Source organism: Amycolatopsis sp. lyj-23 (assembly GCF_046549135.1).
In the GTDB taxonomy this organism is placed as follows: domain Bacteria; phylum Actinomycetota; class Actinomycetes; order Mycobacteriales; family Pseudonocardiaceae; genus Amycolatopsis.
In genome coordinates this window covers 170,600-227,573 of the sequence record NZ_JAJPWN010000017.1, presented here as the reverse complement: position 1 = coordinate 227,573, position 56,974 = coordinate 170,600, and the positions used below count along the sequence as shown (strand labels likewise).

General features: G+C 66.1%; 54 protein-coding genes and 3 pseudogenes (2 of these 57 cut by a window edge). 14 read left to right on the top strand and 43 right to left on the bottom strand.

All coding sequences use genetic code 11. From position 1 onward, the window contains the following. On the bottom strand, positions 1–764 hold the 5' portion of the coding sequence (locus ACLJPY_RS36880) for a carboxylesterase/lipase family protein (protein ID WP_410595623.1). The gene continues 667 nt to the left of window position 1, outside the view; the window shows 764 of its 1,431 coding nt (coding positions 1–764); the start codon lies at positions 762–764; its stop codon lies beyond the left edge, outside the window. Between the two features lie 1,294 nt (positions 765–2,058). Here ACLJPY_RS36880 and ACLJPY_RS36875 point away from each other — a divergent pair. Beyond that, positions 2,059–2,952, top strand: a complete 894-nt coding sequence (locus ACLJPY_RS36875) for an MBL fold metallo-hydrolase (protein ID WP_410595622.1) — start codon at positions 2,059–2,061, stop codon at positions 2,950–2,952. A 149-nt stretch (positions 2,953–3,101) separates the two neighbouring features. After that, complete coding sequence (locus ACLJPY_RS36870; protein WP_410595621.1) at positions 3,102–4,037, top strand: helix-turn-helix transcriptional regulator; 936 nt, start codon at positions 3,102–3,104, stop codon at positions 4,035–4,037. Between the two features lie 148 nt (positions 4,038–4,185). Here the strand turns inward: ACLJPY_RS36870 and ACLJPY_RS36865 are convergent, their stop codons facing one another. From ACLJPY_RS36865 to ACLJPY_RS36850, 4 genes are read right to left on the bottom strand one after another with little or no spacing between them, the layout of a single operon-like run. Beyond that, entirely contained in the window at positions 4,186–5,292 is a 1,107-nt protein-coding gene (locus tag ACLJPY_RS36865) for an alanine racemase (protein WP_410595620.1), read from the bottom strand. Further along, positions 5,289–6,074, bottom strand: coding sequence for a dienelactone hydrolase family protein (locus tag ACLJPY_RS36860; RefSeq protein WP_410595619.1), 786 nt, complete (start codon positions 6,072–6,074; stop codon positions 5,289–5,291). The genes ACLJPY_RS36865 and ACLJPY_RS36860 overlap by 4 nt, the downstream gene beginning before the upstream one ends. A 32-nt stretch (positions 6,075–6,106) precedes the next feature. Continuing rightward, complete coding sequence (locus tag ACLJPY_RS36855; protein ID WP_410595618.1) at positions 6,107–7,714, bottom strand: N-acyl-D-amino-acid deacylase family protein; 1,608 nt, start codon at positions 7,712–7,714, stop codon at positions 6,107–6,109. Positions 7,715–7,716: 2 nt separating this feature from the next. Further along, the gene (locus tag ACLJPY_RS36850) at positions 7,717–8,454 is read right to left on the bottom strand and encodes a hypothetical protein (RefSeq protein WP_410595617.1); all 738 of its coding nucleotides are present in this window, start codon (positions 8,452–8,454) and stop codon (positions 7,717–7,719) included. 85 nt (positions 8,455–8,539) lie between these two features. Between ACLJPY_RS36850 and ACLJPY_RS36845 the strand changes: the two genes are divergently transcribed. Beyond that, complete coding sequence (locus ACLJPY_RS36845; protein WP_410595659.1) at positions 8,540–9,532, top strand: Lrp/AsnC family transcriptional regulator; 993 nt, start codon at positions 8,540–8,542, stop codon at positions 9,530–9,532. 47 nt (positions 9,533–9,579) lie between these two features. Here ACLJPY_RS36845 and ACLJPY_RS36840 read toward each other — a convergent pair. The 3 genes and pseudogenes from ACLJPY_RS36840 to ACLJPY_RS36830 form a co-directional block, all read right to left on the bottom strand. Then, positions 9,580–9,780, bottom strand: a pseudogene (locus ACLJPY_RS36840) (diiron oxygenase); the annotation flags it as partial. Positions 9,781–9,809: 29 nt separating this feature from the next. Beyond that, entirely contained in the window at positions 9,810–10,037 is a 228-nt protein-coding gene (locus ACLJPY_RS36835; RefSeq protein ID WP_410595655.1) for an NUDIX domain-containing protein, read from the bottom strand. Next, positions 10,034–10,933 carry a LysR family transcriptional regulator gene (locus ACLJPY_RS36830; RefSeq protein ID WP_410595616.1) on the bottom strand — a complete coding sequence of 300 codons (900 nt, stop codon included), beginning with the start codon at positions 10,931–10,933 and terminating at the stop codon, positions 10,034–10,036. The genes ACLJPY_RS36835 and ACLJPY_RS36830 overlap by 4 nt, the downstream gene beginning before the upstream one ends. Before the next feature lie 80 nt (positions 10,934–11,013). On the opposite strand from ACLJPY_RS36830, the gene ACLJPY_RS36825 reads away from it, so the two are divergent. Beyond that, positions 11,014–11,616 carry a LysE family translocator gene (locus tag ACLJPY_RS36825; protein WP_410595615.1) on the top strand — a complete coding sequence of 201 codons (603 nt, stop codon included), beginning with the start codon at positions 11,014–11,016 and terminating at the stop codon, positions 11,614–11,616. A gap of 1,205 nt (positions 11,617–12,821) precedes the next feature. Here the strand turns inward: ACLJPY_RS36825 and ACLJPY_RS36820 are convergent. Further along, positions 12,822–13,418 carry an SDR family NAD(P)-dependent oxidoreductase gene (locus tag ACLJPY_RS36820; RefSeq protein WP_410595614.1) on the bottom strand — a complete coding sequence of 199 codons (597 nt, stop codon included), beginning with the start codon at positions 13,416–13,418 and terminating at the stop codon, positions 12,822–12,824. A gap of 204 nt (positions 13,419–13,622) precedes the next feature. Next, positions 13,623–14,273: a carboxymuconolactone decarboxylase family protein gene (locus ACLJPY_RS36815; RefSeq protein WP_410595613.1), complete on the bottom strand. Its 651-nt coding sequence runs from the start codon at positions 14,271–14,273 to the stop codon at positions 13,623–13,625. Positions 14,274–14,324: 51 nt separating this feature from the next. On the opposite strand from ACLJPY_RS36815, the gene ACLJPY_RS36810 reads away from it, so the two are divergent. Together ACLJPY_RS36810 and ACLJPY_RS36805 are read left to right on the top strand one after the other, a co-directional pair. After that, positions 14,325–15,206 carry an alpha/beta fold hydrolase gene (locus tag ACLJPY_RS36810; protein WP_410595612.1) on the top strand — a complete coding sequence of 294 codons (882 nt, stop codon included), beginning with the start codon at positions 14,325–14,327 and terminating at the stop codon, positions 15,204–15,206. 230 nt (positions 15,207–15,436) lie between these two features. Beyond that, a complete protein-coding gene (locus ACLJPY_RS36805) occupies positions 15,437–15,658 on the top strand; it encodes a helix-turn-helix domain-containing protein (protein WP_410595611.1) in 222 nt (73 codons plus the stop codon). On the opposite strand, the gene ACLJPY_RS36800 is transcribed toward ACLJPY_RS36805, so the two are convergent. The 4 genes and pseudogenes from ACLJPY_RS36800 to ACLJPY_RS36785 form a co-directional block, all read right to left on the bottom strand. Next, a complete protein-coding gene (locus tag ACLJPY_RS36800) occupies positions 15,651–16,367 on the bottom strand; it encodes a DJ-1/PfpI family protein (protein WP_410595610.1) in 717 nt (238 codons plus the stop codon). The two genes, ACLJPY_RS36805 and ACLJPY_RS36800, sit on opposite strands and share 8 nt — an antisense overlap. A 26-nt stretch (positions 16,368–16,393) precedes the next feature. Continuing rightward, positions 16,394–16,921, bottom strand: a complete 528-nt coding sequence (locus tag ACLJPY_RS36795) for a YbhB/YbcL family Raf kinase inhibitor-like protein (protein ID WP_410595609.1) — start codon at positions 16,919–16,921, stop codon at positions 16,394–16,396. After that, positions 16,918–18,501: pseudogene (locus ACLJPY_RS36790) on the bottom strand (cation acetate symporter). Before ACLJPY_RS36790 ends, ACLJPY_RS36795 begins: the two are co-directional and overlap by 4 nt. Then, positions 18,498–18,840, bottom strand: a pseudogene (locus ACLJPY_RS36785) (DUF485 domain-containing protein). Before ACLJPY_RS36785 ends, ACLJPY_RS36790 begins: the two co-directional pseudogenes overlap by 4 nt. A 388-nt stretch (positions 18,841–19,228) precedes the next feature. On the opposite strand from ACLJPY_RS36785, the gene ACLJPY_RS36780 reads away from it, so the two are divergent. Next, the gene (locus ACLJPY_RS36780; protein ID WP_410595608.1) at positions 19,229–19,546 is read left to right on the top strand and encodes a peptidase inhibitor family I36 protein; all 318 of its coding nucleotides are present in this window, start codon (positions 19,229–19,231) and stop codon (positions 19,544–19,546) included. A 61-nt stretch (positions 19,547–19,607) separates the two neighbouring features. Here the strand turns inward: ACLJPY_RS36780 and ACLJPY_RS36775 are convergent, their stop codons facing one another. From ACLJPY_RS36775 to ACLJPY_RS36765, 3 genes are all read right to left on the bottom strand, one after another. Next, entirely contained in the window at positions 19,608–20,783 is a 1,176-nt protein-coding gene (locus tag ACLJPY_RS36775) for an epoxide hydrolase family protein (protein WP_410595607.1), read from the bottom strand. A gap of 75 nt (positions 20,784–20,858) precedes the next feature. Next, positions 20,859–21,554 (bottom strand): alpha/beta fold hydrolase, encoded by a 696-nt coding sequence (locus tag ACLJPY_RS36770; RefSeq protein ID WP_410595606.1) that lies wholly within the window; start codon positions 21,552–21,554, stop codon positions 20,859–20,861. An 80-nt stretch (positions 21,555–21,634) separates the two neighbouring features. Continuing rightward, positions 21,635–22,585 carry a GlxA family transcriptional regulator gene (locus ACLJPY_RS36765; protein ID WP_410595605.1) on the bottom strand — a complete coding sequence of 317 codons (951 nt, stop codon included), beginning with the start codon at positions 22,583–22,585 and terminating at the stop codon, positions 21,635–21,637. Positions 22,586–22,890: 305 nt separating this feature from the next. Between ACLJPY_RS36765 and ACLJPY_RS36760 the strand changes: the two genes are divergently transcribed. Next, positions 22,891–23,496: a helix-turn-helix domain-containing protein gene (locus tag ACLJPY_RS36760; protein ID WP_410595604.1), complete on the top strand. Its 606-nt coding sequence runs from the start codon at positions 22,891–22,893 to the stop codon at positions 23,494–23,496. 720 nt (positions 23,497–24,216) lie between these two features. On the opposite strand, the gene ACLJPY_RS36755 is transcribed toward ACLJPY_RS36760, so the two are convergent. After that, positions 24,217–25,299, bottom strand: coding sequence for an MFS transporter (locus ACLJPY_RS36755; protein ID WP_410595603.1), 1,083 nt, complete (start codon positions 25,297–25,299; stop codon positions 24,217–24,219). A 401-nt stretch (positions 25,300–25,700) separates the two neighbouring features. On the opposite strand from ACLJPY_RS36755, the gene ACLJPY_RS36750 reads away from it, so the two are divergent. Beyond that, positions 25,701–26,861: an alpha/beta hydrolase gene (locus ACLJPY_RS36750; protein WP_410595602.1), complete on the top strand. Its 1,161-nt coding sequence runs from the start codon at positions 25,701–25,703 to the stop codon at positions 26,859–26,861. 4 nt (positions 26,862–26,865) lie between these two features. Here ACLJPY_RS36750 and ACLJPY_RS36745 read toward each other — a convergent pair whose 3' ends face one another. Continuing rightward, on the bottom strand, positions 26,866–27,537 hold the full coding sequence (locus ACLJPY_RS36745; RefSeq protein ID WP_410595654.1) for an AraC family transcriptional regulator: 672 nt from the start codon (positions 27,535–27,537) through the stop codon (positions 26,866–26,868). Here ACLJPY_RS36745 and ACLJPY_RS36740 point away from each other — a divergent pair. Beyond that, a complete protein-coding gene (locus tag ACLJPY_RS36740; protein ID WP_410595658.1) occupies positions 27,511–27,648 on the top strand; it encodes a hypothetical protein in 138 nt (45 codons plus the stop codon). The genes ACLJPY_RS36745 and ACLJPY_RS36740 overlap by 27 nt on opposite strands. 630 nt (positions 27,649–28,278) lie before the next feature. On the opposite strand, the gene ACLJPY_RS36735 is transcribed toward ACLJPY_RS36740, so the two are convergent. Then, the gene (locus ACLJPY_RS36735) at positions 28,279–29,304 is read right to left on the bottom strand and encodes a zinc-binding alcohol dehydrogenase family protein (protein ID WP_410595601.1); all 1,026 of its coding nucleotides are present in this window, start codon (positions 29,302–29,304) and stop codon (positions 28,279–28,281) included. 109 nt (positions 29,305–29,413) lie between these two features. Between ACLJPY_RS36735 and ACLJPY_RS36730 the strand changes: the two genes are divergently transcribed. Together ACLJPY_RS36730 and ACLJPY_RS36725 are read left to right on the top strand one after the other, a co-directional pair. After that, positions 29,414–30,568, top strand: coding sequence for a glycine C-acetyltransferase (locus ACLJPY_RS36730; protein ID WP_410595600.1), 1,155 nt, complete (start codon positions 29,414–29,416; stop codon positions 30,566–30,568). 725 nt (positions 30,569–31,293) lie between these two features. After that, on the top strand, positions 31,294–31,755 hold the full coding sequence (locus ACLJPY_RS36725; RefSeq protein WP_410595599.1) for a hypothetical protein: 462 nt from the start codon (positions 31,294–31,296) through the stop codon (positions 31,753–31,755). A 720-nt stretch (positions 31,756–32,475) separates the two neighbouring features. Here the strand turns inward: ACLJPY_RS36725 and ACLJPY_RS36720 are convergent. The 14 genes from ACLJPY_RS36720 to ACLJPY_RS36655 form a co-directional block, all read right to left on the bottom strand. Further along, a complete protein-coding gene (locus tag ACLJPY_RS36720) occupies positions 32,476–33,435 on the bottom strand; it encodes a diiron oxygenase (RefSeq protein WP_410595598.1) in 960 nt (319 codons plus the stop codon). Then, positions 33,435–34,388 (bottom strand): NAD(P)/FAD-dependent oxidoreductase, encoded by a 954-nt coding sequence (locus tag ACLJPY_RS36715; RefSeq protein ID WP_410595597.1) that lies wholly within the window; start codon positions 34,386–34,388, stop codon positions 33,435–33,437. Before ACLJPY_RS36715 ends, ACLJPY_RS36720 begins: the two co-directional genes overlap by 1 nt. Positions 34,389–34,461: 73 nt before the next feature. Continuing rightward, positions 34,462–35,712: an ATP-grasp domain-containing protein gene (locus ACLJPY_RS36710; RefSeq protein ID WP_410595596.1), complete on the bottom strand. Its 1,251-nt coding sequence runs from the start codon at positions 35,710–35,712 to the stop codon at positions 34,462–34,464. Beyond that, complete coding sequence (locus tag ACLJPY_RS36705) at positions 35,709–37,142, bottom strand: AMP-binding protein (protein WP_410595653.1); 1,434 nt, start codon at positions 37,140–37,142, stop codon at positions 35,709–35,711. Before ACLJPY_RS36705 ends, ACLJPY_RS36710 begins: the two co-directional genes overlap by 4 nt. Before the next feature lie 65 nt (positions 37,143–37,207). Further along, a complete protein-coding gene (locus tag ACLJPY_RS36700) occupies positions 37,208–37,546 on the bottom strand; it encodes a phosphopantetheine-binding protein (RefSeq protein WP_410595595.1) in 339 nt (112 codons plus the stop codon). Next, on the bottom strand, positions 37,473–39,830 hold the full coding sequence (locus ACLJPY_RS36695; protein WP_410595594.1) for a lantibiotic dehydratase: 2,358 nt from the start codon (positions 39,828–39,830) through the stop codon (positions 37,473–37,475). The genes ACLJPY_RS36700 and ACLJPY_RS36695 overlap by 74 nt, the downstream gene beginning before the upstream one ends. Continuing rightward, positions 39,827–41,083: a condensation domain-containing protein gene (locus ACLJPY_RS36690; protein WP_410595593.1), complete on the bottom strand. Its 1,257-nt coding sequence runs from the start codon at positions 41,081–41,083 to the stop codon at positions 39,827–39,829. Before ACLJPY_RS36690 ends, ACLJPY_RS36695 begins: the two co-directional genes overlap by 4 nt. Before the next feature lie 50 nt (positions 41,084–41,133). Further along, entirely contained in the window at positions 41,134–41,748 is a 615-nt protein-coding gene (folE, locus tag ACLJPY_RS36685; protein WP_410595592.1) for a GTP cyclohydrolase I, read from the bottom strand. A 264-nt stretch (positions 41,749–42,012) separates the two neighbouring features. Next, positions 42,013–43,272 (bottom strand): methylaspartate mutase, encoded by a 1,260-nt coding sequence (locus ACLJPY_RS36680; protein ID WP_410595591.1) that lies wholly within the window; start codon positions 43,270–43,272, stop codon positions 42,013–42,015. Continuing rightward, positions 43,269–43,718: a cobalamin B12-binding domain-containing protein gene (locus ACLJPY_RS36675; protein ID WP_410595590.1), complete on the bottom strand. Its 450-nt coding sequence runs from the start codon at positions 43,716–43,718 to the stop codon at positions 43,269–43,271. Before ACLJPY_RS36675 ends, ACLJPY_RS36680 begins: the two co-directional genes overlap by 4 nt. After that, complete coding sequence (locus tag ACLJPY_RS36670; protein WP_410595589.1) at positions 43,715–44,503, bottom strand: ABC transporter permease; 789 nt, start codon at positions 44,501–44,503, stop codon at positions 43,715–43,717. The genes ACLJPY_RS36675 and ACLJPY_RS36670 overlap by 4 nt, the downstream gene beginning before the upstream one ends. Further along, positions 44,500–45,267 (bottom strand): ABC transporter permease, encoded by a 768-nt coding sequence (locus ACLJPY_RS36665; protein WP_410595588.1) that lies wholly within the window; start codon positions 45,265–45,267, stop codon positions 44,500–44,502. Before ACLJPY_RS36665 ends, ACLJPY_RS36670 begins: the two co-directional genes overlap by 4 nt. A gap of 1 nt (position 45,268) precedes the next feature. Continuing rightward, positions 45,269–46,270: an ATP-binding cassette domain-containing protein gene (locus tag ACLJPY_RS36660; protein ID WP_410595587.1), complete on the bottom strand. Its 1,002-nt coding sequence runs from the start codon at positions 46,268–46,270 to the stop codon at positions 45,269–45,271. Between the two features lie 195 nt (positions 46,271–46,465). Next, a complete protein-coding gene (locus ACLJPY_RS36655; RefSeq protein WP_410595586.1) occupies positions 46,466–47,887 on the bottom strand; it encodes a nuclear transport factor 2 family protein in 1,422 nt (473 codons plus the stop codon). A gap of 433 nt (positions 47,888–48,320) precedes the next feature. On the opposite strand from ACLJPY_RS36655, the gene ACLJPY_RS36650 reads away from it, so the two are divergent. Next, on the top strand, positions 48,321–48,503 hold the full coding sequence (locus tag ACLJPY_RS36650) for a hypothetical protein (RefSeq protein ID WP_410595585.1): 183 nt from the start codon (positions 48,321–48,323) through the stop codon (positions 48,501–48,503). Between the two features lie 70 nt (positions 48,504–48,573). On the opposite strand, the gene ACLJPY_RS36645 is transcribed toward ACLJPY_RS36650, so the two are convergent. The 9 genes from ACLJPY_RS36645 to ACLJPY_RS36605 all read right to left on the bottom strand — a co-directional run bounded on the left by ACLJPY_RS36645 (position 48,574) and on the right by ACLJPY_RS36605 (position 56,769). Next, positions 48,574–49,743 carry a DDE-type integrase/transposase/recombinase gene (locus ACLJPY_RS36645; protein WP_410595584.1) on the bottom strand — a complete coding sequence of 390 codons (1,170 nt, stop codon included), beginning with the start codon at positions 49,741–49,743 and terminating at the stop codon, positions 48,574–48,576. A gap of 166 nt (positions 49,744–49,909) precedes the next feature. Next, positions 49,910–51,640, bottom strand: coding sequence for an alpha/beta fold hydrolase (locus tag ACLJPY_RS36640; RefSeq protein WP_410595583.1), 1,731 nt, complete (start codon positions 51,638–51,640; stop codon positions 49,910–49,912). A 33-nt stretch (positions 51,641–51,673) separates the two neighbouring features. After that, a complete protein-coding gene (locus ACLJPY_RS36635; protein WP_410595582.1) occupies positions 51,674–52,114 on the bottom strand; it encodes an RDD family protein in 441 nt (146 codons plus the stop codon). A gap of 96 nt (positions 52,115–52,210) precedes the next feature. Then, positions 52,211–52,861 (bottom strand): response regulator, encoded by a 651-nt coding sequence (locus tag ACLJPY_RS36630; RefSeq protein ID WP_410595581.1) that lies wholly within the window; start codon positions 52,859–52,861, stop codon positions 52,211–52,213. Next, a complete protein-coding gene (locus tag ACLJPY_RS36625; protein WP_410595580.1) occupies positions 52,861–54,048 on the bottom strand; it encodes a sensor histidine kinase in 1,188 nt (395 codons plus the stop codon). Before ACLJPY_RS36625 ends, ACLJPY_RS36630 begins: the two co-directional genes overlap by 1 nt. A 25-nt stretch (positions 54,049–54,073) precedes the next feature. Beyond that, on the bottom strand, positions 54,074–54,520 hold the full coding sequence (locus tag ACLJPY_RS36620) for a hypothetical protein (protein WP_410595579.1): 447 nt from the start codon (positions 54,518–54,520) through the stop codon (positions 54,074–54,076). Between the two features lie 590 nt (positions 54,521–55,110). Beyond that, on the bottom strand, positions 55,111–55,332 hold the full coding sequence (locus ACLJPY_RS36615) for a hypothetical protein (RefSeq protein WP_410595578.1): 222 nt from the start codon (positions 55,330–55,332) through the stop codon (positions 55,111–55,113). Positions 55,333–55,569: 237 nt separating this feature from the next. Beyond that, positions 55,570–55,860 carry a hypothetical protein gene (locus tag ACLJPY_RS36610; RefSeq protein WP_410595577.1) on the bottom strand — a complete coding sequence of 97 codons (291 nt, stop codon included), beginning with the start codon at positions 55,858–55,860 and terminating at the stop codon, positions 55,570–55,572. A gap of 354 nt (positions 55,861–56,214) precedes the next feature. Next, complete coding sequence (locus tag ACLJPY_RS36605; protein WP_410595576.1) at positions 56,215–56,769, bottom strand: CGNR zinc finger domain-containing protein; 555 nt, start codon at positions 56,767–56,769, stop codon at positions 56,215–56,217. A 177-nt stretch (positions 56,770–56,946) separates the two neighbouring features. Here ACLJPY_RS36605 and ACLJPY_RS36600 point away from each other — a divergent pair, with 177 nt between their 5' ends. After that, positions 56,947–56,974: the start of an MFS transporter gene (locus ACLJPY_RS36600; protein WP_410595575.1), read on the top strand. It continues 1,250 nt past the right edge of the window; only the first 28 of its 1,278 coding nucleotides appear in the window; the start codon lies at positions 56,947–56,949; the stop codon falls past the right edge of the window.

Genomic DNA, 56,974 nt, shown 5'->3' with positions numbered 1-56,974 from the left:
TCGGTCAGGTCGCTTAATGAAGCGGCGGTGGCGTCCCGACCCAGCAGCGACGAAATCCCTCGAGTCGCCAAGGCTGCTTGGCCGGGCTCGAACGCGCAGTCCCCGCTGCCGCTTTGACTGATCGCCCGCTGAAACAGCCCCTCGGCCGCGGGGCAGGCCAGGAGTGCGGCGACGATCATTGCGCCGGCGGACTGACCAGCGACGGTCACACGGTCCGGATCGCCGCCGAAGGAGGCAATGTTCTCGGCCACCCAATGCAAACCGGCGAGCACATCGAGCAGCCCCCGGTTGGCGGGAGCGTCTGGGACCTCAAGCCAACCGCTCGCGCCGAGCCGGTAGTTCAGCGTTACCAGTACGACGCCGTCGCGAACAAATGACGCTCCGTCGTACATCGCGGCAGATCCCGCCCCGGCGGTCAGGCCACCGCCGTGGACGAACACCAGCACTGGCAGGCCATCGGCACGTGGATCAGGAGTGCTGACCGTCGCGGTGAGGTAGTCGTCGCCGGTGTTGCGGCCCGTGCCGAGGATCGGAGTGAGGTCCAAGGCGCCGAAGTCCCGGCGCGGTGCTGGAGCGCTCAGCCCGGGAGAGGAGGCGTCACGAGTCCCCGTCCAAGGCGCAGGTGCCACGGGTGGCGCGAACCGCAGCAAGCCGGTGGGCGGTGCCGCGTAGGGAATCGAGTGGAAGACGACACCGGCCGGGGTGGCCGCTCCTCGCACCCGCCCGCCGGTAACTTGTGCGGTCAGGGAGACGTTGGCGTTCATGAAGACTCCATGGTGGATACGATGCGGGACATCGTCAGCCGGGCGGCCTGATTTCTGTCCCGCCGGCGTGCGGGAGTGAGTTGGCTGACGTGAATCTGGCGCAAGGTGAAGCCGTCGTTGGGTTTGTGCTGGCGCAGGTCTGCGAGCCCGCCGCCGACGGTCTAGGTGCACCGTGTGGTCCGGAGGCGACGACTCCGACGATCGGGCCCGGCAACGTGTCAGTCATGGTGACCTTTGCGCTGTGCCAGGAGCTGTCGGAACGAACGCGCTGCACCGCCCGGGGCTTCTGCGTGGACAGGCGACTGTTTAGCGCGACGATCGAACCGTCCGGCAGACCCGCAACGACGCCGCGAGCGGACCAGGTTGGTGTCGAGCTTGACAGCGGAGGCCAAGTCCCGATGGTGGACCGCTACCCTGACGAGGGTGCCGTCCCCCTTGGCAACGATGAGCAGCCGTAGTCGGCGTAGTGCGCGAAGACCTCGGGCGCCGTGACGACGATCGTCGTGAGCGACACCGCGTGGCCTTGAGGTTGCCGGCGAGCTGTTCAGCGGACCCGGCGTGAACAACGGATCCCAGCACCAACGGCATGGCGAGCACAGCGGTGACAAAGACACCTTTCACGCCGGAGAAACGCAGATTCATCGGTGGCCTCTCACTCGGTACGATGTGATTCATGTTGTGACGACCGCAGGCCAGACAACATGATGCGTCGCGATCCTTGGTTTCAAGCCAACGCGGTTCGCGCGGTGCACTGAGCCGATCATGCGTTACCTGACGACGGATAGCCTGACCTTGACAGGGTCACCCTTGGCCGGCTGCCTCCGGTTGCCCTACACTCACCACCGAACCGGACGCCGCAGCGTGTGCGGGCGCGCAATCGCGACCCAGGTCACCGTCGCGGAACCCGATCCAACAGCCGGTTGCGCCGGACAACACCGACGGATCCTTTACTTCCTCTACGCCACCGGCTCCGCAGACCTGACCGGCGTATGGCGGCTGCGTTGGGCGAGACGCTAGGGCGCATCACAGCGCTGTGCACTAACAACCTGCCCACCGTCTGACTCTAATCAGAGTCGGCTGTTCATCGCCGACGCGGTGCTCGGCGACTCGTGGTGTATGTGTCGGCCAGTGACGGGCTCGACCGCTCCCTGCTGAACCAGAGGCGAGTGTGAGGGGCGGTGTCCCGGCATTGATCGCTGAAGACTTCAAGGAGTGGCGGTCTCACCAATCCTCGGGCTTGCCCCACACTCGCAGGGTCAGGCAGACACCGCGGCGCCGGTCCATACTTTACTTCATGGCAACCTTGACGCTCGGATCTGTCGACGTTACCCAGGTCCTGGAGTACTCAGGCGCGACCCGGCCACCGGAGGCGATGTTCCCGGGACTCGACCGCACCACCTGGCGGGAGCACCAGGACTGGCTGACACCCGCCTTCTGGAACCCGGCCACCGACCTGCTCCAAACCTACGTACAGACCTGGGTCCTGCGCACCGTCGACGAGACGATCCTTGTCGACACCGGCGTCGGCAATCACAAGCCACGGCCGGGGGCACCCGCATTCGACCAACTCGACACCGACTTTCTCACCCGACTGCAGGCCGCCGGTGTCTTCGCGGAAGACGTGACCACCGTTGTCCTCACACACCTGCACGCCGATCACGTCGGCTGGAACACCCGCCTCTTCGACGGCGACTGGGTGCCGACGTTCCCGAATGCCACGTACCTTCTAGCCCGGGCGGACTTCGAGTATTGGCACCCGGACAGCAGCCACCGGCCGCGTCTCGCTGCGGCTAACGAGGGCGTCTTCTACGACAGCATCCAGCCGGTGGAGAGAGCCGGTCAGCTTCGCCTGTGGGAGGGCGAACTTAAGCTGGGCCACGGGCTTTGCCTCGAAGCCGCGCCCGGCCACACACCGGGCTCCGCGATCCTGTCTCTACAGTCAGGCCGGGATAATGCCCTGTTCGTCGGTGACCTGCTGCACAACCCGATTCAGATAGTGGCGCCGGACCTGAGCAGCTGCTTCTGCGAGAACCCGTCGGCGGCGAGCGCGACCCGGCGGCGCACCCTAGCCCGGGCCGCCGGGGACCACGCTCTGGTGTTCCCGGCGCACTTGGGTGGCGGACTCGCGGTGGAGGTCGCTCAGGTCGGGCCCAGCTTCGCTGTGCGACGCTGGGGCTTCGAGCAGTGACGGGCCGCGTGGTCCGAAGAAGTCAGCCCGAAGCCAGGTCGCCGGGAACGCGATCGCTACACTCCGCGAGCTTCGTCTTGGCGGTCCTCGAGGCTACCCACGCTCACAGAATTAGGCAGACACCGCGGCGCAGATCCATACTTGACTCCATGAACATCAAGTCGGAGTTCGGACGGTTCCTGCAGACACGCCGTGGGCAGCTGCAGCCAGCGGACGTCGGGCTGCCGATGTACGACCAGCGGCGGCGAGTTCCAGGCCTGCGTCGCGACGAACTCGCTGAGCTGGCAGGAGTGAGCGAGTCGTACTACACCCGACTTGAGCAGGGCCGGTCGTCCAATGCTTCACCCGAGGTGCTCGACGCGCTTGCCTGTACTCTGCGGCTCGACGAGACCGAACGGCGCCACCTGCACGACCTTGCCGGCACCGCACGACAGAGCCGCAAGGTACGGCCTCGCCGACTGGCACCGGAGCAGTTGAACGCGGCCACGCGGCAACTTCTCGACGTCCTCGGGGGCGTTCCGGCCGTCGTCCTCAACCGCAACAGCGACGTGCTCGCATGGAACCCCACCGGGCATACATTGTTCGCCGGCCACCTCGACCCGCGCAGTCCCGATCAGCCGGGCCGACGCCCAAACACCGCGCGCATGGTGTTCCTCGACGCCCGTGTCCGCGACCTCTACGACGACTGGCCCAAAAAAGCCCGCGACGTTGTGGGGAAGCTACGCTTCGCCGTCGGTCAATACCCAGACGACCCGGCACTTGTCGAGCTGATCGACGAACTGGTCACGCGCAGCACGGAATTCACCGCGCTCTGGTCAGAGCATCGGGTACGAGACTGGGACATCGCAACGCACCGGATGCACCATCCGCTGGTCGGCCCGGTGGACGTTATCCAGCAGGCGATGCCACTCCCGAAAAGTCGCGGGCAACGGATCGTCATTGTCACCACTGAACCCGACTCCCCGTCGCGCGCCGCACTGACCCTCTTGGCTCAGCTTTCTACTTCGAGCGTCGAGCACCAAGAATCAATCCAGAAGCCCGCATATCCGGGCTCGTCGAACGCGTGGATCACTTCCCGCACGTAGCCTCCGGCCGCGACGCTCGATCACCGTCACGCGGGACTGTGCGAAATCCCGCTTCGTCCCCTCGGGCAGGTGCGGGAAGAATGATGGTTGCCGGGTACGGAGCACGAAAAGATGTCTCACCGCCAGATAACGCAAGACAGCGGCTACATCAAGGCCGGACGTATGAATGGCCCGTCCCGATCACGTGACTGTTCCGGGTCAAGCTGAACTCGTCCCATCTGCTGAAAGCCGAGCATGGGTGAGAAACGCCCAGCTCGACCACATCAGTCACCTGTAATCCACGAGCACCGATGACAACCGCGTGATGGTCGTAAAGCGTCTCGATGCGGCCCTCAATGTCCGTGCTAAGCAGCTCATTGGCGGCCGAGCCGGCTGCGAGCAGTACCGGTAATCCCGCGTCATGTGGCAGTTCACGTTTGCCTGCCCCGAGCACCACCGTGCCCGGCTCGGGTGCCGAGATCACCTCGGCTCGGACCGTGATCGCCGGTCTCAAGCCAGCAAGTGGACTCACGCCGGCGTACGTCCCGTGGTCGTGCGTCACGTAGCATCCCGACCGCAGCGCCAGAGCGCCCTCCGGCACGAGTCTGGCTACCTCGGCCACGACGAGGTCAGGGAAGGCCGAGCCTCCCATCGACAGCACCGGAGATGAAGTCTCGTACTCCCCCGCCAGCTCGACGAAAGTTTCCGCCGTGCGACGGCAGTGCTCGCGCACCGCGTCGGTGACGGCTTCGTCACGTGAATTCGGGACAACTCCTTCGTAGCCCGCGACACCGGCGAGCCGCAGTCCCGAACTGGCCAGCACCCTGCCGGCAAGCGACCGTGCCGCCGGCTTGTCCCGCACTCCCGTTCGGCCGCCGCGGACGCCGACGTCGAGCAGGACCGGCAGCGGTGCCCAAGTAAAGACCCGCTGTGCCACCTCAATCCCCTCCAGCGAATCCACGAAGCATGTGACGTCGGCGCCCTGCTCCATCCAGTCCTTGATTTCTCGCAAAGCGAGAACATTGACGACTTCGTTCGCGATGAGGAGCGAACGGTATCCCCACGAAAGCACCGTCCGGGCCTGGGCGACGGTCGCGACGGTGAGCCGAGCGGCTCCTGCCTCCACTTGTAGGCGCACGATCTCCGGGGCCATGGTGGTCTTGACGTGGGGTTCGAGCGCAGCGCCGTGTGACGCCGCCCACGCGGCCATCAGCGCGGCGTTGTGCTCGACCGCGCCAACGTCCACCCTCAGCCAGGGATACCGCCCCACCGTCATACGCCGTGCTCGCGCAGCCAGCCGAGTGCGCGAGCCCAGGCGACGGGCGCGTCGGTGGCGCTGTATTCGTCGCGGTAGTCGGCGAAGAACCCGTGGGCGGCCCCCGGGAACACGACGAACTCGACCTCGGGAGCCGGCGTCGCCCGCGCCGCCAGTGCTAACCGCATCGCCTCCACGGTCGCTTCCGGGATGACAGCGTCTTTGCCGGCGTACAAGCCGAGCACCGGGGTGCGGAGCTCGCCGACCAAGTCGATCGGGTGCCTCGGAAACAGCGCCCGGTCTGGTTGGAGGTTGCTAACGGAGTCATCGAGCACGCCGTACCACGACACCGCGGCGGCGAACTGACGGCGAGCCGCGAACAGCCACGTCCACCGTGCGCCCCACGAGAACCCGTTGACGCCGACGCGGGTGGCATCGCCACCGTGGGCCGTGGCCCAATGGAGCACGGCGTCGAGGTCGGACATGACCTGCTCGTCCGGAATGCGCTGGAGCAGTTCGGTGACGAGTCGGTCCACGTCGGCGAAGTCGTCCGGGTCGCCTTGCGGGGCCATGAGGTCCGCAGCGATGGCCAGGTAGCCCTCGTGCGCGAATCGCCGGGTCACGTCTTCGAGGTACGGGTGCAGGCCGAACGACTCGGACAGCACCAGCACCACCGGCAGAGTGCCGGTCCCCTCCGGGCGCGCGACGTAAGCGGGCACATCGTGGCCGCTGCCCGGGATCGCCACACGGGACGTCGCCAGGCCGGCTGGACTGGTGTGGATCACGGTAGTCGCCGCGGTCATGCTGACAGGCTGCGGGTACCGCTCGAGGGGTTTCACTCGTTGCATGGGGTTTCTCCTAAGTTGGCGCGACGAAGGCGACGGCCGGCTCGTAGGCCAGTCACCTCGCCGCTTTCGAATGCAATCCGGCCGTTGACAACGACCAGCTCGATGCCGGCCGAGATCAGGGTGGGCGCGGTGAACGTGGCGCGGTCGGCGACCGTCGTCGGGTCGAACAGGACGACATCGGCCGCCGCGCCGGCGACGATGACTCCGCGGCCTGGTAACCCGAACGCCGAAGCCGTGCGAGACGTCATCTTCGCGATCGCTTCCTCCCACGACAGGAGACCGAACTCGCGGACGTAACGGGCGAGTACCCGAGTGAAGGTGCCGAAGCCGCGGGGGTGCGGCTTGCCACCGCCTCCCGGTGGCGCACCGTCGGAGCCGATGAGCGCCCGGGGATGCAGGAGCGCATCGGTGACGTCGGTGGCCGACATGGCAAAGACACTCATCCAGGCGGTCAGCTCACTGGCGACGAGCAGGTCGGTCAGCACGCGGAATGGGTGCTGACGCCGCTGCTCTGCGAGCTCGGCGAGCGTCCGGCCCTCGACGTCCGCGTTCCCCGCGCTGGCGACGAGCACCCGGTCCCAGCCGGAGCCGGCAACCCAGTTCTCCCAGCTGCCGTCGTCGGCCGCAATGTCGTGTTCCGCGCGTCGCAGGACCTCGGGATCCCGCAGCCGTTCCATGGTCGCCGCATGCCCATCGGCGTGGAACCACGGCGGCAGGCAGGCCGACAACAGCGTGCTGTTGGCTTCGTACGGGTAGACGTCATGGTGGACGCGGATTCCCTCGGCCCACGCCTCGTCCATGAGCCGCAGTGCTTGCTTCACCGACCCCCACGCCGACCGTCCGGCCGCCTTGAGGTGCGACACCTGCAGCCGGCACCCGGCCCGGCGCGCCACCTCGATCGCCTCGCTAACGCCGTCAAGCAGCCGGCCGCCCTCGTTGCGCAAATGGCTGGCGTACACGCTTCCCGGCGGCAGTACGCCGGCGAGAGTGGCAAGCTCATCCGCGTCGGCGTACATGCCCGGTGGGTAGATGAGACCGGACGACAACCCGGCCGCCCCCGCGTCGAGCGCAGCGGACAGCTCGGCCTTCATTTGGGTCAACTCATCCGCGGTAGGCCGCCGATCGGCCGTACCCAGCACCGCGGCCCGGATCACGTGGTGGCCGGCCAACGGCCGGACATTCGTCGGATAGCCGCGAGCGTCCGAAGTTCCGTACAGCTCGTCCACGGTGGACCAGTCATAGGGAAGGTCCGGAAAGAGCCGTCCGCACAGGCGCTCGATCTCGGCGCGCCGGCCGGGTGGGCAGGGTGCCGGGGAGAAGCCGCAGTTTCCGATCACCTCGGTGGTGACGCCCTGGCTGAGCTTGGCGGCGTCGATGCCGGTCAGGAACGGCGCGTTGTCGGCATGAGAATGAGCATCAAGGAAACCGGGGGCCAGCACGAGCCCGTCGGCGTCCACGACACGGTCGGCGTCGCGAAGCTGCCCGCGCTCAGCCGTCATGGCTATTTTGCCGTCTGCGAGCAGCACATCGGAGGCCGTGGCCGGCGAACCGGTACCATCAATCACTGTTGCGCCGCGGATCAGGGTCGTGGGCATCGTCAGAACTTGCCGTTGTCGTTTCGCCACTCGGCGCGCGGCGGGATCCGTTCGAGCACATCCCAGTGCTCGGCGACGAGCCCGTCTTCGACGCGGAAGAGATCGTAGAAGGCGGTGTGCTCGCCCGCAAGTCGACCCTCCGCCATGGTCAGGCAGAAGTCACCGTCTCCGAGCGTCCGGTGCAAGGCCGTGTATTCGACGTCGGCGGCCGAGGACCACCACGGCTTGGCGGGGTCGACGTCGGGGTGGTGCTCGACGTATCCCGCACCAACCGGCTCCGGGGTCTGCCCCCGCAGCAACGCGCCGACAAAGGCGGCTGCCACCAGCTTGGTCTCACCGGTGCGGGCCGGATCGCCGCGCTCAACGGTGCCGTCGGTCATGCCGTGCCCGACGAGCGGCTGCAGATTGTCCCAGTGTTCGACAATGCGCCCGTCTTCCCAGCGGTGCACCTCGAAGCCGACGACTTCACCCATCGGCGCGAGAAAGTACTCGAGATGGGCGAAGCTAATGTCGCCATCCTCGAACGTCCGGAGCGGACGCACTCGGCTGCTTCCCGCCGGCAACGAGTCGAGGAACTCGAGCAAGGCACCGAAACCATCACCGAGGGCGAGATTGTGCTGCACGTAACGCCGGGAGTCGAAGTAGGCCAGGGGAAACCGGTCCCCCGACTCGATGCTCTGCTGGATCGCTGCGGTCCGCTCGCGGAGCGGCGGAGCGGTCACTCGCTTGTCGGTGGTCACGAAGTAATCGTGCGCGGCATCCGCGTCCGGGCGTGTATTCTGAAGGAATTCTCTATTCAGACGTCTCCTCTTGATGGATCTCGATATGCAACTGACAGAACGCGACCTCGAACTGGTCGACGCCGTCCAGGTCAACCCGCGGGCCGGTTGGTCGTCGATCGCCGAACCGCTGGGTTTCTCGGCCGTCACGGCCGCGCGCCGGTGGGCCGCACTGGCAGCTGAAGGCGCGGTGTGGACTGGTGCTGTGATGGGGCCGCTGCTCTTCCGCGGCGCCGTGCTCGAGTTCGCCTGCCATCCCGGTTCGATAGACCCGCTCATCGACGCGCTGAACGCCATGCCCGACGTGCTCACGGTCGGCCGCACCGCGGGCGAGTTTGACGTATACGCGCTGACCGCCGCCCCGACAACGAGAGCGCTGATCAATTCGTTGAGCGGGCGATTCGCCGAGCTCCCGGCAGAACGGCTGCGGGCCCGCGCGTACACCCGCGTGCACGGCGGCCCACAGTGGCGGCTGAACGTCCTCAACCCCACCCAGTCCGCCCAGGTCCGCGCCTCTGGCCAGTCACGGCGGGACGTCACCGAGCTCACCGCCGCTGACCGGGCTCTCTACTTCGCTTTGGCCCACGACGCGCGGCGCTCTTACGCCAACCTCGCGGACGACCTTTCGACGCCACCGCAAGTGGTCCGGCGCCGCCTGGAGCTTTTACGCGGCTCGGGCTGGCTAAGCCTGCGCGCCGACCTGGCGCGGCCGCTGGCAGGCTGGCCGCTGGCCGCGCTGGTCTGGCTCGCGGTCCCACACCCGGCCCGGTCGCAGGTCGCTCGCGACCTCGGGGCTCGGGCCGCGATCCGTTTCTGCGCGAGCACCGTCTCACGAGCCAACTTGGTGGCAATCGTGAACTTGCGCGCTCCCGAAGAACTAGACGAGCTACTCGGCGCCCTGTCGGCCGACCTGCCATCGCTCGTCGTCTGCGAGTACCGGCTGATCTTGCGCCTGCACAAGGTGAACGGACACATCCTCGACGTCGAGGGCCGGTCCGTCCGACTGGTACCCGTCGACCCGTGGACGACGCAGCGATGATCGCGGCGCTGCCCTACGCGGCAGCCAGCCAGCGCTCCGCGTCGGGCGAGCTCCTCGCTGATGGAGAAATGGCACATTTCGTCCCGCCAGCACAGGGCGGCGGTCACGCTGTTCAGTGGCTGGACGTTCTTGAGGTCAGCCACGAGCTTGGGGTATGCGTCGATCGACACCTCCGTCACCGTCATGTGTGCCAGGCTGAGGAGGCGCCGTTGCCACTCCGTCCCCTGTACCTCGGGCTCGCAGCTCACGTTCTTGGCGACCGCGACTGCAGTCCCGATCACAGCCCGGTCGGGAAGCCAAGTTGACCCGATCGTGAAACCCTTCTGCTGACTGCGCGGAAACCGGTCTCTTCCGGCAGTTCGCGCATCGTCGCCCGCTCGATCGATTCCCGCGATTTGACTGCCCCGCCCCGGAGAGCCCTGGTCGGGCTCTCACCCGCCTTATTTCGGCACACCAGCAGAGGCCGGCCATCCCGCGCCACGACCACGCCAACTCCGATGATCATCCGCACTCGGCCGGATCTGCTTGCCGCCGGGCGCCTGACGCCGAGGTGCCGGTCAAAGTTTCGGTGATCCGGTGTGCGAGGTCTTCGACCGCGGCGTTCGCCGGGCGGGAAGAGAATCGGAGATCGACTCCGATGAGTGGCAGCTCCGGTAGGTCTGGGCCAGGAGGAATGACATGCAGGTCGGCGGGTACGCAGGACTCCAACGCAACCGTCACCGCCAGATCCATGCGCGCGGTGGCAAGTGCCGCTTCGAACGTCCCGTTCTCGAACAGTGACCGCCACGGTGCCGAGTGCGCGCGCAGGGCGTTCAGCACGAGCGGCCGGAAGGCGCAGGCGTCCGACACGAGCGAGACTGGCAACGGGGTCGCTCGATGCGCGATCCCTCCGGGGGCGCCCGCCCACACTAGCCGCTCTGCGCGGAGGTGCCGGGCCGGTGAGCCGACGGGGACCTCGACAACCGCGAGATCGACCGTCCCCTCCTCGACTGCGGTCAAGAGTTCAGTCGACGAAGCACAGGCGAGCGACAACTCGACGTCGGGGTGATCGGTGGCGAACGAGCTGATGGCCGGCGGAAGCAACGTTCCGACGAGATCGAACGGAACGCCGAGCCGGACCCGGCCGGCCATCCTGTTCGTCGTCATCTCCGCTCGGATTTCGTCGTGCAGGCTCAGCAGCGACTGTGCGCGGCCGAGCAGTCGATCACCGTCACGGGTGAGTCGTAGACCTCGGCGGTCCCGGACGAACAGCGTGCAGCCCAGTTTGGACTCCAGCCTGTTCATCTGCTGGCTGACCGCACCTTGAGTGATCTTCAGCACGTTGCCCGCCGAGGTCATGCTTCCTCGCTGAGCGACGAGGACGAAGGTGCGCAGCAAAGCCAGGTCGAGATCAGTGGACACAACCATCATCATACTTACTAATGCACTTCAGTAGAAACATTAGGCTTGCTTCGAATATGCTCAGCGCCCAGGCTGGCGCCATGAAAGTAGAGGGAATTATCGCTCTTGCCGGGTTCGCCCTGGTCGCGACAATCACCCCCGGCGGGGCAACGGCCATCGCGACGGCTTCGGGCGCACACTTCGGACTTCGGCGGTCCGTGCCGGTGCTCGGAGGAATCGCCGCCGCCTTGGCGGTGATGGCCGCCTCGGCTGCGGCCGGACTCGGCGGGCTCCTGCTCGCGGTCCCCCTGCTCCGAGTGGCACTGAAAGTCCTGGGAACCGTGTACTTGATTTGGCTGGCGGTTCGCACAGCTCGCAGCGGCTCACCCCGCACCTCGGAGAACGGTGAGCAGCCGATCAGCTTCTGGGGCGGAGTTGTGCTGCTACTCTACAACCCGAAGGGGTGGGCCATGACGGCCAGCGCCGCGGCATCGTTCGCGTCGCTCTTAGCCAGTCCAGGCTTTCTCGCGGCCTTGTTCGGGTCGGTCTTCGCCGTCGCCGCTTCGGTATCCCTCCTGGTGTGGTGCTTGCTCGGTGTCGTGCTCGCACGGCTGCTCAAGTCTTCACGACAGTGGCGGGCACTCAATCTGATCTTGGCCCTACTGTTGGTAGTGTCCGTGGTGCCGATCTGGCTGGAAGGATAACCGGGAGCCGAGCCGTCGGCCGCGCAGAAAAAACTCGGGCAGAAGCAAGGGCCCGCAATCAAGATTCCCCAAGGCGACCGGTACCCAGGGTCCGGGCACAAACCGGCTGACCGGGGAGGTGATTGTTCCTCAGTGGAGCGTAGGGGTCCGTGCGCTGCGCACGTTGCCCGGCGCCGCACCACCCGCCGATGTCCAGGACGCGATTCAGATCACCTGCGAACTCAACTTGTCGGCGCTGTCCCGCGAGAACAGGTCGATACGGTGCGCACGGCCGGCGACGGACAGCGATGAGCCCCTCGACGGCCGTGCACCTGTTCGTCCGTTCCGATCGCAGCGATGTGTCAGGAGTGAGGTCGCCTCGAAACGAGACCGACGGTCCCGAGCACTACCGCGAAGATTCCCACCACCCCGATGACCATCGGTACCACTATGACGTGCCCGGCGCTGGTCGTCTGCCAGATGGCGTCGAGGATTGCGATCGCACCCAGAGCGAGGTAAACGACGGACAACGCTTTGCTCGACGGGACGATGGATCCTGAACGCATGAGAAACCTCCATGTTGTGATTACCCACTCGCCCGGAAGGTTCCCCTTCCTGAACGGAATTAACCCTCGAAAGATCGGAGACTCAATTTCGTTGAAGCCGCAATGGCGAGGAAATACTATTGTGCACTTTTGGGAACTGCTTCCAGTCTGGCGCCGCGTCCTGGCGGAACTCCATGACCACGTGAGCGCCGGCTACCGCGAGATCCGGGACGGGCACCTCCCCGGCGCAAGCACCGTCCAGTTGCACGCACATGCGCCGTCCGCTCGGCCGAGTTCCAGCTCCAATCCGCTGATTGCCATTGCGAGAGCCAGAACACTTCGACAGGACTGGGCGACACGGCCCGACCCACAGCGCCGTTCAGGCGCCGCAGTGTGCCGACCGAAGACATCAGTCGCTGACACGACCTTCCTGTGCCACCACCAGCAGGTCCCGAGTCCAACCGCTTTGAGTGTGTCCCGCCAGAACCGGTCCTGGACGGCTGCCACGATCTCCGAGCCGTCCTGCGAAGGGTCGATGGTGACCCGGTAAGGACGCCGCCCGGACAAGGTGTCGACGATCTGGACGACCCGCCTCGGCCGGGTCAGCGTCGGCCGGCTCCAAAGAGTTCGTGGCCGCCAGCACGGCGTCTCGGAGTCCCGCGGACGGCCCCCTCGGCGTGCTCAACCGCGACGGCACGATCGTCTGACTCCATGGTGTTGGCGAAGTTTGCTGCCGAAGGCAAAGACCCCGGGCACCACGATGGAAGTCTCGATGCCCCATCTGGCCAACTCGCCCGCATAGGCGATGGTGAGCTGTTCCATGCCAGCCTTGGCGGCAAAGTAGCCGGGGAGGTACGGCGACCAGTTGCCCCGCACGCCGGACATCGAAACCCACAGCGGGAGGCCGGACCTGGCTCGGCGCAGGTGCGGGCAAGCAGCGCGGTTGAGCCGTCGCGTGCCCAGCGTGTTAACGTCGTACAAGTGCACGAGCTGCTCGTCGGTGAACGATCCCGCCGGCCCGAAACTCATGTACCTGGCGTTGTGGACGACGACATCGAGCCAGCCCTGCTCGGCGATGATCTTTTCGATCGCCGCGCCGACGGACGCGTCGCTGACGACGTCAAGTTCCACCAGCCGCAGGTCCAGTTGCTCCTCCTGCGTGACGGCCCGAAGGTCCGTCGTCGCGGCGATGTCCGGGTCCACCGTGTGCAATCCCGCGTACGCGGTGTGCCCGGCGCAGGCGAGGCCGCGCCTAGCTTGGCGGCGAGCCGACTTCACAGAACAGGTAAACAGGCCTCAAGTATGAGCAAAAGCCGGAAAGCGTAAGACAATCATTCGACGCTGCCAGCACCATGTCGCGGCCCGAGTTTGCCCGCCCCGTTTCGATAGAGCTTAGGTGGTGGACTGACACGGCGGCCTGGGCGGCCAGCGCCAGCTGGCTCAGCCGCCGAGTACCACGCCGGTGTTCGACGGGAACCCAAATCAGGCACCCGACGAGTGCTCCGTCTTCCAAGCGTGCGGCACCACCGCCTCCTCCAACGGCGGTTCGGCGAGGTTGGCCGTGTAGTTCGTCATCGCCGAGATCGCCACTGACGTGATCACCTCGAAAACCTGGGCTTCCGTGAAGCCCGCCGACTTGAACGCCGCCACCTCCGCCTCCTCGACGTACCCCCGCTTCTCGATCAACGACCGGGTGAATGCCCACAGTGCCGCCATCCGCTGGTCCGCGGGTCGTTCACCCCGGCGGATCGCCTCCACGACGGCCGGTTCGACACCGTCCTGCAACGATTCCAGGGTGTGGAACGCCACCGCCCACTCACTGCGGTTGGCCACCGCGTTGGAGAGCAACAGGACCTGCCGCTCGTCCGAGCCGAACGTCCCCCCGCTCCTGAAGTGCCCGAACGCGGAGAAGAAGGTGTTGATCAGCGCTGGCGAGTTTGCCATGAGGCCGGCCGCGGCGGGCACGAACCCGAACGCACCGTCAAGGACCTCAAGCGGTTCCTTCGCGGCTTCGTCTGCGGTGTCAGCGGTGTGGATCTGGTAACTGGTCATGTGCAGGAGCTTGCCGCACCGACGACGTCGAACCAATTCCCTCAGAGGTAAATATTTCCAAGTTTCACCACGGACGCACACCAAACCCCAACATGCGACAATCGACCCATGGGCTTCACTTCGACTGGACGTGTGACCACCTCCATCCTGGAGATCGCCTACGAACAAGCGGGCCGGTTGGACGGCACTCCGGTCATCCTTCTCCACGGCTTTCCCTACGACGTGCGGGCCTACGAAGAAGTCGCCTCCCAGCTGGCGGCCTGGAACGCTCTCGTTCTCGCACCATACCTCCGGGGGTTCGGTGAGACGTCGTTCCTGACGGACACCACGATGCGATCGGGACAGCAGGCCGCGTTGGGGCACGACCTCGTCGAATTCATGGACGCGCTCGGGATCGGATCGGCGGTCCTCGCGGGTTACGACTGGGGCGGCCGGGCGGCCTGCATCACGGCTGCGCTGCACCGGGAGCGCGTGCGTGGACTGGTCACTGTGGACGGCTACAACATCCAGGACATCGCGGTCGCGAACGAACCCACCAAGCCCGAGTGGGAGCAGACGCTTTGGTATCAGTTCTACTTTCACTCGGAGCGGGGCCGCCGCGGGCTCGATCGCAATCGCGAAGCACTCTGTGCCCAGCTATGGCGCACGTGGTCGCCGACGTGGCGAGGTGCGGACGACGCCTTTCCGGCGAGCGCCCCGAGCTTGCACAACCCCGACTTCGTCGACGTGGTCATCCACTCTTACCGGCACCGCTACGGCCTGGTCGAGGGCGATCCCCGCTACCGGCGGACAGAAGAACTCCTCGCGAAGCAGCCACCAATCACCATTCCCACGGTCATGCTGGAGACGGGCGCCGACGGGCTGCTTGGCCCGAGCTCGTCGAGCGATCGTGCGCACTTCACCGGACCGTATCAGCACCGGCTCTTGGAAAGTGTCGGGCACAACCCGCCCCAGGAAGCACCAAAGGAGTTCGCGGACGCGGTGGTGGCTCTCCTCCGACACGAGATCAGGTGACGCCGCGCTCACCAGGTGGCCCCTTTGTGACCGAACGCGACGACGTTGTCGGTCGGTTCGGGGATCACGAGCGGTCCACTCGACCGGCCCGCCAGGCGGGCCGCCGCCGCGGCGGCGCCCAGTGCCCAATATCTTCGGCCGCTGTCAGCACCAGACGGAGCCCCGACCGGGCCGGCCGATGACTGGCGATCCGGGCGGCCGCGATGACGATTGCCGCTACGCTGCCCTTCATGTCGGTGGTCGCCGTCCACTTCGGCGCTCAGCGGATCGCGCCGCCACGGCGCCGCATCACCCGGGTCCGGCAGCTGCTGGAAACCTGCGACCTGCCGATCGACCAGGTCGCCCAGCGGTGCGGGTTCGAGTCCACGGTGGCTTTTCGGCGCCGGTTCCACGATCTGGTCCACCTGTTCCCTTCTGCCTACCGGCGCGCCTTCCGCGGACCGATCAGCTGAGCTGCGTCAGGCCGACACCGAGCTCCATGCCGATCCGCTTGGCCGTCGCCACGCGCTGAGCCGTGATGCCCTCGACGGCCTTGCGTGCCTGGGCAAGGATCGCCGGCGGCGCCGTGTGCGGGGTACCGCTGTCGAACGGCGGTTCGGGGGCATAGACCATGTGCAGCTGAATCGCCTGCGCCGCTTCGTTACCGCGCAGCTCTGCCGCTACCCGTAGAGCCCCGTCGATGCCGGCGGTCACCCCGGCGGCGAAAACCCAGTCGCCGTCGACCACCACCCGCTCGTCCACTGCCTCGGCCCCGAAGAAGGGCAGCGTTTCGAAGGCGGACCAGTGCGTTGTCGCGCGCCGCCCACGGAGCAAGCCGGCCGCTCCCAGGAGCAGCGCGCCGGTGCACACCGAAAACACGCAGGTCGCTCCGGCGGCCTGGGCGCGCAGCCAGCCGAGCACCTCGTCGTCGGCCATCAGGTTCTCCTGGCCGAACCCACCGGGCACGTGCAGGACATCCAGCTGCGGTGCCTCACCGAGCGTCGCGTCGGGAGTCAGGCGCAAGCCCTTGATGTCGCGGACCAGTTCCATGGTCTTGCCGAAAACTCTATAAGTGGAGTTCGGGACGCGGGAAAGCACTTCGAACGGGCCGGTCAGGTCGATCTGGTCGAGGCCCTCGAACAGTAGGGAGCCGATCTGCAGGTGACGTCCGGGATCGATCATGACAGCGGTGTTCCTTTCACAGGTTGTCAGCGTGAGTAGATGGGCACGGTCAGTGCCCGCGCCAAGGTGTGGAATGACAGGGAAAACGAGGCTGCCGCCGGACTGGCGTCCGGGTCGACGCCGATCTGCGCGACGTCGAGGGCGTGCGCGGCGAAGTAATAGCGGTGCGACCGGTCTCCCGGCGGCGGAGCCGCGCCACCGTAGCCGACGGTGCCGAAGTCGTTGTGCAGCTGGAAAGCACCTGCCGGGAGGTCCACGTCCGGTGCACCGGCGTTCTGCTCGAGACCGGAGACCGCGGCGGGGATATCGAGGAGCAGCCAGTGCCAGAAGCCCGAGGGCGTAGGCGCGTTCGGGTCGAAGCACGTGACTGCGAAACCCTTCGTCGCGTCCGGAAACCCGGCCCAACCCAGCCGCAGAGAGCGGTTACCGCCAGCGAGCACGTGCTCCCGGGGAATCTGGCGACCGTCCTCCACATCCGGAGACTTCACCGCGAAAGACGCACACTCGGGCAGCAGGGAGTACGGATCCGGCGCTACAGCGCGAGTCAGATTCATAGGTTCCTTTCTTCAGCGTTGCCGAGCCCGGTCAAGGCCCGTACTTGCAGTTCGCTGTACACATGTGGATCCGACGGCGCCGCGGAGATGACCGTGCCGAGGTAACCAACCAGGAATGAGAACGGGACCGTGACCAGACCGGGATTGGCGAGCGGGAACCAGTCGAAGTGGGCAGCAGGGAAGATCGCGGTCGGGGTACCGGAAACCACCGGAGAGAAGAGGATCAAACCGACGGTCGCGAAGAGCCCGCCGTAGATGCTCCACAGTGCACCGCGGGTGGTGAACCGCCTCCAGAACAGGGAGTACAGAATCGCGGGCAGGTTGGCCGATGCGGTGACCGCGAAGGCCAGGGCGACCGGAAACGCCACGTTCTGGCCATTGGTGACGATGCCGCCGACGATCGCGACCAGCCCGACGGCCACGGCCGCCCAGCAGGCGACCCGGATCTCCGTCTTCGCGTCCGGTGGGTTGTTGCGTCGCAGCACACCAGCGTAAAGATCGTGGGCGAACGAAGTGGACGCCGTAATGGTGAGCCCGGCGACCACCGCGAGGATCGTCGCGAAAGCGACGGCCGCGATGAAACCCAGCAGAACAGGACCGCCGAGGGTCTGGGCCAGCAACGGGATCGCCGAATTCGCCTTATCGTGCGACTTCGCTATCTTCTCCGGCCCGACGAGAGCTCCCGCGCCATACCCCAGGACCAGGGTGAAGAGCAGGAACACACCAATCAGCCCGATGGCCCACGCGACCGAACGCCGGGCGGCTCCCGCGTCGGGTACCGTGTAGAAGCGCATGAGCACGTGCGGTAGCCCCGCCGTGCCCAGGACCAGCGTGATACCCAGCGACAGGAAGTCCACTCGGGACACATCGGTCGCACCGTACTGCTTGCCCGGTCCGAGGAGCGCCTCACCGCCGGCGCGCCCGCGTTCCACTGCCGTGCGCAGGATCGCCGAGAAGTCGAACCCGTACCTGATGAGCACCCAAACTGTCATGCCGAACGCGCCGAGGAGCACCAGGACGGCTTTGATGATCTGCACCCAAGTGGTGCCCTTCATTCTGCCGACCAGCACGTAAAGCACCATGAGCGCTCCGACAACGGTAAACACGACGGCCTGTCCGGCGCGGCTGGTGACTCCGAGCAGGAGCGCGACGAGGCCGCCCGCGCCGTTCATCAGTGCCAGGAGGTAGAAGAAGCTCACCATGAGTGTGGAGAGTGCGGCCGCGATGCGGATCGGCCCCGGTTTGAGCCGGAAGCTCAGCATGTCGGCCATCGTGAAGCGGCCGGTGTTGCGGAAGAGTTCAGCGACGAGCAGCAAAGCGATCAGCCACGCGACTAGAAACCGATCGAGTAGAGGAAGCCGCCGAAGCCCTACGTCGCCACGGCCCCGCTGATTCCGAGGAACGCGGCGGCGGAGAGGTAGTCGCCCGCGATGGCGACCCTGTTCTGCCGGCCGGTGAACGCCTCCCCTCTGTGTCGAAGGCCGAGGCGGTGGACCCCGGCGCCGGGTGCGTACGACGATCAGCAGTATGACGACGACGAAAATCGCGAAGACGCCGATGTTGAGCGCGGGGCCGCTCATCGGTTCGTCCCCTCGTGTTCGGCACGGATCCGCTCGGCCAGGGGATCGAGCCTTCTGGCTGCGTAGCGCAGGTACAAGCCGGTGATCACGAAGGTCGAAACGAACTGCAAAATGCCCAGCAGCAGCCCGAGGTTCACGCTGCCGATGATCTTCGTGGCCATCAGGCCGTAAGCGAAGTCGGCCACCACGACGTAGAGCACATACCAGCCGAGGAATCCCGCCGTCACCGGGACGACGAAACCGGCGCAACCGGCGCTTGAGCTCGATGAACTCGGCACCGGACCACACCCGGTCCCAGTCGACGGCGGGCTGCGCCGTGATCTCATCGTTCGTTGCCATGACGCTCCTCGGCCGGACATTCGGGTGCTCTCAGTCTGAGCGCGCAGACCGGAGCACACGAGTGGCCTGCACGACACCGAGCGATAAAATCCGGTCAACCGCGTACCTCGCAATCACCGGACGCGAGCGGCTGTCCGAAGTGACCAGCTCGGCGAGTCCAGCCTGCCGGGTCCGTGGCGTTTCCTCCGGAACCTTGGGTTACCCATAGGTACCCAAACCGCCTTTGGTTCCTTCATGAAACCACAACCCCTTGCCGGTAACCGGGTTCCGAATGCTATCCAGGTGATTCATAATTCAACATCCAGTCAGCGGAGGATCGATGCGTCGCTCAGTCCGGCTCTTGTTCACAGCAGCCTCGCTTGCGCTTGCGACCAGTGGAACTCTGACCGTGTCCAGCGCTTCCGCAGCACCAGCCGCAGAGCCGTGCATTCCCGGACCGGTCGAAGGGGGCGGCGACACGTGGGTCTGCCTCTACGACAACGCCGACTTCACCGGCCAGTTCTGGAGTGCGCCGGGTAGCGTCTTCTGGCTCGCACCACAGTACGACAACCGCGCTTCGGCGGTCATCAACGCGAGTAAGTACGATCTGTGGCTCTACAAGGACGGCTTCGACCGAGGCGACCACGTAGTCCTCGCACCGGGCGAACGCTGGGTCGCGCCCGCCGACTGGGACAACCAGCTCACCTCGATGTTCGTCAACAAGTAGGCACGAACTAGGTGAAGCCAGTTCGGACAACCATCGACCCGGCTTCGTCACGTCTCATCCCTCAGCGCAGGCTCCGGAAGAAAGCTCGCATGTCTTCGGCCACCAGCAGGGGCTCTTCCCATTCGATGAAGTGCCCACCTCGCTCCACCGCGGTCCATCGGTCGACCCTGGAGAACCGTTCGACCCACTCCCGAGGCGTGGGGAACATGTCCTTTGAGGACATGAGGTGCGCGGTGGGCACGCGCCACTCGGCGTCCTGCCGGTAGTCGGACTCGCAGTAGAGCCGCATCGACGAGCCGATCGACTGCGTGAACCAGTAGACACTGATGTTCGTCAGCAGCTGGTCTTTGGTGAACCGGCGTTCGACAACACCACCGCAGTCGCTCCACCGGCGAAACTTTTCCACGATCCACGCTGCGAGCCCGGCTGGCGAGTCGTTGAGCGACGCGGCCAGGCTCTGCGGTTTCGTGGCCTGGATCGCGCCGTAGCCCACTTCCGCCGACCGCCACCGCGCCACATCGTCGATGTACCGGCGGATCTCAGGACCGGGATCGACCGGCGGGTTGTCGGCTCGCGGTGTAGTACCGCTGAGGTGGATGCCCACGACAGCCTCCGGGTACCGAGCGGCCAGCGCTTCCGCCACGCTCGCACCGAAGTCGCTGCCTCTTACTGCGTACCGTTCGTACCCGAGCACCCGGCTCATCAGCTCGTGGAAGACACGCGCCATGCGTGTCTCGGTCATTCCAGGTGCCGCGGACGCCTCCGAAAACCCGAAACCCGGCAGTGACCCGACGACGACGTCGAACGCGTCGGCCGGTACCCCGCCATGCTCGGCGGGCGCTGCGAGCAGTGGCAGCAGGTCGAGCATTTGCACGAACGAACCGGGCCACCCATGCAAAACCAGCACCGGCAGCCCACCGCCGTCGGCCTTCCGGTGGATGTAGTGCACCCGCAATCCGTCGACCACGCTCCGGAAGTGCGGAAACGCGTTCAGCCGCCTCTCCTCACGTCGCCAATCGAACGTCTCCGACCAGTACGCGACGAGTTCACGTAGATACTCCGGATCGGTGCCGTACCGCCACCCGGCACCTTCGATGAAGCCGGACCAGCGGGTGCGGCGCAAGCGGTGTCGCAGATCGGCCAGCTCGTCATCGGTGACGGCGATGCGGAAAGGCTCATGATTCTCAGGCAGTGGGCTCACCGGACCGACGGTAGATCGACATCCGGGGTTCGGCAAACTTGACCATCAGAAGCAATAGCCAAAATCTGCTCTTGCTGCCAAATGGGAAGCAAGAGCAGATCGAATGGGTGTTCAGCCTGCCGCGTCAAGGATGAGTCCGGCCACCACGTCGGGGTGCACCAGCGGAACGGCGTGCGAGGAGTCAACTTCCACGACGGTGGAGCGGGCCCGCTCGGCCATCCACCGCTGTGCCTCGGTGGGAATGGAGTTGTCCCGCGTGGACACGACCGCCCATGACGGCAGGTCGTGCCAGCTGGCAGCGTTCGCGAAGCTGCCCTCGAGAGTGACTGGGTCGAAGGGTTTCTGAGCCGCGGCGAGAATTTTCCGGTCCCGTTCCCCAGCGTCGCCCGCGTACACTTCGCCGAACTTCTCCGGTCGCAGGTAGACCTCCGCGCCGCCGGGGTATTCGCGCACCACCAGGTTGTCCGGAATGAGCAGACTTCCCGGAAACTTACCGTTGAGAGCGCCCGCAGTCTCCCCCGCATCCTGCTGGAAAGCGGTGACGAACACGAGAGAACGGACGTCCTCGGTCAACGCGTCGGGCGCCGAGATCACCGAGCCGGCGTAGGAATGGGCGGCGACCACGAGCGGTCCGGTGAGCGTGCCCAGAAACTTCTTGAGGTAGGAAATGTCGCCGTCGAAGCTGCGCATGGGCAACGAGGGCGCGATGACGGAGTGACCCGCATCCTGCAGCCGGGCGGAGATCCGGCGCCACACCGAAGCATCGGTCAGGGCACCGTGAACGAGCACGAAAGTCGGTTGATTCATGTGTTCAGTCTCGGCTCCGCACCGGTAGTCCCGACAGTGACAGCACTGCCGACTATCGCAACTTTCCTGCCACCCCTCCGTCAGACACGACCGAAGGCGAAGGACCGCCGGTGTTCGCGAGGCGAGACGCTCGTTGCGCGCCGAAACTGCTGCCGCAGGTTGGCCGCGGTGCCGAAGCCCACCCGACTCGCAATGTCCTCGATGGACAGGTCCGAGCTCTCGAGGAGTTCTTTGGCTCGCGCGATGCGCTGGTCGCGCAGCCAGGTCAGCGGCGGGACGCCGGTCTTCTCCCGGAACCGCCGGTGGAAGGTTCGCTCCGACATGGAGAACCGGGTGGCGACGCCGTGCACCGTGAGGTTCTGCTCCAGCGATACGAGCATCCATTGCCGAGCCCGGGCGATGACGTCATCGCCGGGCGGAACGACCGCCTTCTCCACGAACTGCCGCTGTCCGTCCGCTGGGCGTGGCGCCATGACGATGCGTCTCGCCACATGCCGGGCAGCCGCCGATCCCAGGTCTACGTTCAGCAGGTGCAGGCAAAGATCCACCCCGGCCATGACACCGCCGGAGGTGACAACCGAATCGGTGCCGGCCACGAGGACCGACTGGTCGACGGTGACGCCCGGAAATCGCTCAGCGAGCTGCGCACACAGCGACCAGTGAGTCGTCACAGTGAGCCCGTCGAGGACGCCTGCCCGCGCCAGGGCGAACGCCCCGGAACAGATGGATACTAGCCGGACACCCCCTCGGTGCGCACTCACCAGCGCTCGCGTCAGCGAACCAGGAAGCTCTCGATCCGCCGCGTCGGCGTACCCCGGCACGACGATCGTGCTGGCCCCGCGCAGCAGTTCCAATCCACCGTCCGGTACTACTGTGGTGCCCCCGGCCACGGCTACCGCCCCGCCGCCGACTGAAACGGTGACGAGCTCATACGCCTCGGACGCCTCCCGGCCGAAGACATGTACCGGAATCGCGTAGTCGAGCGGCAGGACGTCCTCGAGCAGAACGACGACCATCCGGTGTCGGGTCATGGCAGTATTGTACCGACGACGTCACCGACTGCCAGACCTGATCGCAAGCCGACGTGGCCGCCATCATGGACTGCGGTTCGCGTGCCGTCCTTTGCGGACCGTGCGGCCCACTCGGACATCCACGTCCGCCAGTAGGCATGGTCCCTCATCAGACACCAAGTTCGCTTGCACGGCGCACCCCGGGGATCGCCCACAGGGTATCGTCGAAAACGACGTCGAGCAGGTGAATCCGGCTTTGGTGCTCGCTCTAGTTATAAAACTGACAGAGGTTGTTGACAGTCTGGGCTCCTGATCAAGGGAGGCCCATGGCTGAGCGAGTGTGGAGTGAGAAGGACCTGGTCAGGCGCGCGAACCGGCGCCTGACCGTCCTGCGTCACGCCGAAGAGATCAGCGGCAACGTCGCCGCGACCTGCCGCTATTACGGCATCAGCCGCACCGTGTTCTACCGGTGGAAACGCCGCTACGAGGACGAAGGCATCGACGGTCTGAAGGACCGATCAAGCGCGCCGCTGCACTGCCCGACCATCACCCCGCCCGAAGTGGTCGAGAAGATCATCCACCTGCCGCAGCACTACCACTTCGGCCCGCTGAAGATCGAAATGTACCTGCGCCGCTACCACGACCAGCAGATCGGCCACTCGACGATCTACCGCATCCTCAAACGCCTGGGCATGAGCCGGATACCGGCCTCTCAACGCTACAAACGCCACCACCAACGCTGGAAGCGGTATGAGAAGCAACGCCCCGGCCACCAGCTGCAGATCGACGTCAAGTTCGTCGAGTCGATCACCGCCGACGCCGGCCGGACGAAGCGGTACTACGCATCTCATCGCGCTCAGCCAGGTTCGCTGCCATCCTCCTGCCCGGGCCTATTACCAGCGCAAACGCGCAGCCGGCAAAGGACACCGTGAAGCCATGCGCTGCCTCAAACGGCGACTAGCCGCCGTCATCTTCGCCACCTCACAGCCGACCAGCGAGGTCCAACACCGGTCGCGGCTTGACAGAGAGGAGCTACCACCGCCCGCACGGCGGCCTGGCAGGCCAGACCCCGTATGAGAGCTTCTACAGAAGACCCCCGCCCCAGGGTGTCAACGACCAGAAGCTGCAGCACACCTAGAGCCTGTTTTGATGCGCTGACCAGCGGAGCTTCTGGCTCGCGTGGTGGATGCGGCGTGTCTTGAATTCAATAGGTGAGGGTCTCCGGTAGATCGATCAACGACCAAGCTGATCAAGAACACCGGCGACCTCGTGTCCAGTCTGGCGGCGACGGGGCGAGCCGAGCTGACCGACGCGCAGTGGCGATCCTGGAACCGCTGCTGCCCGTCGGCAAGAAGCCCGGCCGCCCATCCTTGGGGACTAAACGCCAGCTCCTGGGCGGCATCCGCTGACGGGTTCGTGTCGGTTCGCCGTGCCGTGACGTGTCGCTTGTGTATGGCTGCTGGCAAACCGTCTATGGTTTGTGTGTGGGCGCTGATCCTGGCCGGGCTGCAAACCCGGGCTGTGTCGGCGAGCCCGAACCGGCCGACCACGCGCTGGGCCGATCGCAGGGAAGCTCCTGAATCGTTGTTCGCTACGGTCAGTGTTGTCCGCCGAGCAACCAGCGATACGCGGGCCAATCGGTCGCACGACGCTCAGGGTTCGCGCAAGCCCAGTGACACTACGACGGCCACCACAGGAAGAGCGGAGAGGGCGACGAGGGCACCGCGGGGGCCGTAGTGGTCGGCGAAGAGACCGAGTAGTGGCAGGAACAGTCCACCCGCGCTGACGGCGAGTCCGAGAGTAACTCCGGTTGCTGTGCCCGGCCGGCTGGGAAGGTAGTCTTGACCCAGCTTCACAAGCACTGCAAACGGAATATTTATCGCCATCCCAACCAGGGCAATCAACGGCAGCGCTGCGTATTTGTCTTCGCAGCAGAGCAGGGCGATCATCGCAAGTGGCAAAGCGGTATTACCGAGTCGCACGGCGCACACCATGCCATATCTGTCACCTATTAGACCTCCCAGCAGCGTGCCGAGAACAGCGCCTGCGAGTTCGATAGCGAGCGCGAGACCGCCGAGGACATTGCCGGCACCGAGGTATCGGATCCAGTAAAGCGTTACGAAAGTACTGACACCGGACGAGATCGCCGACCTAACGACCTCAACGCAGATCAGAATGATGAACAGAACGACTCGATCGTTGCTCGTCCTCCGGGTAGACACAGCACTGACCTGCCGGGCGACGCGGCGACTTCTCCGCAGCAAGACGAATCCCATCATAACCGCGGGCGGTAGAAACAGCACCATCGCCCTAAGTCCCAGCCCGTCTAGCGCCGGGGTCGCCAGCGCAGGGGCGGCAAAGAACCCGATCGTGCCGCCGGCGGCGAAGTAGCTCATCCCCGTAGCGCTACCCCCGGCAGCCAACCGTGCGTCTCGTCCCGCCGGCGGGTGGAACATAGCCACTCCAATACCCGAGAAGAGTAGCATTCCGAATATCACTGGATAGGTGGTCGCCAGCCCGGACAGCCCGGCCCCGACGCCCGCCAAGCTCAAGCCAAAAGGTGCAAGCCAGGCAGCCCGGTATCGGTCGGCGACTATACCGATGCCCAATTGGGGTAGAGCGCTGCCCAGCGTGGCCGCCAGCGCCAGTCCGGAGGCGCCCAAGTAACTGAAATGCCGCTCCAGCATGAAGTATGGGACCGCGGCAGGGACCATGCCCTGATAAAAGTCGTCCACTGCGTGTGCCGCTACCCACACTCGCATCTGCCGCCATCGTCCGGCGGCGACTGCAGAGGTTCGCGACGGATCGTGGGGTTGGACCGAATTAGAGTCGCTCACCTGACCAGCTTGTAGCACGGAATCCGTTCGCGCTTCCAATAAACCGCCCCCAGTCGTTGTGAAACCGCCATCTATTTCGAAGGGGTAAAAGGCTTGGTTGGGTGGGCACGGTCATCGGTGACGTCGTCGGCAGGCTCGTCATGTCCACAGTCGTAACCATCCAGTGGATCTCGACCTCAACGAACGCAGGCCTGGAGTGCTTATAGATTTTGCCCGACGTTGCGGCGGTGGCCGATTTCTATCAGCCAGTGGCGTAAATCGAGAAGCGTCGTCACGGCACGCTGTAGCAAGATCAGTGCATGTTCGGAACCAATAAGCCACCATGGGGCGTTGACCTGCTCGGCCGAGTCGACCGGCACTGGATAGCCTCCGAGTGTCTGCGCCCTAACCTGCTGGGGGATCCGCACGAAAGGCCGATGTGGGTCTATGTGCCGCCGGGGTACGATGACGACGCTCGGAGCTACCCGACAATCTACGTCATTCAGGGGTACACGGGTTACCTCACGATGTGGGAGAACCGCACTCCGTTCCGGCACTCTTACCTTGAGAATGTGGATGCACTGTTTCGTGACGGCTCCGTGCCGAGCTGCCTCGTCGTCCTGGTGGATACCTGGACTTCGTACGGTGGGTCGCAATTCGTTGACTCGGCCGGTACTGGCGCGTATCACTCCTATCTTTGCGACGAGGTCGTGCCGTGGATCGACGGGCACTACCGGACGATCGTGGCAGCAGAGTCACGGGCGATCACCGGCAAGTCGTCTGGTGGCTACGGTGCGATGATCACTCCGCTGCTACGACCGGATCTGTTCGGCGCTCTGGCCAGCCACGCCGGCGACGCATCGTTCGAGCTACCCTATGCCGCGGAGTTCGGAGCTGCGACTCGCGCGCTGCGCGAATACGACGCCGACATCACGCGTTGGTGGGCCGACTTCACCCCACCCGGCCGGTTCGGTCGTCAGGTCGAAGACGAGCTCGGCGCCGCCGGCGAGGGTGGCGTGGGCGATCGACGTGCTCTCGTGCGGTTCGCCGTTGACGTGAGCCCGCGGACGTACACCGACCGCGCGCCGTTCAGCAGACCACACGACGGGATGCTGCTCGAACTGTGGGGGGTAGCTGCGTGTTTCTCACCCGGCCCGGACGGGCGCCCGCAGCTGCCATTCGATCAGCGCACTGGCGCCATCATCCCCGATATCTGGCAACGCTGGCTGGACCGGGACCCAGTACGTATGGCTGCTCGTCACACCGATGCTGTGCGGAACCTGGGCTCCGTCTGGCTCGATGCGGGCGATCGGGACGACTACTATCTTGACCTTGCCGCGCTCGAGTTCGCCGCTGCGTTACGACGGGCTGGGCTGGCCGAGGACCGAATCCACTGTGAGGTATTCGAGGGGACGCATGCCGGGATCGATCACCGGTATCCGCTCGCACTCCGCTGGTTGGCCGAGCGTCTACCTCGATGATTGGTCACTGCCGCCGGTAGCGACCCGGCGTGCAACCCGTAACACGGGTGAACGTGTCGATGAAAGCGCTGACTGTCGCCCAGCCGTTACGATACGCGGTCTCGGTAACCGGCACGCCAGCGGTGGGGTCGATCATCGCGTGGAATATACGTACCCTTGAGCGCCACTGTGGGTAGGTCATTCCGAGTTCACTGCGGAACAACCGACTCAGAGTCCGTGTCGATGTCCCGGCACCCACTGCGATTTGGTCGAGTGAGAGCGGTTGCTGCAGATCGGCGACGGCCAACCGGCAGGCACACGCTAATCGTGGGTCGCGAGCTTGGGGTAACAGCAGGGGCCCGCCACCGCTGCCGTGAAGCCGGTCGAGAATGACGGTACGTAGGTGTCTGAGTTCTTCGCCAGCCACTCCGTCGCCGGTGTAGGCAACAAGCAGCTCTCGCAACAGAGAGCCAACTGGTATTACAGCGGGTGCTGCTGGTAGCGGCGCCTCCCCTGCAGTGAACCCGAGAGTATGCAGAGTGCTGTTGCCGTAGCAGCGGTGCTCGTGCCATACGCCAGCTGGCACCCAGCCCGCACTACCTGGCCCTACGATCCAAGCTCCACTTGCCGTGCGTGTAGCTACAACCCCCGAGCTGACATAGATCAGTTGGTGCTGCTCGTGCTGATGCCGGGCGATGATGTCGCCGCCTGGGTGCTGCTCCTCACCTGTCGGCGCGACTTCCTGGCGATAGCCGAGCTCTTCGTCAGTTTCGGACCCGGACGACCTACGCACGCTTCCGCCTCCTGATCGTCAGGCAAGACCGGGCCTCAGTACATCTCGTTAAGGACCGGGATGCCTATGGGTGTGTCCGACATTGGCGCGTCGCCGGGTAGACCGGTCGTGAACCGGACCGGATGGATGTCGACTCGGCCACCAAGGCCACCGATCTGGACGACGGGCCGGCCGACCTGCTGGCGAAGCTCGCCTTGGCTCATTCCAAGCTCTCGTCGAACGTCTGATCGGGTCGGCGCCGCTGAACGAACCCAATCCCGCAACGTTCTGCGGGGGGACGCTGCCGCCAACTACACCGACTACCCTGTGGAGGCGCCGCGCGGACAGCCATGGCCGGCGTGCAGGAGAGCGTAACCGGTCGAGCGGAGGGCGACCGGGACTACGGGGAGCCGCCGGGGAAGTGTCGCGTCTCCCCGGCGGCGCCTGCCGCTTGATCCCGCTATTTCAGCCGGGCGCCGACATAACCAAAATGAAGTCGGCCTTGGATCACTCCGGTGCCCGGGAGACGCTGCCTCGACAACCCGGCAACCCCGCGACCGGCTCCAGAACTACGACCGCTGCGAAACGAGCCACTATAGGAACACCACCACACGGCGAACAGTTCGGGGCTTTTCGGAGTTCAGCGCGACACTCCGCCCTCCCCGATCATCGGGTCACGACAACCTTACCGATCGTGCGCTGGGACTCCACCAGCTCGTGGGCCTTGCGCAAGTTGTCCGCCGTGAAGCCGCTGATTTCCGTGGTCAGGGTGGCCCGCAGCTCACCGGAGTCGAACATTGTCGCGACGCGGTCGAGCAAGTTCCGCTGGGTGGCGATGTCGGCGGTTTCGTAAACGCTGCGGGTGAACATCCACTCCCAGTGCCAGCTGATGCTCCGGTGCATCAGCGGCTGGAGATCGAGGTCGGGATGGCCGTCAATCGCGCAGATCTCGGAGAACGCTTTGCCGATCTTCGCGTAGTTCTCGACGTTCCCCTTCGAATAAGGACTGAAAATGTAGTCCACGCCTCCGGGCACCTGCGCCAAGACGTTCGCAACGAAGTCCCCGCTGTGATCAACCACCGCGTCGGCGCCGAGCGCTAGCGCCCAGTCACGGGATTCCGCCCGGGAAGCGGTCGCGACCACAGTCAGCTTGGTCAGCTTCTTGGCGAGCTGGATCAGCATTGAGCCCACACCACCCGCGCCAGCGACCACAAGTAGGGTCCCCTGGTTGCTCGGCGTCAGCTTGAACTTGTCGAACATCGCTTCCCACGCGGTGATCGTGGTCAACGGCGCTGCGGCGGCCTGCGCCCACGTCAGCGTCGCCGGCTTGTGCCCGACGATCCGGGAGTCGACCGCGTGGTACTCGGCGTTGCTGCCCGGCCGACTCACGTCCCCCGCGTAGTAGACCTCGTCGCCGAGCGTGAAACCTGAAGCATCGGGACCGAGCGCGACGACCGTTCCTGCGGCGTCGTAGCCGAGGATGGTCGGCACGTCCGCCTCGGGTGCGGCCGCGCGGCGCGAGACGTCGGCAGGGTTGACCGAGACCGCGGCGACCCGGACGAGGATGTCGTGGGGACGCAGATCGGGAAGGGGCAACTCGGCGCTCACCATGCTCTGCGGGTCGGAGACGGGCAGGCCACGGTAGGAGCCGATGACGGTCATGACGGCTGGCAGCCCGGGAGTGTGGGTCATGACCGATGACACTAGCCGCGTACGCATGTGCACCTGCAAGGCCGGTAACTTCGGACTGGGAAGTAACGGGCGTTGACGGTAACCACCGCGGGTCGGCTAGTTTGCGGACGTGTACGGATCATTGAGTACCCAGCTCTCCGCCGAACTGGCCGCTCCGCGGCCGGAGGTGCTGGTGTTCGACTCGCCCCAGTCGGGTCAGGTGAGCTCGGCCGGGCGGACCCTGCTGAACTTCAGCTCCAACAACTATCTGGGCCTGGCGGACGATCCCCGGGTCGTCGACGCGGCACGGTGCGCCCTCATCGAGCGCGGCTTCGGCCTAGCGAGCGTACGGTTCATAAGCGGCACGCAGGATCTGCACCTGGATCTCGAAGCGCTCGTCTCACAGCACCTCGGCACCGCCGAAACCGTGCTGTTCCCGTCCTGCTTCGACGCGAACTGTGGCCTCTTCGAGGCACTGCTGGGCGTGGACGACGTGGTGATTTCCGACGAGCTCAACCACGCCTCGATCATCGACGGCATCCGGCTGTGCAAAGCTCGTCGGCTGCGCTACCGCAACGGCCGGCTGGACGACCTGGAGGATCAGCTGCGTGTCGCCGCCGGAGCACGCAGGGTGCTGATCGCGACTGACGGCGTGTTTTCGATGGATGGCTCACTGGCTCCGCTACCGGGCATCTGCGATCTTGCTGACCGCTATGGCGCACTGGTCATGGTCGACGATTCGCACGGCGTCGGCGTCGTCGGCGGGAGCGGCCGCGGCACTCCGGTACACTTCGGAGTCGCCGACCGCATCGACATCCTGACCGGAACGTTCGGCAAGGCGCTGGGCGGTGCGAGCGGGGGCTACGTCAGCACGCACCGGGAGATCGCGCAGGTTCTGCGAAGGCGGGCCCGCCCGTACGTGTTCTCGAACTCCCTGCCACCGACTGTGGTAGCAGGCAATTTCCGTGCACTCGAATTGGCCGCTGCCGCGCACTCCGAACGCGCCCAGCTCGCCGCCAACACCCGGCTGTTCCGCGAGCTGATGTCAGGCTTCGACGTGCTGCCGGGTGAACACCCGATCGTTCCCGTTCTCGTCGACGACCCAAGCCGCGTTGCGGAACGCATGCGCTCCGAGGGAGTGCACGTAGTCCCCATCACGTTCCCTGTCGTGCCGCACGGCACAGACCGCATCCGGGTCCAGCTGTCCGCGGCGCACACCGAACACGACGTCCACGCCGCGGCCGCCGCGTTCCGGCACGCAGCAGACTCGTCACAGCAGGGGTGACCGGCCATCACAGGGAGGCCGTGGTGCGCGACCAGTTGCACCTGGATCGCACCTTCGCCCCGGTACGAAGACCCGGCTGGCCAATCCAGACATTGCCGGCCATCGGAGCGAGCATCACGGGTATCGATCTGATGAGGCCAACCCTCGAAGCGAATTTGCTCAAAGCGCTAGCCACGTCTCCCACTATCACTCGTGGTGTATATATGTCGGCCAGTGACGGGCTCGACCGCTCCCTGCTGAACCAGAGGCGAATGCGAGGGCGGTGTCGCGGCATTGATCGCCGAAGACTTCGAGAAGTGGCGGGCTTGCCGACGGAAGGCTGCCTGGCGACACTCCACCAGAACCTCGTCACCCGTCGGTCTCACCAATCCCCGGGCTTGCCCCACACTCGCGGGGTCAGGCAGACACCACAGCGCCGATCTATACATGACTCCATGACAACCTTGACGTGCGACTCCATTCCCGGAGCTTCGCGACGGCAGTGTCGGTGATCCGGCAGACCTTGCACGTCGCCGTACTAAGCCGGCTTAGGAGGAGTCCATGACCGGGCGTTGAGCTCTTATCAGAAGCTGGAAGGCGGAACCGAGATACATGAACGGTTTCCGATCGATAGTAATATTCGATTCGAAATGAGGCACCCTTGCAGGTAACCTTCAGCATGTGGTAATCATGATGCGCTAGATCATTGAGAGCTCTTGCGAGCCTCTCCTACTGATAGGATCTAAGTGAAAATTTCTCGAATTGCCACCATTGCACTGGCCGCGGTCTCCATTGCCCTGGGAAGTGTGACTGCGGCGAATGCGGCGCCCGCGGCACAAACGCAGTCCACTAAGACCCACATGGCTGCAGCTGGAGCCAACGTCGATATGTGCTCCTTGGCCTGGGACTGGATGCACATTATCGTGGACAACTTCGCGCGAATCGAAGTTGCAGCGCCGGGCTCTCGGCCTGACGGTCTCGCCAGCAGGGAAGACTTTGAAACCGCAGCACGGGGGTTCATTCTTCAGGCCATCGGAACTCAAGCGACATGGGGCTATATGCATCAGCTCAATCGCGATGCTTTTGGCATTACGGACGCAGCACCGGGCGGACGCGTAGACGGCCTCGTCACGATTGGAGACTTCTATGCGATCTTTGAGAATCTTTTCCAGCGGTACTGGTGGCCGGGTGGCTGCATCTTCTGGTGAACCTATAGATATTGGCCACCGAAATCCAGATGTTATCAATTCTCCGTGGACCTCAACGGCGGTTCACAGTCGTCAACGCCCGCAGTATTCCCAGGACGACGCGGCTACCTGACCTCACGACGAGGCCAGCCGGACACTCTCTGCAGCGCGCGCAAGGTCCCTAGCGCCGCCATACCTTCGCATAGTTTCAGGACTAGCCGGCACAATGTGTATGCGAGTCGCGGCACTGACCAGAAAGTCCGCCCACTGCCGTGGATAGCGGTCAGCCGAATTCGGCGCGAAGGCCCGTTCACTTCGCTGAACGGGCCTTCGTATTGTCGTCCTCTGGTATATATTCGGGCATTGGCGGCCTTTCCGTCGGCGGTTCTGGAAGTGAAGACGACCAAGCTCAAGCACACGGCATCTGCGCCTGGTCGAGGCGGTACGGCGCGCAGGTGTCTGATGCGCTAGCTGGTACTTGCCAATCGACGTCCTCCGGTGTCCCCCGCTGCCCGTCCTTGACGGTACTCCCCGTCCGGTGGGGCGTTCTGGTGAGCAGCAGACGAACGCCCGTGGGACCGGCTGGAACGCAAAGTCTAGGACCTCCCGGCAAATGTTGCCGACTGCATGGCCGGCCGTGAACCTCCGTCTGCTCCTGTAAACCAGAGCAGCAGGTCGTTCCCTGGTGGCATCGTCGGGCCCCTGCTCCGCCGCCGTGCGCCCGCGTGTGGTGGTTCCTTCTCACACCAGAGGAACGGCCTCGTCGTCGAGCATTGCGTTGTACCGTCCACCAGCGATGTCATTGAGCTGTCGCCACAGGTGGTGCACCCCGCTGTTGTCACGAACCAGCCGAAGATCATCCGGTTGCTCGCTGCACTCGTTCAGCAGCCTGCGGCCGTCTCGAATACCTGCAAGGACAACGATTCTCTTCCACGTCGACATGTCCTGTGCCATGAAGACCCGCACAGCATCGATCATGGAAGTCATGAAGAAGTCTTTCTGCTCCGTTCCAACGCAGAAGAAGACACTTTTGGCAAGCTCCTCGCTGATGGAGGAATGGCACATTTCGTCCCGCCAGTGCAAGGCGGCGGTCACGCTGTTCAGCGGCTGGATGATCTTGTCATCGGCTACAAGCTTGAGGTATGCGTCGATCGACACCTCCGTCACCGTCATGTATGCCAGGCTGAGGAGGCGCCGTTGCCACTCCGTCGCCTGTACCGCGCGCTCCTGCCTGTGGTGACTGACAAAAGCCGGCACGGGCAACTCGCGAAGCGGGAACTTCCACGGTCGCCTCCTCCGCAACTCCTGGGCCGCGTTCAGGTGCATCCACGTGTGGTATTGCTCGTCCACGGCGGCCTGAGCGACCGCGCTCTCGAAGTTTCCGTCCTCAAGGAAGCTGAAGTCGCTACCCACCACCGTGGCGAACGTGGGACAGACGATCTCCTGCTCGATCACCATCGAATGCCGGTGGAACGCCAGCGCGGCCAGCAAGAGAGCGCGATTTAGCGCGTTCTCGTCGATGTTCTCGAGTTCGGGGTGCCGCCAGATGGGGGTGAGCCCGATCGGGTAGTCGGGTCGGCCAGGTTCGAACAGGTCCTCCAGCACAAGTCCGGTCTTCTTGACCGTTGCCCTTCGGGACCAGTTCTCGGCGAGCCTTTTGATGACCGCGTTCTCTGCGGGGGTCTGCGCCTCGGGCAACATCAGTAGCTCTCCCCATGATCTTTCTCGTTGCACGGCTTGCGATTTCGCTCGCCCTGGCGCGCCAAGGCGAGATAGGTCTCTTTTGCGCGGGCATCCAGCCGCTGCTGGATCTCCCTGCCCGCGACCACCCCGTCCGCCATGGCCGTGACCGAGCATGGGTGCATGCGGTGGGCCACTTCACCGATGGCGAACACGTTGCGTACCGAGGTCTCAGTCGTGGCCGGGTCTGTAACGACGAACCCTCGTGGGTCCCGCTCGACGCCAAGGCCGTGTGCGAAGTCGATCGCAGGAGCCCAGCCGTAGAGCACGACAATGAGGTCGAACGGCTGGCCGGACACGGTCATCGCCGTGGTGTCGACCTCGTACGGTCCAACGTGCACGTCGCTGACAGGTGTTGGATCGCGGAACCTGTGAGCGGCTTTAATCGTCCGAGCGAAGATCCGAACTTCCGAGGCCTGCTTGGCCTTAATGATGTGGTAGTTCTCGAAGGCGTTGTCGCCGCCACCGAGGACCGCGACGGACAAGCTGCGGAAGTCCACCTCCTCCACCGGAGCGCCAGGGCCGATCAGCACGCGGGACCCCGGCAGCAGGCCGCCGTCGGCGGGTCGCACTCCACTGGCCAGGACCAGGTACCTGGCCGACAGGGCACTGGGCAGGCCTTCGTTGACGACGAATGCCTCCGCGGACTGTCTGACCGATTCGACTGCAGTGTTCAGCAGGCAGAAGATGCCGCGGCCCAGGACGTTGTCGTGGATGCCAGCGGCGATCTCCTCTCCTCTCCAGTTCGTCAACGGCACGATTAGGTCGTTCACATAGGGGTTGTCGTTCTCCAGCCCGCCGAGTGCCGAACGCCGCTCGACGATGCACGGCTTGTGCCCCATGTTCTTCAGCCACACCGCACACGACGCGCCAGCCGGTCCACCACCCACGACGATCACATCGAACTGCTTCACCGCCACCACCTTTGTTGCCGTCGTTTCGGGAAAACGACTCGTCTGTGGACACATGTCGCATTGCTGGACGCGTTCAGGCCTGAATGCGCAATCGCTCTTCGCACTTCCTGGCGCGCACGTGGTCGCGATCTACGGCGCGGGAATCGGTGTCCGCGAACAGCGCCCACCCGAACCGCGTCGAGGAGAGGAGGTCGGAGGTGGCCGACACGCGGTCACCGTTGCCGACGTTGAGTACTAAGGCTCGGCACGTCGGCAGGGATCGGATTTCGTCGAGCACCTCGATGTTGCGCACCGTGCCGGAACCAGGTGCCACGAACATCGCCACCCGCACGGTGCGGACGAGCTCGTACGTGTCGGCGAAGTTGCGCTTGCCCAACAGGTGCTGGACGGTCATGCGCATGCCGTTGTCGCCTGTCGCCAACACCGCCGCAGCGGCCATTCCGCTGCCCGCGACCCGCGAGTTCACCTCCATCAACCGAAGTCCGTCAGCGGTGAGCATGATCTCGGTGTGCGCGGGTCCGAAGCGGAAGCCGACCGCGTCGAGCGCTCGGCGCGCGTAGTCGGTCAACTCGTCGTGTCCCGAATCATCGGCACGCAGGAACTCGACGTCGCGATAGACAGCGAAGTGTCCGGCGTTGGAAACCTTGTTGTAGCGACAAATGTCCGTAATCGTATGCCTGCCGTTGTGGCTGAACGTGTTCACGGCGTATTCAGTGCCGTGCACCCGTGGTTGGACCACGACCTCCTCGTTCACGAGCCCGACGGCGTTGCGGCGCCCCAGCAGCCCAACCACAGCGGGTTGCCAGGGCTGTCCGGCCTCGACCAGCGTGACGCCGTCGGTACTGACGGCGGTAGCCGGCTTCACAACGAGGCTGCGCCCAGCGAACTCCGGGCGTTCGAGCGCTTCGACAGCTTCCTGCGGATCACGGATCGTAAGTGTGGGAATGACGGGCAGGCCGTGCCGGGCCACGGCTTGCTGCATCAGTCCCCTGTGCCGTCTGGCGGTCGCCAGGCCGGGATCGTTGGCCAGGCCGGGAGTGAGGTGTGTCGCGAGGGCGTCGGCCAGCCGCACGCCGCTCTCCGCTCCGGGCAGGACAGCGACCACATTACGGCGCACCAGCTCACGCAGGACGCCGTCGACGCCCGATTCCTCCTCCTCAAAGCCATCGTCGAAGTCTTGCTGACAGAAGGTGGCGGTGAAGTCTCGTGCGGGCCGAGGATGTGATCGAACGGCGACCGGTGAGAACCCAGCCCGCATCAATGCGCTCGCGTACTTGGTGCCCGAGGAATACGGATCGACCACCACCGCGGTGGCGCGACTCATTTCCGCCCCGTCTTCGGTCCTCGGCGAATAGCGGTCTCCGCCAGGCCGGCCACAGCACGTCGGTCCACCTTGGCGTTGGGCGACAGCGGCAGAGCCTGAACCACTAGCACGTGGTCAGGCCCGTCGGGCCCAAGCGCACCGCGCAGCTCACGACGCAGTCGAACGACAATGTCCTCGTCGGCCGACTCCACAACCAGCGCGACCGCGCTTCCTGTTGCTGCGGAGGTCTGCACGCAGCAGGACAGGCCGACACCAGGCACGTCGGTTGCCGCAGCCTCGATCCGCGCAAGGTCCACGAACACGCCGCGACGCTTGACCCGGCTGTCGAGCCTGCCGAGCACGACGAGGTTGCCCGCGTCGTCGATCTCGCCGATGTCCTGACTGGAAAAGATGGTCCGGCCGAACTCCCGCCGCAATACCTGGTGGTCCGAATCGGTGCCTGTTCCATCCAGGTATCCGAGGGAGCCATACGGCGTCGCGATGCCAATCTGAAAAGCCCGCTTCCCGGCATTGTTCCCCGGAGTAGACAGCGGCAGCCGTTGCAGGTCCGTATCAGGCAGCGGACGACCAACCGGCTGGATGCCCGGCGATGGATCCGGTGGCACGTGGTAAAAGAACTTCGCCAGTGTCGTTTCCGACGGTCCGTACAAATTGATGACTTCACTGCGAGGCGCGCGCACGCGCCACGCACGTACCTGGCTTCCATGGAGTGGTTCACCGGCGAAGAGGGTCCAGCTCAGGAACGGCATCGGATGCTCCGGGCTCGCCGTCAGCCATCGAGTGGCCAGTCCCGGCACCGCGTGCACTACCTCCACTTCGTGGTCGGCCAGCCACGGGATGACGGCGGACGGGTCCGCGCGCACCCTGGAGGTGGCCGGGACCAGTTCACCGCCGCCGAGCAATGTCATGAACAATTCGCGGAACACGACTTCGAATGTCGGGGCGCTGATCATGCCCACCGGCGTTCCCCGACGTAGACCGATGGTCCGCGCCTCCCAGGCGGCGAAATGCATCACGCCAGGCTCGTAGGAAACGATTCCTTTGGGGGTGCCCTGGGTGCCGGAGGTGAAGCCGAGATAACCGGCCTTGGACGGCAACGTGCGCGGGTTCGACGCGAATGGGTCGATCTCGGCTCGCTCCTGGACCGCCATCACCAGAGCGGGCCGGCTGGCGTCGAGCAGCGCGCTACGTCGGCGGGGGGCCAGGTGCGGGTCGAGGAGCATGGGAACATGTCCTGCGGCACGGACCGCGAGGTGAGCGGGTGCCAGGTAAGTCGCATCGACCACGTCCAATGCCACCAACGAACCTGCCTGCAGGTCCAGCCCGCGCAGGTCGTCGGCCCAGCCGTCGAGCCTGTCAACGAGATCTCGGTAGCGCAGGGTCGTGCGCGCGCCGCGCACGGCGGTCATGGCAGAATGCTCGGCCGCCACGACGCGGAGGGCGTCCACCAGTGGAGAGGGTGTGGTGCGAGTCGCGCCTGCGCTGGGTGCGGTGATCACTTCTCCACCGCCGCCCGATGGACCGAGTGGATGTCCTCGGCCTGGTAGATGGTAAAGACGTCGACGCTGGCGCCTAGGCGTTCGTCCAGCAGCAGCGACAGGAAGGCGGCACTAAGCGAGTCACCTCCGAGGTCGAAGAAGTTGGCGTCCGGAGAAACCCGTTCGATGCCGATCACCTCCGCGACGAGAGCGAGCGTTTGGCTCAGCGTTACCGTTGTGAGTTCCAAGGTGTTGCTCCGATCATCAGAGTGGACGGCGGCTCTAGACCGGAGTAGACGGTGGGGACACGCGCCGGTCGTAGCAGGCGAGGCGGAACTCGCACGTGTAGGTTTCACCTTCAGGACCAGGGAGCCAGGTCTGGTCGGTTGAGGGCAACATCTCTGTGAGTTTCAGTACGGGATTAGCGCTTGGCGCGGCATTCCTTACCACACGGCGAGTACTGGTCGCGAGAACGTCCACGAACACGGGTGAAGCAAAGTCGACAAAGGTGGGCTTGGTCTCACCCGGCACCTTGACGAAGACCTGACGGGGAAGTCCCAGCCGGCGGGCCCACGCCCGTGCCTGGGCGAACCTCTGCGCGGGGTCGCGCTGGCGGGCGAAGTCGAGACCGGTCGCGCGAACCTCCCAGCCCTCCCGGCTTATCACGGCACCGTCGATAGTGATCCTCGGCCGGTGTCCGTCGATCGGGAGTATTTCGAACCTGCGCAACAGCTGCGACTTCACGACTTCACCGAACAGGTCCACGGCGGGGAACTCGGTGCCGTCCGGGCACACCACCCACAGAGCACCGTCGTGTTCACGCACCTCGGCGTCGGCGCCGAGCACGATCTGCCCGTGCCCGGGCGGAGGTGTCTGAGGCACCAGGGTGATCCGCTGGTCAGCGTCCCGGATCAGGGCCGGGTGCGACCGCGCGGTGAACTGCGGACGGCTTTCCGGAGGCAGCACTGGCAGCAACCGCGGTCCTGGGAAGGCCAGGTCCACGCACTGCTCCAATTCGGCGGCATCGCGGTGACGTGCCACCAGAGTGAGGTAGTCGAGCGAGATCATCGCCGCGTGTACCTCGCCGAGCACCAGCGTGAACCTGCCGTGCTCGACGTCCTGCACGTTGGCCGCGACGAGCATGACGTCCGGACACACCATGCGGGCCTGGTCCCAGCCGCTGGCCGGAGCGGCGAAGAGCTCCTGGACCGACGAAGCGATCTGCTCCAGTCGGAGATCTACTTGGTGCTGTCCGTCACCCAGCGGAACCATTGTGTACCAGCGTTCATGGAACTCTTCCAATGCCTCAGATACAAGCGTGCCTAAAGACGCTCCGAACATCGTCATGCATGTCGTCCAGAAGGCAGCGGCATCGACCTGAGCACCCGATTTCGCCCCCGCCGCGTGCTGCGCGCGCAGGTATGCCTCGTGCAGACGTGGTCGCAGCAGCTCACCGATGCGCCACGTCAGCCAGCGAACGCTGTCGAGCACGGGTTCGAGTGGACGTAAGGCGTCAACGAAGGAAGAACCCATCCGTGCGGACAGGTCCCGGCGGCAGTCCAGGAACGCCAGCGTACGGCCGCCGTAAGCTTGACCGTCGTTACGCGTCGCGGGCGCACCTGTCTGCTCGACGTGGATTCTTTCCAGGCAAGCAAGTTCGTCCAGCAACTCATCCGGTCGGTCCCACACCGCTTGCAGGCGAGCTCTGGCGTCGACGAGCGCGCACACCTGCCGCATCGCGGACTCGCGCAGCGCCGGGTCGTCAATGCGCTCCACCACCGCCATTAACTCCTGCTCGGGCGCTGACGAGACGGCTAGCTCCAGACGCCAGATCACCAGGCGACGTCGGCGTAGCTCCTCGAGCTTCCCGTAGACCGCCTGTTCGTCCAGCGATCCGGTGCCGGCCACGCCGATGAGTTGGCGCGCCAGCTCCGCAGCGGTCCGGGTGCCGTCCGCAAGGCTGAGCATCCGGCGGCCGAGCTCGTCGACAACGACAGTGTGTCCGGACGCGAGCCGCACCTCTTCGGCTCCGACGTAAACGAGTGGACTTCTGCGCGGTCGCAGCCACGGGCGGAGGTCAGACATGGCCTCGATTCGGCGAGCCAGCAACTCCACCGGCCAGCGTTCCAAGTGGACAACAGCGTCTTCGGTCAGCTTCGAGCCAGCCGTGATCACAGACGCGGTGTGCCGCATGTCGATACCCGCCCACGAAACGGGTCCGAAGAAGCCAATGGACTCGTTCTTCAGGCAGTACCTCTGCCAGTACGCAGCGATCGTCTGCTCACGTGCCCGCTGCCTGCTGCTGGCAGCTCGGTCACCGGCGAGGCCGCGCAGGTACGGCGCGACGCCGGTGGCGAGGAAACGGGGGTTCTGCCAGGTGACCGCCAGACGGAACTGGCTCGACCGCGCGATTCCGGCGACCTCACCGCTGAGAAGCTCACTGGTTCGTTGCCACGCGTCCGCGTAGGCCTCCGAGTTGTAGGTCGACGCGTCCTCGGTGGCGGTGTCGGCGAGGCTGGCAAGATCGGGATCGGCTAGGAGGGCGACACCGTTGACGGGGAAGCCGGCCCCGCGCAGCATCATCGTCGGCCACAGACCCCAGTCGCCGATTTCCGGGGTGGGCACGGCGTCGGTTGTCACAGCTGTCTCCCATGTTCCTGATGGGCAACGCCCTTCCCCATGGTGCGAGCGTGGGACAGGAAGTTTGCGCGAAGGGTATCGAGCAATCGGCGCGCAAGCACCGGATCCACGTCGTCGGCGTCGCCGATTAACCGGAACATGAACCCGCCGGATGACAGCGGGACGATGTAGAGGGCGAGATAGTCTTGTTGTAGCACCGGATCCACGCGGTCGACGAAGGCGGACTCATCCAGCCCATCCACGGTGTCGGGGAAATAGTTGACCAACAGCTGTCGGCGACCACCGAGCCATCCGTGCTCGGGAGCCCCATCGGGAGCGCAGGTCCGCCACAGGTACTCCCACGGCGTGTGCTGGTACGGGAGAACCTCCCGCCATGCCTGCTTAGCGGCAGCAAGTGCGCCTTGAAGGGCGGCGAGTTCGCGATGGCGCAGCCGGATCGGCACGCACGAGTTGAGCCAGCCGAAGGTAGCCGCCGAGCTCGGTGTTCTCCCGCTGGTGACGATCCGAAGGGTAAGATCGTCCGATTTGGACAACTCTGCCGTCGTGGCCGCGATCGACGCCATCGTCAGCACGAACGGCGTGCAGCCGCTAGCCCGGCAGATCCGCGTCAGGTGCTCGACGTCGACCGGCACATGAACGCTGTGCCAGATGGTGCCCCGCCTCTGGCCCGTCGGCGCGTCGGCATACACGGGTAGGGGCGTAGCCTCGTTCGGCGAGCCTCCGTCCAGGTGTCGCCGCCAGAAGCCGGCTGCTGCCCGGCCGTGGTGCGTGCCGGGATTGAACTCGATTCGCTGGCTGTCGATCCAGTCCCGGTAGTCACCAGGGGAGCCGGGCTGCCGGAAGGGCACTCCGGTGGCAAGCTCCCGCCGCGCCAACGCGGCGCTGCGTCGATCGGCGATGAAATGGTCGAAAATTGCCAACCCGCTGCGCACAGGCCTCCCCGCATGGTCAGGGTGGCGGACCAGCCAGAACCGCCATCGAGGCTCTCCTGCCGATCTGGGGAAGTCGTGGTGGCGGCTCTCACTGATGAACCGCCGCACGTCCTCGGGTGAATCGCAGTCGTGGCGGGTCATCTCCACCCTCAACGTCCCGTCGAGGAAGGCTCCGTCCACGTAGTGGTCCAGAGTGTGCAGAGCAGCCTCGCGACTGACTAGCCACTGGCACCGCCGCACCAGCTCGGCGTCGGTCACTTCCTCGGGGACCTGGAAGTCGGTGTGAATCTCGCCGGCTCCGAACTGGGCCAGGCGCAGCACTAGTGACTCCTGTTGCCAGGACAGCGGTGCGCGACTCACCTGCGGTGGCATCACTTCAGACCTGCCAACGAAAGGAGCTGGTCGCGTTGCGAGGCGGACTCACGCAGCTCGCCGAACCACGCACTGTTGATGGTGTGGACGCCGGCCACCCGAACACCACGCAGAGCCATGCACGAGTGCTCCGCCTTGGTCACCACACCGGCGCCGAGCGCGCCGAGGTTCTCGTTGAGCCACGCCCCGATCTGATAAGTGAGCCGCTCCTGCACCTGTGGCCGCGCCGCGTAGTGCTCGACGAGGCGAGTCAACTTCGACAGGCCGATGACGCGCTCGCCCGGCAGGTATCCAACGTGCGCGACTCCGGAGAAGGGGAGCATGTGGTGTTCGCACAAGGTTCGGAACGGGATCTCGCACTGGAGCACGAGACCGGCACCTCCCTCCTCAATGCGGAAGGTGGTGGCGGTGAACTCGGCTGGAGTGATGATCTCGGCGAGTGCGCGGGCCATACGGCCCGGCGTCTCTTGCGTGGACGGGTGGTCGAGCGATACCCCGAGCGCTTTGAGCAGATCACCGGCCGCGAGTTCAGCCGCGATCAGGTCCTGGTTGGACCGCGCGGAGGTGGAGAAGTGCACGTCCGCGACAGCGGACGCGCTCCCGTTGTAGGACATGGAACTCGCCTTTCCGAGAAGTGGACTTCAAGTGCGTTTGTTCGAGACGGAGGCGGCCTGTGGCCTAGGGTCGATCCGTCCCCGACAGGACACGACGACGAACTCCGGGGGCCTGCGGCCGCGAGCCCGCAGCTCCACACTTGTTCCGCACCGACAGCGACACAGTTAGTTCGAACGGCTTCCAGGTGGTGTCCTGGCCGCAACTGTTGCGTTGCGAAGCCTCCTGCTTCACAGACAGCGGATCGCGGGTCAAAGTGTTCGTGGTCATCGGACTCCCCCTGGTTGGGGGCCATCGAAGCGGACAGCCACGTGAGCCAGATCGGCCAGCAGCGCGGCCGAGGTTAGAGGCGTGGTGCCGGTGCCGGGACGCAGCGGCATTGAGCCGACGGAAAGCCAGGCCAGCCGTCCGTTCGCGGCGATGCGGGAGACCGCCCGGCCGGGATTGTCGGGGTGTAGGCAGAACGGGACGTCCAGGTAGCCGCGGCGCAGCGCCTCCGTCAGGGCGGTGCCAGCGTCCGGCGACAGTTCGAGGGCCGCTTCGATCAAGGTGTGTGCGTCGTGCAGAACGGTATCGGAGCAGCCGTCGGTTCCGCGTGTCCGGTCGGCGGCCGCCGCCGTGATGTCGGCCGCCGCATCGAGCAGTGCCCTGGTGTTCTCCGCGATCGTCGGGATCCGGTGTGCCTCGGCGACAGTCTTGACGATCAGCCGGTCGGCGTGGCCGTCGGCGGCCAGCCGCGCGGCCTGGTGGCTCAGCGACCGCGCGCCGTCCGCGGTCCGCGGGAAGACGCCCATGTAGGTGTACAGAACGATGTGCCAGTCGATGCCGGCGAGATACTCACCAGCCAGAACCCGCAGCGCCCGCAGCGCCTCCCGGTCCTGCTCATGATTGGTCTGCTGGGTGTAGCTCAGTGAAACGCTGCGCAGGCCGTGCTGCCGGAAGAATAGTGCTTCCAGCACGCTGACCGCGATCAGCAGCTCCGGCGGGCAGAGCTGGCCCATCAGGCAGCCACCAAAGGTCTCCAGATGCGGCTCGATCCCGGGACCGCGCACGGCGGCAAGCAGCTCACAGGTCCGCCGCCAGTTGGCGACCGACTCGGACACCGGCGTCCGGCTGTACGGCAGGCAGTACGACAGCGGGCCGCCCTCAGTCGCGAACAGGCCGGCGCCGGTCATCGCCCGGACGATGTCGAGCGGTGTGGGGCAGCCGTGACGCACCTGGATCGGGAACTCCTCGAGGAGGCCGCGGACAACGTCCTCAGTTGTCCGCCGCCTGGCCGTGACGATGGGGTAGCCGTTGAGGCGCTCCCCCGCCGCGAGCGCTGCCCGTACGCCGGCATAGTCTCCGAGCCGCGTATAGCTGTCGACGGTGATCGTGCCGGCTGTGGCGGCCGGAGCTGCGGCCACTGCGATCAGCCCCGAGCGCATCCGGGCCGGATCGCCGAACCCCATTCGAGGCTGCACGACGACCTCGCCTTGGGCCCGGGCTCGCCGGACAAAACCGCCGAAGTCTCGTCCGCTGCTCATCGCAGGACATCCAGAGCCGGCGCAGCGGTTCGCAGGCCACGGGCAAATGTCCGGAAGTTCGCCACCGCGTCCTGTCCCTCGAATACCGCGTCGAATCCGGCTGCGATTAGCCTAGCCCGACGGGCGTCCACGCCGGCCTCCCCATCTGTGCCCAGCTTGCCCCCGATCACCGCGGGCAAGGTATCCAGGCCTGGTGTGCCGCGCAGTCGGCGGATCGCGCGCTGTCCGTCCATCCCGCCGTGGCCGTTGACAGAGCTCAGCACCAGCAGGTCTGGACGCAAGGTGCGGCAGGCACCAAGGAGCAGGTTGTCCGGTACGCACGCACCAAGGTTGTGCACACGGTACCCCGTCTCGGTTAGAAGCAGCTCGAGGAAGATCAGATTCCAGGTGTGCGAGTCCGAGGAGACCGTGCTCAGCACCACTTCCGGGGCGCGGGTAGCCGTCATGACGCGAAGTCGAGGGTGCCGGTTCGGCGCCCGCGCCGCATGATCGTGGAGACGGCGAGTAGGCAGACAGTCAGCCAGCCTGTGCCGACCAATGCCTCCTGCATGGTGGGCAGCAGCGCGCCCCGAAAATCGCCGGCTACCGCGAGTCGTACGGCCACCAGACCGTGGGTCAGTGGCAGCAGCGACGACACCCAGCGCAGCGGTTCCGGGTAGAAGTCCAGAGGCACGTTCACTCCGCACAACGTCATCAAGGTGACCAGGCCGACGTTGGTCACAATCGTCTCGATCGATCGGAAGCCGAGCAGCAGGCTACCGGCCAGGGTGCCGAAGCAGTACGCTGACGCCGCGACCACCGCGATCAGAATGATCACAACGGGCACCCGCGACGACGGCAACGGAGTTCCGAACATCACCGCAGTCACCAGCAGCGCGCCGGAAGCCGACAGCGTGCCGTCGAGGACCAGATACGCCCCCCTCGCCGCGAGCACCACCGCGGGATGGGTCGGACTAGCCGCCAGCAGCGGCAGAGTGCCTGCGCTGCGCTCCCAGCTGACCATGTTGACGGCCCACATGCCAACCATCGCGGCCAACATCACGGCGTTGCCAACCAACAGGAACTCGGTTTGCCCCGGGGCGCCGACCAGCCGGCCGACCAGGGCGAAGAAGCTGACCTGGGCGACCACCCGAACGAACCAGTTGGTTAGCCATGTTTTCCAGGTGAAGATGGACGTGTAGTCGCGGGCGCCAAGCCAGAACGCGCGACGGATCACCAGCAACAGAGTCATCGCAGTGCCAGCTCTCCGGTGCGGCGCACCTGGACGAGGATCCGCCGCAGCACGGCCGTCCCGGCGATGAGGGCAGCCGCTCCAAGCAGTGCGACCATAACGAGCCCGAGCAGGGGGTGCGGAACCGGGCCGGTGGCGATCCCGGCCCGCAGCAGGTCGGCCGACCAGGAGAGGAAGACCACCTTCGACAGGGGCTGGAGCCATCCGGGCAGCAACGCGACCGGCACGAGGATCCCGCCGAGCACATAGAATGGGAAGCTGGCCGAGTTGGAGAAGGTGACGGCGTTGCGGGCCAGTACGAACGCGGCGGCCATCAGCAGCGCGGTTGCCGCCGTAGCGAACAACGTCAGCGCGAGGGAGCCGACTAAGACGCCCCAGTGCCGGACGGTGACGTCGCTGTGCAGCGCATACCGGGCGAACAGCCAGGTCTCGGCGAACGCCACGATTCCGGGCAGCACCGTCGCAGCGACCCGGCCGAAGACCACCCCAGCAAACCCGGCGGGCGCCGACACGACGTATTCAAGGGTGCCCTCCCAACGGTCGGTCTGGATGATCCAACCGCCGCTGAACAAGGCAAACCACCACAATGACATGTAGAACGGCGCGAGCGAAGCGGCACCGGCGAGATCGCCGCGGCCGTTGTAGCTCATCACCATCGCGAAGATCCCGCCGTAGAGCGGCGCGATCAGCAGCGGGACGAGCAGGTCGGGATAGTGGCGGTAGAAGCGCAACTGGAGCAGGAATCCCGCGCGTACGGCAGTCATATCAGATCACCAGCCCGCGGTCGCCCATGAGCCTCACGTAGACGTCCTCCAGGGTCGGCCGCAGCGTACGCAGCGACGTGATCCCGCGGTCGGCCGCGAACCGCAGCAGGCCCGCGAAGTCCTCCTGCGAGCGCACGAGCACTCGTATACTGTTTTCGGCGGGGACGACCGACATGACGCCCGGCAGGCCGGTTAGCTCCGTGAGCAGAGCCTCACCGGCGCCGCCGAGCTCAAGGCCGTGTCCCGCGGAGACGAGCTCAGCCACCGCCAGTGGTGAGCGGGTGGCGACGATCACGCCGTCCCGAACGAAACTGACCCGGTCGCAGAGACTCTCGGCCTCGGCCATGTCGTGGGTGGCCAACAGAATCGTGCGTCGCTCCGCGCGCAGCTCACTGATCAGTGTGCGGAACTCGCGGGCGGCGACCGGGTCCATGCCCATCGTCGGCTCGTCGAGGAACAACACGCGTGCATCGCCGATCAGGCCGCGAGCCAGGTGCAGCCGCTGCTTCATGCCACGCGAGTACGTCTCGACCCGCGCGTCCGCCTTCGACTCAAGGCCGAGCCGATGCAGCAGCTGATCGGTGCGGGCCCTCAGCACCTTGCGTGGCACCTTCTGCACCGCACCCCAGAACTCGAGGTTCTGCCGCGCGGTAAGCCGGGTGTAGAGCCCGCGCTCGCCACCCATCACGACACCGGTCAGCCGACGTACCTCGTGGCTGCTGCGCACGACGTCGTGGCCGCAGATCGCGGCGTGCCCGGCGGACGGCAACAGGATAGTGCTGAGGATTTTGACGAGCGTGGTCTTGCCCGCGCCGTTCGGGCCGAGGAGCCCATGCACCTCGCCCGCCGGCACGCTCAGGTCGAGACCGCGCAGCGCGCGCACCAGCGGCTTCTTCTTGCGGGTGAACTCCCTGACCAGACCCTGGACTGCTATCGCGGGCACCACACATTCCAACGGTGCTGTCAGCTCCAAGACCATCGGGCTGCGGGTAACTACGGGCATCCAAGTACTCCTTGCGTGCGGTTCAAGGGTGGGCTGCCGGAATCGACTGCTCTCGGGGTTCGGCGTATCCCCTTCCCTGGGGCATCACCGGCACATCGGCATCGAGGAGAACGTGGTGATAGCGGCGTAAACCCTTCGGTGAAAACACCCGCGTGGCCGGACGAGGGGATCCCATCCGGCCACGTCGGATCCCCGCTATACCTGGGGGTGTCCGTTGGCGCTGGTTTCGGCCACCGCCTGCTTGACGTCCCAGTGCTCGACGACCTTGCCTGCATCGTTGAACCGCAGAGTGTCCTCTTCGACTGTTCCCCGGTCGTCCGGGTTCAGCTTGAACAGCCCCTGCGTGACCACCAGGTCACCCTGCGTCGTGATCCTGGTGATGTCAAGGGAGGCGTCCGGGAACTGCTTGACCACCGGTTCGAGAGTGGTGACGACGGCGTCACGACCGTCCGGGCCGTCCGGGTTGTGCTGGATGAACGACCGCGCGTCGAGGTATCGCTCGACGGTCTGGCGAACCGTGTGCTGATTCAGCAGGCCGTCAAACACCGCGATCGCGGCCTCGGCGTTGGCGCGTTCCCGCGGCGAGAGCCCCGTGCCGATCGAGTACGTACCACCGGTACCGGAGACCAGCCGGCCGAGCAAGACGTTCGGGTTCTTTCCTGTGGAAAACGCCGCGTTGGCGACGTACACGTTGCGGCCCTGCAGAGCGATAGCCGCGGGATTCTGCAGCCCGTCGACGGACGTCAGCACCGCCGTGTGAAACCCGTCCTCGCGGACCAGATCCACCTGATTGGCCGGGTTGAGGGTCACCAGCAGCTCGTCACCGACGTCGGTGAAGGCGAAGTCGTCGACACCGGGCAGGTTGCGGGCCCGGACGGTCACTGCGCCGGCCGCTCCGTACGCCGTAACCGGGACGCGGACGATGAGTCCCTGGTCGAAGTTCGACACCCAAAGCGCGCCGTTGTGCAACTTAAGGCCGTTGGCACCGAAGCTCGACACCGAGGCGAGGAGCTGGTCGGTCACCCACTTCTGGGCCGTTCCCCCCGCCAGCGGCGCACTCCACACCGTCTTGAGCTTGGAGTCACTGATGTAGACCTGGCCGCCGCGTTCGTCGATGGCGAGCCCGTTGGGCAGACTGTCGGCCGTCAACGCGACGATGCGCTCTGCGGCCTTGCCCGGGCGTAGCCGCCACACGCCGGTGAGGCTGGCGTCACCCGAGCTGTAGTTGACGTACAGCGTGCCGTCCGCGGTACGCGCGATTCCCGTGGTGGCTGGGAATCCAGTCCCCGGAGCGTGGTCCCCACCGGCCGGGCGAGGCAGAGTGGCCAGCACCCGGGCCGAACCGTCCTTCGCGATGTGCGCAACTTGACGCCCCTTTGCGAAGCTGACGTCGGTGCTGCCATCCGGCTCCACGACGATGTTTTCCGGCGTCTGCCCCGCGTTGAGGTCGAGCCGGGTCTGGATCCGCGTTTCGGCGATTCGGTAGTTCCCCTGCGTCAGCGGCCCGCCCGAAGGGGTGACCTCATACGATGACGCCACAGAACCGGCCGAGAGCGCGGCCGTCGCGGTCAGAGCCACCACCGGAGCCAGGAAGAGACGCGCTCGGATTCTTGTCATGAGTTTTCTTCTCCATCGGGTGCAAGGGGAGCCGTCTAGCTCGGGAGCCTTGCTTCACACAATCACGCTACATATGACCCGATAGTTACTGTCAAGGCAGACTACTGAGCCTCAGGTAACCACGCACGACGCCGAGTCAGGGAGAAAGGGAATCCCACACCGCCCCAGACCCGTCCACAAGAAAAGAGCGTAAATTCTGCACGGAAGAAAAGCTTCATCTGCACCGAGGATTTCACGAGCTGCTCGAACGCGGCGCCGTGAACCTTGTCGGATCGCACACGCCCAGGTGCGGCCTCACCGAGCCCAAGAAGATCACCAACCTCGCGGTACTGCAATACTTCACCTTCACGCCGCACCTAGTGTCGACACCGCTGGGCATGATGGCCACGTCGCTCCGTCATGGACGGCTACTTCAACCTTTCCGACACCCGGGGTGGAGCTTGACCTGGACGACGTCCAGGCCGCGCTGTCGCGGGTTGCCGGATGTTCGACACGTACTCCGGATTTCCGCCTCGGACTCAGCCTGGTCCGCCGGCCCGACATCGACGGCGACCGGCCAGACGAAACCCTCGTCTGCCGCGCCCGCCCGCGCGGAGACGTCGTCCTGGACCTGTGACTCGGCGAGCCCGTCGCGGCCCGTCGTGAGTGGCACGGCCCGTCGGAAGCCGCTGTGCTGTCTCGGGACCTCACAGACAGATATGTTTTAGGACTTCCCGGACAGTTTCTTGGTGGCGAGGCGTTGGTAGCGTACTGATCGGTCTAGCGTGAGCTGGCGGGCGACCGTGTTGTCGATCATGACGCTGACGCGGTCGCCTTGCTAGTAGACGGTGGCGCTGTGGTGTGCCCAGGTGCGGCCGAGGACGATGGAGCAGCCGGAGAAGGCGATCACGCCGGTGGCTGATACGGGCCGGGTGGTGGTGCCGCTGGGCCGACGTGCTCCGGTGGCGGGAATGGCTTTCGGGCGAGCGTCGTAACGCTGCTGGGGTGTGTCGCCATCGAGGCTTTGATGGCGCCGATGGTTGTAGGCCTGCCGGTATTGCTCGAGCAGGTCCTGCAGTTCGTCGAGGGTGTTGGCGGGTGGCCGGGCGGCGAGCCATTTTCTGCAGGGTCTGGTGGGCGCGTCCGTTCTTCCCACAGGTCTGGGGGTGGCGTGGGGTGGCGGCGATGGTGGTGACCCCGCGCGCGGCGAGCAGGCGTTCCAGTTCGACCATCCAGCCGCGGTGGCGGCCGGTGAAGGCCAGCCCGTTGTCGGACAGGATTCTGGCCGGCAGGCCGTAGCCGATGAACGCTCGTTGCAGAGCGGCCCAGGTGCCGGCGGTGGTTTCACCGGCGGCGGCGTAGGTGCCGACGTCGAGGCGGGAGTGGTCGTCCAAAATCTGGATGATGCAGACGGTGGTGCCGTCGGCGAGGTGATGTTCCATGCCGTCGATCTGCCAGCAGCCGTTGGGGTCGGCGTAGCTGAACCGCCGCCGGGTCTTGGGGCGTTTGCGTGGCTGGGCCACGATCTGGCCCCACTCGCGCAGGATCCGGTAGATCGACGCCCGGGAGGGCAGCGGGTGGCACCCGGCGTCCTGCAGTCGCCAGCGGATCGAGATCGGCCCGCTCTCCAAGCCGGCGTCGGCCAGTTGCTTGCGGGCTCGCAGCACCGCCTCGACCACCTCCAGCACGAGCGCGGTGGGGTGATGGTGCGGGGCGGTGCTGCGTCGGATGAACCCGTCGGAGACCTCGGCCCGGAACCGGGTCACATACCGGTAGAAGGTGTCGCGGGACAGTCCGTGCTCGCGGCAGAACACCGCGACGTTGATCTTCTCTCCGCTCGCGGCCCGAGCGACCGCGGCGACGAACTCAGGACGCATCGCAAACCCTGCTCTGCCCATCGCCGCATGATCGGTACAACCCACCCGATCACGACCCCGACAGGCCGGTCAGTGTCCGTGAGGTCCTGAGACATCAACTGTCCGACAAGTCCTGAGACTCAACACCGTGTTCTAACCCTGTTCCCACTCACGAGCGTGGGCTGGTTCAGCGGACCCGGTTCAGTTCGCCGATGCTGTGGCGCAGCGCGACCCGCACCGCAGGGTCACCGGCGGCGGCCGCATCGGCCGTCGCCACGTGGCCGCTGGCGACCGGGCCAGCCACCGGGAAAACGCGATCTTCACCCGGCAACGGCACTCCGGGGCAGGTGACCGAACCGGGCCGGGAGTTCGCGAGCAGGAACACGTTCACCATGCCGTCGACGCACGGGTTGCCACCCAAGGCGTACTGCCCGTGGAAGGCAGCGTCGTCGACCGAGACCAACGGGACCCCGGCGGCGCGGACCGCCGAACGCGCCTGCTCGTAGCCGGTTTGCGGATCGAACTCGCCTTGGATCACGAGCACGTTCCCGGCCACCTCACGCGGGAGCTCGGTCAGGACCTGTCGGGGCCGCTCGGACCAGAACCCGCACGGCTCGGTCAGACCGTAGGCCCAGCCGTAGATCGGGTACTGCGGGCCCTGCCGGTCGGAAAGGCGCTTGTACCAGTCGGCGCTCATGGTCGGCTGGTCACCGCACGCCACCGCGTACCGCGTCCCGGGAACCTTGCGGTAGTCCGGTTCCGCCGCCGCCAGCCCCGCGACGACGTCGGCGCCGGTCAGCTGGGCCAACGGCTTGCCGAACGCGGCCGCGGACCAGGTGTCCAGCTGTCCGGCGAGCGCCGCCGGCGGGGCCTGAATGGACTTGCCGTCAAGCTGCGCGGCTCCGGCGACGAGGAGCGCCGCGTCGAGGATCCACCGGGTTTCGTTGCCGTTGCCGGTGAACAGGGCGTCGAACTGGTCCGGCGTCACCCCCAGCCCAGCGTAGAAAGCACGCAGCCGTTCGATCTCCTGCTTCACCGCGGCGGGGGAAGCGCCGAGCTGGGCCGGAAACTGACGAGACAGCCACGGCACGAAGACGTCGTCCGTCTGCCGCTGCCCGATTTTCGGGAACGCCTCGAAGTCGGCCTGTAGCCTGCCTTCGAAGTCGACGCTCGAGTCGAGCACCACCTTGCCCGCGCTGCCCGGGAACAGCGACGCGTACTTGGCGCCGAGCCAGGTTCCGTATGAATAGCCGAGGTAGTTCAGCTTTTCGTCGCCGAGCAGGGTCCGGATCAGGTCCATGTCGTGCGCGGTCTGCCACGTCGTGACGTACGGTGCGACCGCGTTGCTCTGGCACGCCTCCGCGATCGCCCGCGGCGTCTTCTGGTGCTCGGCGATGCTGGTCACCGACCGGTCGCGCGCGTCGAGCGGCCCTTGCGGCAGCCGTCCGGTCGGGACCTGACAGACGAACCCCGCGTCGGCGGTCCCTTCGTGCCCGGTGCCGCGCGGATCCATGCCGATGAAGTCGTACCGCTCGTTCACGCTAGGCTCGAGGCCCGCCAGCGCCCCGGCGAGCGAGCTGCCCTCGCCGCCGGGTCCGCCCGGGTTCACCAGGAGCGCGCCGAGGCGTTCCCCCGTCGCCGCGACGCGGCTTATCGACACGCTCAGGTCAGCCCCGGAAACCGGGTTCGCCCAGTCTCGCGGCACGGTGATCACCGCACACTCAGCGGGTTTCGCCCCAGCGGCAACGTGAAACGGGCACGCCCCCCACGTCACTTGCTGTCCGGTGTAGCGGTCCGGCGTGGCCGCGGCGGCCGTCCCAACGGGCATCGCCGGAACCGCGAGCAGCACGGCGGCTACCAGCAACCGGCTCGCTGTCTTCTTTTTCACGTAATATCCCTCCTCCGGGTGAATGATCACCCGGGAGTATGGCGCGCGCTCACCGCGCCGGGATCAACCAAAAGTACGAGGAGATGCCGGATCGACACACACCACAAGAGTCCGCGCCACCAGGTCGCCGATCCGCTGCCGCCGCCGGGACACCACGATGCTGACGACCGCCACCAGCCCGAGCAGCAACCCGTCGACCGTCATCAAGAGCCACCGGAAGACGTAGGCGCGCGCCTTCGGCCGGCCGCCCCGCAGGGTTTCCACTCGCAGCCCCATGACCAGCATGCCCGGTGTGACGCCGCCCCGGCGCAGGGGAACCCAGATGTGGATCAGGGCGTCACACGCGTAGTTGACCGCGATGAACGTGATCGCCGGACCCCAGAAGAACGCCTTCGGCGGCACCCACCCCCACCGCAGCAAGGGGATGGCGATGAGTCCGGCCGCGAGCGCGGCGAACATCCCCACGCCGGCGGCGAGCGCCTGGTCCAGCGCCGCTTGTACCACCCGGCGGCCCACCATCCTCAGCCGTTCCGGCACTTCTCGCCGGCGGCTTGGATGCTCTCCGCGCTGACCGCACACTCGCCGAGTCTCGCACACCGTTCAACCCAGCAACCCACGCTGCCACGCCCAAACGGCGATCTCCGTCCGGTTCCGCAGTTCCAGCTTGCGCTGCACACTCGCCAGGTGCGTCTTCACCGTCGACAGCGAAACCCGCAAGTCGTCGGCGATCTCCGCGTTCGTCCGGCCGCGGGCGACCGCGAGCACCACATCGGACTCACGCTCCGTCAGCAGGCCCGGCGTCCCCTGCGCGCGCTGCCGCGCCTTCTCGGTGAACCGGGCCAGCAGGCGCACGGTCACCGAAGGCGACACCATCGCCTCCCCGCTGGCCGCCGCGCGGACCGCTCCCACCAGCAGCTGCGGTCCCGCGTCCTTGAGCAGGAACCCGCTGGCGCCACCGAGCAGGGCCGCGTAGACGTTCTCGTCCGCGTCATAGGTCGTCACCACCACCACCCGCAGCGGATGCGCGACAGCGGGGCCGGCCAGTAGCTCGGTGGCCCGCAGACCGTCCACTTTGGGCATCCGGATGTCCATCAGCGTGACATCGGGCCGCAGCTGCCGCGCCAGCCGGACCGCGCTCTCGCCGTCGGCGGCGTCGGCGATCACCTCGATGTCCGGCGCGGCGTCTAGTACCAGCCGGAACCCGGTGCGCACCAGCACCTGGTCGTCGGCGACGAGCACCCGGATCGTCATCAGAAGCCCCTCGGAAAGGCTTTGAACGGGGAATCCTCGCCACCGAGCGGTAGCCGTGCCACGACAACCCAGCGCGCGCCGTCTGCCGGCCCCGCGGTCAGGCTGCCGCCGAGCATGGCCAGCCGCTCGGCCATACCGATGACCCCGAACCCTTCAGAGGCGGACCGGGACGTCGCGGGGACGCCGTCGTTGCGCACCTCCAGCACGAGGTCGTCGGCCTCGACGCGAGCGGAGACGACCACCTCGCTCGCGGCCGCGTGCCGGCGGGCGTTGGTCAGCGCCTCGGTGACCACGCGGTGGACGGTCGTGGCCACCTGTGACGGCACCGGCAGCTGGTCCAGTTCCTCGGCAACGACCACGCGCGCGGACGGGTCTGCGGCCGCGCGCACGGCGTCACCGAGCAGGGCGCCGGAAAGCGGGGGCACGTCTTCAGTATCCCGCAGCATCCCGACCAGCCGGCGCGCGGCGGCCAGTGCCGCGCCCCCGGCTTGCTCGATCTCGCGGTAGACCGCAGCGTGCCCGCCTACGTCCGCGTTCGCCTCCGCGATCGCCCGGGCGGCCTGCACGCGGACGACGATCCCGCTGACGTGATGGGACACCAGGTCGTGCAGTTCCCTGGCCAGCTGCAGGCGTTCCTGGCCGCGGACCCGGTCGAGCGCGTCGAGCTGCCGGCTGTCCGCCGCGCGCAGGATCAGCCCGACCCCGAGACAGGAACCCCAGTACGCTGCGGCGGCCACGGCCAACAGCGTCTCCGGCTGCCCGGCGCCGTAGCGCAGCAGGGGCGCGGCGATCATCACGGCACCGAGGACCGGTGCCAGCGCGGCAGTGTGCTTCGGCTCAAGCTTGCGGCCGACTGTGGCGGTGAGCAGACCGGAGGCCACGATCTCGGCGATCGGTGGCTGGCTCCACGTTCGGGCGGCCACCGACACGACGGTGCTGAGCGCCGACAGCGCGGCGACGACGCTCCCCAGCACACCGACGTGGCGGGGAAAGCGCCGCCGCAGCACGGTCAGCACCGGGATCGCTGTCCCCGTCGAAGCCAGGACCCCGATCAGCGGCGCGGCCCAGCCGCCGCTTCCGGCGGGGACGCGCAGCACCAGCACGACGTCGGCGACGACCGCCGCGGCCAGCACCGCGAGTTCCGTGCCGAGCATGCCACGCCGGGGCCGAGCTCCCGCTCTGCGCATGGCCGTCATGATCCCGCGACCCGGCTCAGCCCGCGCGCCGGACCCCGGCGATGTAGCGGTTGGACGGCGACAAGTAACTGAGCACGGTCGCGACGATCGCCACCCCACAGCTCAGGTAGCCCGCCCACGAAGGTTCGGTGGTGAGCAGCGAAGCGGCCTGCAGCAAGGTGAAGACGGTCAGCGTGACACGGGCCCAGTTGCGGCCGGTCTTGAGCTTAAAGGACAGCCAGAGGTAGACCAGCGCGATGACGACGGCGATGGCGACCGGGACAGCCTGCGCTAGCGATGTGAGCTGGTCGAGCCGGTCCGGCGGCAGCGCGGGGTTCGCCCGGCGCAGCGCCGCCGCGATCTCGTCGCGCCCGGTCAGGACTAGCAGCCCGCCGGCGATCGCCGAGACGGTGGACACCAGGAAGCCGAAGAAGGCGGCAATGATCGTGTTGGGCGGGTTCTTCCGCACCGTTTCGGTAGTCATACCGAGGAAGTTAGATCTCGCCGCGACCCGCCACAAGTTGAGCTGAGTACGTCTCGTACTTTCGGCCGAGGCGACACGCCTTTCGCACCGTGGCGGGCAGCCGACCGGGCGAGAACAGGTCGTCGTCCGGCTGGCCCTCGTCGGCGAACCCGACGTACTTGGCGTCGGGTCGCGCTCCGCTGAGCCGAGGATCCGCGCCCCGGCGCAGTTGTGTCCGGTAGCGTCGGCGATGCGCAAAAATGGTTGAGAGAGTAGGCATCGGATCTCTAGTAGCGTGAAACCGATCACGCCCGGCGTGATTAAGGATCGACAGGGTGCCGCGAGGCTGGGCATAGCACGCGGTCGGGTCTCCGGGAGTTTTCGATCACCTAGTTCCGTAGGTCGTTGCGGACGCCGTCGATGTCCCAGTCCGCCCAATACAACAACCTTTGCGTACCAACAGCGAAACCTCACCGGCCTGCTCGGCCACCGTCTAGTGACCGCGCCCAGCTGAATCCGCCGTTGTTGCAGAGGTAGAGCCGCCCATCCGCGGGCCGGCGGCCGCACCGTTTGGGCCACCGGGGACGTCCAGGATCCGGTTGACCCGCCCGTCAGGAAAGATCCGCGCGATGGTCCGGCCGCGGATCTCGACGGCCAAGACCGACCCGTCCGGGCGCCACGACCGGGCCCTCCGGGAAGCTCAGTCCTTCGGCTACGAGCTTCATCGCCGTCAGGCGGGAATCTTCTTTCGGCCGCTGCAGTCGCGCGATTTCGAAGCGGAAAATGCCATAACTCTCAGCCCTTTCAGGCAAGCGCTTGCTGACGATCCACACGAGCGACGGAATTTGCCGAGGTCCTCAAGGGACAGCCGGCTCGTCCCCCGCACCCCCAGCGTCGCGGTGGCAACCACCGAACCACGGCCGTCCGTGGAGGCAGCGGTCGTAGCACTCGAAGGCTCCCAACCGGGTAAGCCACGAGAGCCGCTTTCCGTACCCGCACCCACTGCTCCGCTCCGGATGGCCTCGTCACCGTACGGTCGAGGTCGGCGCTCATGCTCGCCCCTTCGTCGGCTACCGGTTACTCGCGATCACGAGCTCACGGGTTTCGGCAGGCGGCTCCTCGGTCCGGCAACTGAAGCGGTCGACCGCGATCTTGAAGACTACCCGCTGCTGGCCAGCGGCCAGCAGCTCCGACATCGGCTTGCTACCGCGGTACTTGGTCACCAGCTTGGCGAAGTGCTCTGCGTTGTCGTCGGACTCGTGGGCGACGACACGGCCAATGATGGTCACACACTGGTATGGGTTCAGCAGCGAAGTGACGCACACCGAGACGCGAGGTCCGCCAGCAAGTGCTTCGTCCATGCGCGGCCGGTTACCCCGTTGACGACGACGACGTCGCCATCGAGGTCAACCCAGACCCGGGTCACCGCGGCGCTGTTGTCGGAGCGGATCGTGCCTAGGTAAGCGAAGTTTCGACCTTCGATCATGGACCGGCATTCGGCGGTCAGCTCTGGCATGGTTTCTCTTCCTCTTGCGGTCCGGTCTTCGGACAGGCCGAAGCAGCCCCGCGAAGAAGCGCGGGCTGAGAGCAAACGCTTCCACCGAATCGGACTCTCTGGTTCGTCGGGTTCCGGCAGGCGGAACGTTAGTCGGTACCGGGCGCGTGGGCGTCGAGCATCGACCCGCATGGACACCGACCGGTTGCCCGCCGGGCACTCAATTCGAAATGCGCCGGCTCCGGTATGCCGAGACACTGGCCCGGTGCGCGCAGGCCCGGGTGCAGAACTGCTTCGAGCCGTTGCGCGAAAGGTCCACGAACGTGCCGCGGCAATGCGGTCCGGCACACACACCAAGACGAGCCGGACCGAGGGTCGCGATCACGGAAGCGAGCGCGCCGAGCGTGATCGCGGCCAGGTGCGCCGAGCGGCGATCACTGCCGGAGGCGGCTTCGATCCACCAGTGCTCGCCGTCGTGACGCAGGACCGGGCTCACGTCGCTGCCACGCAGACCGTCATTGATCAGCGCGGCAGCGCCCGCCGCGTCGGTGCCGGCCCGTTCGAGCACAGCACGCACCGACTCGCGCAACGCGCGAACCTCGTCCAGGTCGGCTCGGGTGACGGGCCCTCGCCCCTCGGCCAGGAGGCGGCTGTCAAGAAAGTCTCGTAGCTGCTCTACGGTTTCCAACGCATCCTCCCCCTTGACCGGTTTCAGTGTGTTTGCGAGATCGACGGCGATCTGGACCGCCGCCGCGGTTTTACCGGCATCCAGCATTTGACGTGCCTCCCGGTGTTCCGTAACGTACCGTAGCGTGACACTCGAAGCAGCTATTGCGTGTTACATGGTAACCGAAGGGAACTGACGATGTCGCGGACGATCCCCTCCGGCGGGGCTCGCTCCGACGGATCGACCCAAGCCCCGGACGGGCGTCGGCTCGGCTTGGTGTTGGGCATGCTGGTGCTGCCGATGTACGTGGCGC

Coding starts and splice junctions, on each gene's coding strand:
- ACLJPY_RS36875 (WP_410595622.1), top strand. CDS start 2,059: ATGGCAACCTTGACGCTCGGATCTGTCGACGTTACCCAGGTCCTGGAG.
- ACLJPY_RS36870 (WP_410595621.1), top strand. CDS start 3,102: ATGAACATCAAGTCGGAGTTCGGACGGTTCCTGCAGACACGCCGTGGG.
- ACLJPY_RS36865 (WP_410595620.1), bottom strand. CDS start 5,292: ATGACGGTGGGGCGGTATCCCTGGCTGAGGGTGGACGTTGGCGCGGTC.
- ACLJPY_RS36860 (WP_410595619.1), bottom strand. CDS start 6,074: ATGACCGCGGCGACTACCGTGATCCACACCAGTCCAGCCGGCCTGGCG.
- ACLJPY_RS36855 (WP_410595618.1), bottom strand. CDS start 7,714: ATGCCCACGACCCTGATCCGCGGCGCAACAGTGATTGATGGTACCGGT.
- ACLJPY_RS36845 (WP_410595659.1), top strand. CDS start 8,540: ATGCAACTGACAGAACGCGACCTCGAACTGGTCGACGCCGTCCAGGTC.
- ACLJPY_RS36835 (WP_410595655.1), bottom strand. CDS start 10,037: ATGATCATCGGAGTTGGCGTGGTCGTGGCGCGGGATGGCCGGCCTCTG.
- ACLJPY_RS36825 (WP_410595615.1), top strand. CDS start 11,014: ATGAAAGTAGAGGGAATTATCGCTCTTGCCGGGTTCGCCCTGGTCGCG.
- ACLJPY_RS36805 (WP_410595611.1), top strand. CDS start 15,437: ATGTCGGTGGTCGCCGTCCACTTCGGCGCTCAGCGGATCGCGCCGCCA.
- ACLJPY_RS36800 (WP_410595610.1), bottom strand. CDS start 16,367: ATGATCGATCCCGGACGTCACCTGCAGATCGGCTCCCTACTGTTCGAG.
- ACLJPY_RS36795 (WP_410595609.1), bottom strand. CDS start 16,921: ATGAATCTGACTCGCGCTGTAGCGCCGGATCCGTACTCCCTGCTGCCC.
- ACLJPY_RS36770 (WP_410595606.1), bottom strand. CDS start 21,554: ATGAATCAACCGACTTTCGTGCTCGTTCACGGTGCCCTGACCGATGCT.
- ACLJPY_RS36765 (WP_410595605.1), bottom strand. CDS start 22,585: ATGACCCGACACCGGATGGTCGTCGTTCTGCTCGAGGACGTCCTGCCG.
- ACLJPY_RS36760 (WP_410595604.1), top strand. CDS start 22,891: ATGGCTGAGCGAGTGTGGAGTGAGAAGGACCTGGTCAGGCGCGCGAAC.
- ACLJPY_RS36750 (WP_410595602.1), top strand. CDS start 25,701: ATGTTCGGAACCAATAAGCCACCATGGGGCGTTGACCTGCTCGGCCGA.
- ACLJPY_RS36735 (WP_410595601.1), bottom strand. CDS start 29,304: ATGACCCACACTCCCGGGCTGCCAGCCGTCATGACCGTCATCGGCTCC.
- ACLJPY_RS36720 (WP_410595598.1), bottom strand. CDS start 33,435: ATGTTGCCCGAGGCGCAGACCCCCGCAGAGAACGCGGTCATCAAAAGG.
- ACLJPY_RS36710 (WP_410595596.1), bottom strand. CDS start 35,712: ATGAGTCGCGCCACCGCGGTGGTGGTCGATCCGTATTCCTCGGGCACC.
- folE (WP_410595592.1), bottom strand. CDS start 41,748: ATGTCCTACAACGGGAGCGCGTCCGCTGTCGCGGACGTGCACTTCTCC.
- ACLJPY_RS36680 (WP_410595591.1), bottom strand. CDS start 43,272: ATGAGCAGCGGACGAGACTTCGGCGGTTTTGTCCGGCGAGCCCGGGCC.
- ACLJPY_RS36675 (WP_410595590.1), bottom strand. CDS start 43,718: ATGACGGCTACCCGCGCCCCGGAAGTGGTGCTGAGCACGGTCTCCTCG.
- ACLJPY_RS36670 (WP_410595589.1), bottom strand. CDS start 44,503: ATGACTCTGTTGCTGGTGATCCGTCGCGCGTTCTGGCTTGGCGCCCGC.
- ACLJPY_RS36665 (WP_410595588.1), bottom strand. CDS start 45,267: ATGACTGCCGTACGCGCGGGATTCCTGCTCCAGTTGCGCTTCTACCGC.
- ACLJPY_RS36660 (WP_410595587.1), bottom strand. CDS start 46,270: ATGCCCGTAGTTACCCGCAGCCCGATGGTCTTGGAGCTGACAGCACCG.
- ACLJPY_RS36655 (WP_410595586.1), bottom strand. CDS start 47,887: ATGACAAGAATCCGAGCGCGTCTCTTCCTGGCTCCGGTGGTGGCTCTG.
- ACLJPY_RS36645 (WP_410595584.1), bottom strand. CDS start 49,743: ATGCGTCCTGAGTTCGTCGCCGCGGTCGCTCGGGCCGCGAGCGGAGAG.
- ACLJPY_RS36630 (WP_410595581.1), bottom strand. CDS start 52,861: ATGACGATCCGGGTGCTCGTCGCCGACGACCAGGTGCTGGTGCGCACC.
- ACLJPY_RS36625 (WP_410595580.1), bottom strand. CDS start 54,048: ATGCGCAGAGCGGGAGCTCGGCCCCGGCGTGGCATGCTCGGCACGGAA.
- ACLJPY_RS36620 (WP_410595579.1), bottom strand. CDS start 54,520: ATGACTACCGAAACGGTGCGGAAGAACCCGCCCAACACGATCATTGCC.
- ACLJPY_RS36610 (WP_410595577.1), bottom strand. CDS start 55,860: ATGGACGAAGCACTTGCTGGCGGACCTCGCGTCTCGGTGTGCGTCACT.
- ACLJPY_RS36605 (WP_410595576.1), bottom strand. CDS start 56,769: ATGCTGGATGCCGGTAAAACCGCGGCGGCGGTCCAGATCGCCGTCGAT.